Here is a 55065-nt window from a genome sequence, read left to right as displayed (position 1 = left end):
CGCATCGACGAGGTAGAGCGTCTGGGCACACCGAAAATCAGCGAAGCCCGTGGCGCGGTCGGCAATGTCATGCCGTTTCCGATGCCGATGCCTGAGAAGTAAGCTTCAAGACCGAGTTGCTCCAATCGCGAGCAGGCTCGCTCCCACAATTGATCTCCTGTGAACACAACATTTGTTAACACTGGAGTTTCATTGTGGGAGCGAGCCTGCTCGCGATGGGGCCAGTCAGATCAATACAGAAATCAGGGAAGCGGCGAGAAAGGCGTACGCCCATCCGCGCTCTGCAATTCCATCAGATATTTACGAAAGATTTGCCCCAGCACTTGGGTAGCCACTTCAAGTTCTTCGCGCGGCATTTTCTCGGTGACTTCGTCGGCGGTGTCCAGTGCATCTTCAGCGCCGTTGACCGCAGCCATTTTCAGCAGAATGTAAGCCTGAACGTTATTGGCCTGAACGCCTTCGCCTCGGAAAAACATGGTGCCCAGTTTGAATTGCGCCTGGGCGTGGCCTTGCAGTGAGGCCTTTTCGAAATAGCTGAGGGCTTTATTGAGGTCGCGCGGCGTGTTTTTGCCGTTGTAGTAGAACTCACCCAACTCGTATTGCGCTTGCGCATCCCCTTCATCCGACGCTTTCTGGCAGGCGGCGAGCGCTTGCGTCAGGTCTTGCGGCTGAGTATTGAGGGTGCAGCGACCCATCGCTGGGATTAACAACGAGTTGCCGCCTGCTTGTGCGAGCGCGAGCAGGGGCTGAAGGAGCAACAGGCAGCCCAATGAAAGGGCGCGGCCGGTGCGGTTCATGAGAATCGACTTACCTCTGAAGGGCGCGCGGACCCATCGAGGGATCCAATAAGCGCGCATTATGAAATAAGCAGGGCCAACCTTACAAAGTCTTTACTCGTTTTTCTGCTGCGCGGGGAATATATCGCCCAATTTGCGGGAGATTATTAGCAGTAGCGTAGGAAGAACGGTGCGGATGTAGGTAAAAGCTGACGCTGGCAGTCGCCAACGTCAGCGGTAAGGCGTTATTTCAATGCGGCGAATGCACGCTCAGCGGCATCCAGCGTCAGTTTCAACTCGACTTCGCCATGGGCGATCGAGGTGAAGCCGGCTTCGAAAGCGCTCGGCGCCAGGTACACCCCGCCATCGAGCATCAAGTGGAAGAAGCGACCGAACAGGGCCGCGTCGCTGGCCATCACGTCATCGAAGGTCACGATGTCGTCAGCGCCACTGAAGTACAGACCGAACATGCCGCCGGCCTGCGTGGTCACGAATGGAATACCCGCGGCGTCGGCGCGCTGTTGCAGGCCGTCGAGCAGGCGGCTGGTGTAGTCGCTCAGCTCGGCATGGAAACCCGGACGGCTGATCAGGCGCAGGGTGGTCAGGCCGGCGGCCATGGCCAGCGGGTTACCCGACAACGTGCCCGCCTGGTACACCGGGCCCAGTGGCGCGATGTGCGACATGATTTCGCGTTTGCCGCCGAAGCAGCCGACTGGCATGCCGCCGCCGATGATCTTGCCAAACGTGCTCAGGTCCGGCGTCACGCCGAAGTGTGCCTGGGCTCCGCCAAGGGCAACGCGGAAACCGGTCATCACTTCGTCGAAAATCAGTACCACGCCATGCTTGTCGCACAGGGTCCGCAGGCCTTCGAGGAAGCCCGGTGCCGGCGGTACGCAGTTCATGTTGCCGGCAACCGGCTCGACGATGATGCACGCCACGTCCTGGCCGACTTCGGCGAGCATGGCTTCTACCGCGTCAATGTCATTGAACGGCAGGGTCAGGGTGTGTTTGGCGAAGTCCGCCGGCACGCCGGCCGAGCTCGGTACGCCTTGGGTCAATGCGCCGGAACCGGCCTTGACCAGCAGGCTGTCGGAGTGACCGTGGTAGCAGCCTTCAAACTTGATGATGTTGTCGCGGCCAGTGAAACCACGGGCCAGGCGGATCGCGCTCATGGTCGCTTCAGTGCCGGAACTGACCATGCGCACCATTTCCATCGACGGCACGATCGAGCAGACCAGGTCGGCCATCTCGGTTTCCATCGCGGTCGGGGCGCCGTAGGACAACCCGTGTTCCAGCTGTTTACGCACCGCGTCCAGCACGTCCGGATGGCTGTGGCCGAGGATCATCGGGCCCCATGAACCCACGTAATCGACATAACGCTTGTCGTCTTCGTCGGTGACGTAGGCGCCTTCAGCGTGTTTGAAAAACAGCGGGGTGCCACCCACGCTTTTGAACGCGCGAACAGGCGAGTTCACGCCCCCGGGAATGTGTTTCTGGGCATTGGCAAACAGGGTTTCGGAACGAGACATGGTCGGGCTCTCAAATCAGATTTTAAGTAATTCATTAAAGGCGCGGGCGCGGCGTGTCACTTCAGCCGGGCTCTCGGCGCCAAACAGACCGTGGACGACCGCCAGCAGATCAACCCCATGGGCCACCAGTGGCGCGGCGTTTTCCAGGGTGATGCCACCAATCGCGCAAATCGGCAGGTGCAGTGTGCGGCGGGCCTGGTCGAGCAGTTCGAGGCTGCAAGTGGGGGCGCCGGGTTTGGTGTTGGAGTTGAAGAAACGACCGAAGGCGACATAACTGGCGCCTTCCTTCGCGGCTTGTTCGGCGAGTTCGAGTTGCGCGTGGCAGGTCGAACCGATGATGGCTTTGGAGCCGAGCAGAGCGCGGGTCGGCGACAACGGACCATCGGTCTGGCCCAGGTGCACGCCGACGTTCAGGCGTGCGGCCAGTTCGGCATCGTCATTGATGATCAGCTGGGTTTTATAGCGGTCGCACAGATCGCGCAAGGCTTCGGCCTCGCGCAGGCGTCGGGCCTCGTCGCTGCTCTTGTCGCGGTACTGCAGCAGGGTGACGCCGCCTTCCAGCGCCGCCTCCACGTACTCAAGCAGTTTACCGGCCAGCAACTGTCTGTCGGTAATAGCGTACAGGCCACGTAGTTTCATCGAACAAGCCTCACCGCATGACTAATAGAAAGTTACGAACAGAAATCCAGCGGCAGGCGGCGCGGCACGAACTGGCCTTTGCCCAATTGCTCCGCATCACGCAGGGTTCGCCATGTGTAGTTAAGCGCGGTCTGCACGGCGCTAACGAGGTTTTCACCTTGGGCCAGACGACCGGCCAGGGCGCTGGCCAATGTGCAACCGGAACCGTGATAACTGCCGGGCAAGCGCTGGCAGGTGAAGGTTTCGCGGTGGCCGTCGCGGCTGTACAGGCGATTGTGTATTTCGTGTTCGTCGCCATGGCCGCCGGTGATCAGCAGGTGTTTGACGAATGGCAGCAGTTTTTCGGCGCACTCGTCGGCGGTGCCTTCGGGCAGTTCGGCGAGGATGCGCGCTTCGGGAAGGTTAGGGGTGGCAATGATCGAAAGTGGCAGCAGGCGTTCGCGCATGGCATAGCCGACTTCGTCCTTGCCCAGTCGTCCGCCACCGCCGGCGCGCAGCACCGGGTCGCAGACCACTGGCAGGTGTGGGTGCGCCAAGAGCAGTTCGACTACCGTGTCGACCATCTCCAGGGAACCGAGCATGCCCAGTTTGACCGCGGCGACTTCGGAATCGTTGAGTACGGCATTGGCCTGGGCCAACACCCACTCACGGTCGAGGACGCGAAAGTCAGTGACGTTGACCGTGTCTTGCACGGTCAGGGCGGTGACGGCCGGGGCCGCATGACAACCCTGAGCGAGCAGGGCTTCGATATCTGCCTGCAAGCCGGCGCCACCACTTGGGTCGTGGCCGGAGAGACAGAGGACAACGGGGCGAGAGCTGTAGATATTCATGGTGCGCGAGCTTACCACCAGTCGACCAACGAGTCATGAGACGGACCGGCCGACGCAGGCTTCGCCAGTTGCTACAGGAATGCGGTAGGCAGCAGCGTCATTCTCTCACTCTGACCGGGCAAACAGCTCTATATCAATGGTTGTCGCTGGAACGCCCGTTCTAGAGCCTTGCTGTAAATATTTCAATGGTGTTCAAAGGCCATCAACGGCTATGCTAGAGTGGATCCAAACCAATAACAGGTAATGCCGGTTTTACGTCTACTCAAAAGGAATGAGGGGCTTCCTGAGATAACCGGACAGGCCACGCTGGGGCTTAAATGCGCTATTTGCTGATGTTGCTGCTTTGCTTGCCCCTCATGGCGAGCGCCGTCGAGTTCGACGAGTTCACTCAAAGCCTGCCCTTGGGCAAAAGCCTGCAAGTGTTCGAAGACGCGGGCGGTCAGGCGACCATCGCCGATGTCCGCGCGCAAGCTGCGGCTGGAAACTTCAAGACCCACGACAAAGCGACACTCAACGCCGGCTATTCGCGTTCGGCGTTCTGGCTGAAAATCGACCTGCACTATCGTCCGACCAACCCGGAGGCACAACGCACCTGGCTGCTCGAACTGGCCTATCCGCCCCTTGATCACCTCGATCTGTACTTGCCCGATGCTACCGGCAGCTATCAATTGGTGCGCCAGACCGGTGATGCCTTGCCGTTTGCCACGCGCGCGATCCGTCAGAACAACTACCTGTTCGATTTGAATTTCACGCCTGACCAGGCACAAACGGTGTACCTGCGCCTGCAAAGTGAAGGCTCGATCCAGGCGCCGGTCACCTTGTGGTCGAGCACCGCTTTCCTCGAAGAACAGCCGGTCCGGCTTTATGTGTTGGGGCTGATCTATGGCGTGTTGTTGGGGATGCTGGTTTACAACCTGTTCATCTACCTCAGCGTGCGCGACACCAGCTACCTCTATTACATCTTCTATATCGCCTCGTTCGGGTTGTATCAGCTGTCAGTCAACGGCGCGGCCGTGCAATATTTCTGGCCGAATAACCCGTGGTGGGCCAACGCAGCAACACCGTTCTTCATCGGTTGCGCCGGGCTGTTCGGCAGCCAGTTCGCCCGTAGCTTCCTGCAGACAGGGTCTTACGGGCGCTGGCTCGATCGCTTGCTGCTGGCATTGATTGCATTCGGCGCGGTGGTGATCGGGCTGTCATTGATGGCCAGTTACGCCCTGGCCTTGCGTCTGGCCACCGCATTGGCCTTGACCTTCACGGTGGTGATTTTCGCCGCCGGGTTGTTTGCCTGGTTGCGTGGCTTGCGTGTGGCGCGGTATTTCATCATTGCCTGGTCGGCGTTTTTGCTCGGCGGCATCGTCAACACGCTGATGGTGCTGGGTTACCTGCCCAACGTGTTCCTGACCATGTATTCGAGCCAGATAGGCTCAGCAATCGAAGTTGCCTTGCTGTCGCTGGCCCTGGCTGACCGAATCAACGCCATGCGCGAGCAACAAGCGCAAACGCTGTTTGATGCAGGTCAAAAACTCGAAATGCTGAACCAGCAACTGGCTCACAGTAACAAGCTCAAGGATGAATTCCTCGCCACCCTGACCCACGAATTGCGCACCCCCATGAACGGTGTGATCGGTTCGCTGGAGTTGATGCAGACCGTCGAGATGGACCCTGAACTGGAGCAATACCAGCAAACTGCCGCCGGTTCCGCGCGGGACATGATGCGCATGGTCAATGGCATCCTGACCCTGACCGAATTGCAGGCCGGCAAGCTCAAGGCCTCCCCTGCAGTGTTCAGCTTGCGGGGCGTGGTCGATGCCTTGCGCGCGCAATTCGAGGTCAACGCATCGAGCAAGTCGCTGGACTTCAAAGTCGACGTCACGGCGGGGCTGCCGGATCGCTTGCACGGTGACAGCGCCAAACTCACGCAATGCCTGGAATGCCTGTTGGACAACGCGATCAAGTTCACTCGGGTCGGTGGGCTGGCGTTGCGGGTGACGGGCAAGCCAGTGGAAAACGGTCGGCTGTCGTTGTCGTTTGCGGTAATCGACACGGGTATCGGCTTCACCGATCTGGGGGAGGCGACGATGTATCAGCGTTTCTTCCAGCTCGACGGTTCAATGACTCGCGAATACGGCGGTTTGGGCGTGGGGCTGGCGATTTGTCGGCAACTGGTCGAACTGCTCGGTGGGCGCCTGACGCACCGCTCCGAGCCGGGCAGTGGTAGCCGCTTCCAGCTTGATGTCGACTTTGAAGTGCCGGTGGTAGAGCGACCGCCCATACCGTTGATGAGCGGCGATCTTGCGCGTTTGCGCTTGCCTCAGGATTGCAGCGTATTGCTGGTGGATGACAACAGCGTCAATCAGTTAGTGATGCGCGGTATGTTGCTTAAACTCGGGTTCCGGGTGCGTTCCGCCGACAACGGTCTGAACGCGCTCGATCAATTGCAGCGTGAAACCTTTGATGCGGTGCTGGTCGATTGTCAGTTGCCGCCTCAAGACGGCATCTCCCTGTGCTGCCAGATCCGCGCCTTGCCGGGTTGCGCCGAATTGCCGGTGTTCGTGGTGGCTCTGAGTGTTGATCGTGAACGTTGCCCGACCGCAGACTCGATCGATTACTTGAACAAACCGGTAAAATTCGAAGATTTACAGGCCGCGCTCTATCGTCGTGTGTTGTGCCCAGGCTAGGGCGAAAGCGCCGACAGTTAGGCGGATATGCCACTTTGTTCAGTCTCTGGGCAGTGCTTAACTGACTCCCTTGGCTGACCCAAAGGAGCCCCCGTCATGAACCTGCATCAGTTTGCCGAAACCCACGAAGTCACCAACCAGCCTCCGTCGCTGGACGGCACCAACCTTTATCGCATCGACTTGCCGTTGCAAGAATGGTCGCGGCGGTTCGGGGCCAGTTGGGCCGAGTCGCGGATCGACGCGTATGGCGCACTGGCAGGCGGGCCGCTGATGGAGGCCGGATTTGCGGCCAACCAAAACAAACCGGTATTCGTCAGCCATGACCGTTATGGCCACCGTATCGATTTAGTGGAGTTCCACCCGGCCTATCACCAATTGATGCGCACCGCGGTCGAGCACGGGCTGACCTCGTTGCCTTGGGCACATCCGCAGTCCGGTGCGCATGTGGCCCGAGCGTCCATGAGTTATCTGCACAGCCAGGCCGAAGCCGGAAGCGGTTGCCCATTGACCATGACCTTCGCCAGCGTTCCGGCAATGCGCCTGCAACCGGACCTGGCTGAGCAGTGGCTGCCGAAAATCCTTTCTACCGAATACGACCCGCACAACGTCGGCATGGCGCACAAGGCCGGTGTGACCATCGGCATGGCCATGACCGAGAAGCAGGGCGGCACCGACGTGCGCGCCAACACCACCAAGGCGTATCCGATCGGCGCCAGCGGTCCGGGCCAGGCTTACGAACTGGTCGGTCACAAGTGGTTCTGCTCGGCACCGATGTGCGATGCCTTCCTGACCCTGGCGCAGACTGACAAGGGGTTGACCTGTTTCTTGCTGCCGCGCCATCGTCCCGACGACACGCGCAATCAGTTCTACATCCAGCGCCTGAAAAACAAACTCGGCAATTGCTCCAACGCCTCCAGCGAAGTGGAATTTCGTGGCGCGCTGGCGTGGATGGTCGGCGAAGAAGGGCGGGGCGTGCCAACCATCATCGAAATGGTCGCCATGACCCGCTTCGATTGTATGGTCGGTTCCAGCGCATTGATGCGCCAGGCCCTGACCCAGGCCAGCCATCACTGCGCTCACCGCTCGGTCGGCGGCAAGCTGCTCAGCGAACAGCCGTTGATGCAAAACGTGCTCGCCGATCTGGCGCTGGAAAGTGAGGCCGCCCTGGCCTTGAGCCTGCGCATGGGCAAGGCGCTGGATCATCTGGACGACAGCCATGAAGCGAAATTCGCCCGACTGGTGACGGCAGTGGGCAAATACTGGATCTGCAAACGCGCGCCCGCCATGATCAACGAAGCCGCTGAATGCATGGGCGGCGCCGGGTACGTCGAAGAAAGCATCCTGCCGCGCCTGTACCGTGAGGCACCGGTCAATTCGACATGGGAAGGTTCCGGCAACGTACAGTGCCTGGATGTGCTGCGGGCGCTGTCGAAAGAGCCAGGTGTGCTCGACGTGCTATTCAGCGAATTGGGCGATGGTCATGGTGACAAACGCCTGGCCGCGCACATCAATCAGTTGCAGGCGGCGTTCAAGGACACCAGCGACATTCAATACCGCGCGCGGCAACTCACCGAAGACATCGCCTTGGGGCTTCAGGCCAAGCTGTTGCTGGAGGCGGGGAACGCGGCGGTCAGCGATGCGTTTATCGCCAGCCGTCTTGGTTCCGCCGGTCGGGTGTATGGCGCGTTGCCGCGTGGGCTGGATGTAGAGGCGATTGTCGCCCGGTCGACTCCGCTTATGTGAACGACACAGAACCCCTGTGGGAGCGAGACCGGCTTGCCGGCGATAGCGGTTTAACATCCAGCATTGATGTTGTCTGACACCCCGCCATCGCGAGCAGGCTCACTCCCACATTGGTTCTCGGCTGGACTTGGCATTTGAGTAGCACCCACTGTTCCCGTGAAGCGACGATGCAGGCAAGATGAAGGTCTGCAAGTCAGAACACAGGATGCTGATCGTGACCGAAGCTTTTATTGTCGTTCAAACCGCCGAGCAAGCCGTGGACCGGCTTGCGCTCTTGCACAATCGTGCAACCACCGCGCTGAATCAGGCGCTCAAGCGTTACCTCAAGGATCGTGTCGAACCGGACGCCGAACAGCGTGCGATGTTTCGTTATCCCGAACTGCGGCTGACCTATCACTGCCAGGGCGAAGTCCCGCAGACCACGCGCGCCTATGCCAAGGTTCAACTGCCGGGGACCTACAGCGTCACCGTCACCCATCCGGCCGCTTTCCGTAAATACCTGCTGGAACAACTCGTGCCGTTGATGCACGACTTCACCGTGACCGTCGAAGTCGGCATCAGCCAGCAAAACATTCCTTATCCGTACGTGGTCGAACAGGGCGATGAACTGGCCGGCTCCGGCGTGACCGCTGCTGTGCTGGCGCGCGTGTTCCCGAGTACCGATTTGTCGGCCGCGACCGATGGCATTGCCGATGGTTTGTACGATTGGGAAAACACCGACCCGTTGCCACTGGCGCTGTTCGACGCCGCCCGGGTGGATTTCTCCCTGCGCCGACTGGTGCATTACACCGGCAGTGACTGGCGTCATGTGCAGCCATGGATTCTGCTGACCAACTACCACCGCTACGTTGACCAGTTCATCGTCCATGGCCTGGAGCAATTGCGCAGCGATCAGCGCTTCGTGCGCATGGTTCTGCCGGGCAACGTGATCATCGAAAAAAGCATGGACCACGGCGAAGCCTCGGCGATTGCCGCCGGTGTGGTCTGGCACCGCTATCAGATGCCGGCCTATCACCTGATCGCCAGCGACGGCCACGGCGTGACCCTGGTGAACATCGGCGTCGGCCCGTCCAACGCCAAAAACATCACCGACCACTTGGCCGTGCTGCGTCCGCATTGCTGGCTGATGATCGGACACTGCGGCGGCTTGCGTCAGTCGCAGACTATCGGCGACTACGTACTGGCGCACGCTTACATGCGCCGCGACGGGATTCTCGACCGGGTCGTACCGCCGAACATTCCGATTCCGGCCTTGGCTGAAGTGCAGATGGCGTTGCAGCAAGCGGCGGCCAATATCACCGGCGAAAAAGGCGATGAGCTGAAAAAACGCCTGCGCACCGGCACCGTACTGACTTACGACGACCGCAACTGGGAGCTGCGTTGGGCTCAGGAGCGTCCACTGATCAACCTGTCCCGCGCCGTGGCGGTGGACATGGAAAGCGGCACCATCGCCGCCCAAGGCTATCGTTTACGCGTTCCCTACGGCACGTTGCTGTGTGTCTCGGACAAACCGTTGCACAGTGAAATCAAGTTGCCGGGCTCGGCCAACGCTTTCTATGAGCGTGCGGTCAGCCAGCACTTGAAGATCGGCATCGAGGCAGTGGACCTGTTACGTACCGAACTCAACTCGCTGCACTCGCGCAAACTGCGCAGCTTCGACGAGCCACCGTTTCGCTAACGGTTGTCATGGTCATTTAGCGGTCAGGGCACTAGCATTAGCAGCCCTGACCGTTAGATGTTTCTTTCCCCATGTCTCGTCCCCAACGTCCCGTATCTAGTCGCCCTGGCGCAAAGCCTGCACCATCCTCCTCAGCCCCGCGCCGTGTCGCCAAAGTACCGCCGGCCGAGCCGAAGCTGATTCTGTTCAACAAACCTTTTGATGTGCTGACCCAATTCAGCGACGGCGAAGGGCGGGCGACGCTCAAGGATTACATCGACATCCCGGGGATTTACCCGGCAGGACGGCTGGACCGCGACAGTGAAGGTTTGCTTTTGCTGACCAACGACGGCCAGCTCCAGGCGCGGATTGCTGACCCGAAACACAAACTGGCCAAGACCTATTGGGTGCAGGTGGAAGGCGAGCCGAGTGCCGAGCAATTGCAGCGTTTGCGTGACGGTGTCGAACTGAACGACGGCATGACCTTGCCGGCCGAAGCGCGGCAGCTGGACGAGCCTGAACTGTGGCCACGCAACCCGCCCGTGCGCTTTCGCAAAAGCGTGCCGACGAGCTGGCTGGAGCTGGTGATTCGCGAGGGGCGTAACCGTCAGGTACGGCGCATGACGGCGGCGGTCGGCTTGCCGACATTGCGTCTGGTGCGGGTCAGAATCGGCGACTGGACGATCGAAGGGCTCGATCAGGGCCAGTGGAAGGAAGTACCGGCGCGTTTATAACGTGCCGGATTCGATCAGGCCGATCACCACGCTTTTGATCACGAACGCGGCCACGCCCAGACCCAGTACAAAGAACAATATGAGCGAGCCAAAGCGCCCGGCCTTGGACTTCTTCGCCAGATCCCAGACGATGAAACCCATGAAAATGATCAGGATGCTGACAAGGCCAGTCATCATCCATTCTTCAAATACTGCAGGATCCATCGAACATCTCCAGCGTGGGCGAGACTAAAAGGCGCTGGAGTATACGCCACGGGGAATTGGCGAAGTATTGACCTGCGTCGGTGTGTCGCAGGCATTCGTCGCCTGGGCCGGCCCCTTCGCTGCGATGCGGCGACCCGACAAGCCAGCTCCTACAGGATTTGTGTCGGCCGCGAAATTGCGGTCCACACCAATTCTGTAGGAGCTGGCTTGCCAGCAAAGGCTGTTTCAGCTGCGCAAATGAGTCAACGGCAGCTCGGTACTATTGAGCACCTGATTCAATACAAAACTCGACCGCACACTGGTCACCCCTTCAATCCGCGTCAAATGCCCCAGCAGCAGTTTCTGATAGTGATCCATATCCGGCACCACCACCTTCAGCTGATAGTCGGCATCCATCCCCGTCACCAGGCTGCACTCCAGCACCTGCGGCAACGTACGAATCGCTGCTTCGAAGTTCTCGAATCGTTCCGGTGTGTGCCGGTCCATACCGATCAGCACGTAAGCCGTCAGGCTCAAACCGAGCATCTTGCGGTCCAGCAGGGCGACCTGGCGGGAGATATAGCCGTCATCTTCCAGTTGCTTGACCCGGCGCGAGCATGGCGAGGGCGACAGGCCGATGCGTTCGGCCAATTCCTGGTTGGAGATGCGCGCGTCACGCTGCAATTCCGCCAAAATGCTCAAGTCGTATCGGTCGAGTTTGCTCATCAATCAGTCCTTTGTCTTAACTATTGCGGAAGATTATCTATCTAGGGTTAAAAATTGCGCAAGTGATGTTTAATTGAGCAATCTTCGCAATCCTCTGCCGGCGCCTCAGGCCTATTCTTATCACCAGAATCACTGCTCGGACAAACAGTCCACAGCGGCTCGCCCAACCAGGCCAGCCGCGGCCGCCACCCCCACCGGGGATGTGCCGGCCCCCGAGCTGCACACTGTCCAGAAGACGGCGTGAGGTGAGCCGACGTCATAAGCGTCGAGCACGGACGAAGTTCTCAAAGGGAGGCCGACGGGTCTCCCTTTTCTTTTGCGTGCTATTTCCGTTCTGCCCTCAATAAATAAGTTTCGCGACTGATAACCTGTTGCAGAACCGGCCTGTGCTTTTCCAGTCTTACGTACAGGCCCTAACCCGCAGTGAGGATAAGCATGAAGTCGCGCATCTGGCGTTTAGCCGGTGTTGGTTTATTGTGCGTCAGTGTCACTGCGCAATCGCTGGCCGATGATCAGCAAAACCGTGGGTCCGATGGCGGCCAGCATGGGTCGGACAGCCATCAGGGAAACGGTCAGGGCCATGGCGGTAATAATCAACCGCACCCGCAGAATAATGGTCAGCAGCAGAACCCGCAGCACCCGCAAAACAACGACGTCAATCGTGGCGACAACAACCGCCAGTTCGAGCACAACCGCCAGAATCAGAACAATGGCCAGTGGCAGAGCCGCCCGCAGCCTGACTTCAATAATCCGATCCGATCGCCTCCGCCCCCGCCGCAACTGCCGGCCAATGACCTGCCGATCCAGCCCCGGCCCGACACCGTGCACCAGACCCAGCCGCCGCAGCGTGGTTACTATCAGGACATGCCGCGACGCAACGACAACAACCAGCGCTGGAACGGCTATATCGGCGCTCCATCCTATGACAATCATTGGCAGGGTCGCCCGAGTAGCTACGGAAATGGCTGGGGCCCCGGCCCGCAGTATCGCCCGGGACACGTGATCGACCGCTTCCCGGACCGCGAGTACCGCGTGCCTTACCGTGGCATGGATTATTTCTACTCTGGCGGTTACTGGTATCGTCCGCTGGGCCCCCGCTATGTGGTGGTTGAACCACCGCGCGGGATTCGCGTCAGCTATTTGCCGGATTACGCGGAGCAGGTGTTGATCGGCGGGGCGGTGCTGTTCCTGGCGGCAGGCTCGTATTACGCCTATCAGGAGAGCACCCGGGATTACGTCGTGGTCGAGCCACCGGCTGGGACCTTGCAACCGCAACAGCAGCCGCAAGTCGCCAGCAACGGATATGACGTGGAGGCGTATCCAGCCAACGGGCAGTCGGCGGAGCAGGTCAATCAGGATGGTTACGAGTGCTATCAATACGCGGTGCAGCAGAGTGGGTTCGACCCGCGAACCGCGACCTATCAACCGGACCCATCGGTGGTTCAAAACTATCGCCAGGCCCAGGGCAACTGCCTGAGCAGCCGTGGTTATCAGGTGAGTTTCTGACCCCTGGCGGTCTGCACCACTTCCTGCGGGTCCGCGTGCACCAGCACTTCGGCTCGCGGGTAGGCGGCGTGAATCGCATCGGCGGCCTGATCGCTGATGCCATGGGCAACTGACAAGGTCAAATCCCCCGGCAGCTCCAGATGCAATTGCACAAACCACTGGCTGCCGGAAACCCGCGTGCGCAGATCATGCGCACCCAAAACCCCCGGCACGCTGCACGCCAGTTCAAGCATGTGCTGACTGACATCCGGCGGCAGCTCTTCATCCATCAACACCGTAAAACTTTCCCGGGCGATCTGAATCGCGCTCCAGAGAATGTACGCGGCAATCCCCAGGCCGAACCAAGGGTCGACCTGATGCCAGCCAAACCCGGCCAGCACCAGCGCCACCAGAATGCTGCCGTTGAGCAGCAGGTCCGAGCGGTAATGCAGCGAGTCCGCGCGCACTGCGTTGGAGCCGGTGGCCTTGACGACGCGATGTTGCAACATCAGCAACGCCAGCGTCAGCGCCAGGGACAGCACAATCACGCCGATGCTGATCCACGGCGCACCCACAGGCTCTGGATGTTGCAGTCGTTCAAACGCCTGCAAGGCAATCAACACCGCACTGCCACCAATGAACAACGCCTGGGCCATGCCCGCCAGCGACTCGGCCTTGCCATGCCCGTATCGGTGATCGTCATCGGCCGGGCGCAAGGCGTAATGCACCGCCAGCAGGTTTAGCAGAGACGTGACGCCGTCGAGCGCCGAGTCGGTCAACCCGGCGAGCATGCTCACCGAACCGCTCAACCACCAGGCGATGGCTTTGGCGACGATCAGCGTACACGCCACTGCCACCGAGGCGCGGGTGGCCAGCCGCAGCAGGCGGGCGTGTTCGGAGCTGGAAGTCATAAGTGCGGCTTTTCCTTATGGTTTACGCGGCGGGTTGCAGACCGAACATCGCCAGTTGCTGGGCGCTGCCCTTGTGTTGAATCAGGCGTGGGTCGTCCAGAGGGAAGCTACGGCCCAGTTCTGTTTCGAGAATAGTCTGCAACTTGTGGTTATCGACCTTGCCGTCGGCGCCGATCGCTTCCTTGAGTTTTTCCGGGGCTACATGAGCGGTCTTGCCCGGCTCCAGATAAATCGCGCCGGTGGCGAAGTCGACCGCAAAAGCGATCAGGCCGGGGAGGATGTAGAACAGTAGGCCAACGGCATCCAGCGCCGCTACGACCGGGTCAATCTTGCCGTCAATCTGCCCACGGCGGTCGGGGAAGAAAATCGACCCGCAAGCGGTAACCTGGGTCAGCAGAGTTGCGACCAATACACCGCCAATCAGGCGAAAGGGAACACGCATAGAAAATCTCCTGGGTAATTTCAAAACGAAAGAGCGTCGGTATGAATTAAGACCCTGACGAACGCCTGGCAGTTCGCCGTTATACCCGGCCCTCTGTTTGGGGGCTAGTAGATTTATGAGGATTTACCTGATCAGCGTGAAGCGTTGGCGACACGCTAGGGCGCGCTGTTAAAGCCATGCCGGAACTAAAGTCGTGTAACGTGATTGTTGCACGGTAACAGCGCGTCCGTTACTGTGCGTTAATCGTGTTATTGGACACCGAAGTGAACACCAGCAGACAAGACATTCAAGATTACTTCGAATTGGTTTTCGGGACTAAACCCGAGATCAGGCGCTGGGCGAAGTCCAAGGGTTTGCCCTTTTATCTCCTGGATGAATACGCCTTCGACACCGTGACGCTCTATGGCCGCCAATGCCTTTTACTGCTTGCTCACGAACCCTTTGAAAACGTCGCGAAGATTCGCAAGCACCTCGATGTTTTGAAAAAGATGGTGGATCACCCGATCCTCTATGCCACCGGCGCCCTCAAATCCTACGAGCGTAAACGCCTCATCGAGGCCGGGATTCAGTTTGTAGTGCCCGGCAATCAACTCTTCGCTCCACAGCTTGGAATGGATCTGCGCGAGTACTTTCGCAGCAGGCATGCCGAGAGAGAAGTCATGGGGCCGGCAAGCCAGGCATTGCTTATCGCCGCCATTGTTCGAGGATGGGACAAGGACTTTACTTTTCGAGGTGTGGACCTGGCGGATGGAGAGCCGTACTCCAAAATGACGATGTCCAGAGCGATGAAGGAATTTGAATCGTTCGGATTGATAGAGCCGGCCTCGAGTGAAAAATCACCTCGCTGGCGCTTTGTTGCGACGCCTGAAGTCACGTGGGAAAAAGCGTTACCAGCGTTGCAAAGCCCGGTCAAACGTGTGGTTTATTCTGACCGCCAACTCTTGTTACAGCGAGCTGCCGGACTGTCGGCACTCAGCAAAGCATCGATGCTCGCGGAACCCTTGATACCCGTAATCGCGTGCTCCAAAGACGAGTGGGACTTAGAGGTTCAGCGCTCGGGCTGTAAAGAGGTCGGCCAATTTGATGATCCGGCTTTTGAGGTCGAGATCTGGAGTTACTCCCCCCATCACATTGGCGGCAATACCTGTATTCCAGAGTCGAGTGAAAGCGTCGACCCCCTTTCTCTCTACCTCAGCTTGAAGGACGACGTTGATGACAGAGTCCAAATCAGCCTTGATGAAATGATGGAGAAAATTGAATGGTAAAAGGACTGGATACCTTTCGCGCAGCCTTCGCCGGCTATGCGGATCGATATGTGCTGATTGGCGGCGTTGCAGCGAGCCTGACGCTTGAAGAAGCAGGTATACCCTTCAGGGCTACCCGAGATTTGGACATTGTCCTGATCATAGAAGCGCTGGATGACGTGTTCGGTATTGAGTTCTGGGAGTTCGTAAAGCGCGGAGGCTACACCGAGCGTCACGAACTGGATGGGCCGACGAGGCGTTACAGGTTTGGCAATCCCACCGATGACAGTTACCCGGTACTGCTGGAGTTGTTCTCGCGGGCTCCTGAAGGCTTATCGCTGCCCGAAGGTGCACATCTGACCCCGATCCCAGTAGACGGAGAGGTTTCCGATTTGTCTGCCATTCTGCTCGACGAGGCTTATTACACTTTCATCGTAGAGGGTCGCAACGACACAGAGGACCTTTCCTACATCGGTGTCGACCGATTGATTCCGCTTAAAGCACAGGCATGGACCAATCTCACGCGTCGTGACTGCGAGGAGCCAAACGCTGGCCGCAAGAGCAATAAACATCTGAAGGATGTTGTTGTCTTGTCCCGTCTTCTTTCTGAAGAGCCAGCATTTGATCTGCCAAAAAGCATAGCAGTGGACCTACGACAATTTCTGGACGTCATGCTTTCGCTGGACGTAGACATGAAAGCCATCGGGTTGCGTGGAGTTACCATCGCTGAAGTAGCGGAGCGCATCCGGACAGCATTCAAAATCTAGATTCTGAACGCCCGGTTGCATTGAGCCGGGCGCTTCGCCGTTATACTTGCCGGCTTGTCTGGGAGCCAGCATGAATTCTTTGCCGATTGATGAAGTTTTACCCGCCCTGCGTGAAGCCTTGGCAACACGCCACGAAGCCGTGCTCGAAGCACCGCCCGGCGCCGGTAAGACCACCCGAGTGCCTTTGGCTTTGCTCAACGAGACCTGGCTGGCCGGGCAGACCATTTTGATGCTTGAACCGCGCCGTTTGGCTGCGCGGGCGGCGGCGGCACGGCTGGCCAGTGAATTGGGCGAGAAGGTCGGTGAAACCGTCGGCTATCGAATTCGGCTGGACAGCAAAGTGGGCCCCAACACCCGCATTGAAGTGGTCACCGAAGGCATCCTCACGCGCCGTTTGCAGGAAGACCCGGCGCTGGAAGGCGTTGGTCTGCTGATCTTCGATGAATTCCACGAACGCAGCCTCGACGCCGATCTGGCATTGGCCCTGAGCCTGAATGGCCGGGAACTGTTTCGCGATGATCAACCGCTGAAAATCCTGCTGATGTCCGCAACGCTGGAAGGTGAGCGCCTGGCCGGGTTGCTTGACGACGCGCCGATCCTGCGCAGCGAAGGCCGCATGTACCCGGTGGCGATGCGCTGGGGCCGGCCTTTCCAACCCGGTGAGTTCATCGAACCGCGTCTGGTGCAGACGATCCTTGAAGCCTTGAATGACGAAACCGGCAGTATTCTGGTGTTCTTGCCGGGGCAAGCGGAAATCCGTCGTGTGCATCAACAATTGGCCGATGCGTTAGGCGATAGCTCGCAGGTTCTGCTTTGCCCGCTGCACGGTGAACTGGACCTCAATGCCCAACGCGCGGCGATTGATCCAGCACCGGCCGGCAAGCGCAAAGTGGTGCTGGCGACCAACATCGCCGAGACCAGCCTGACCATCGACGGCGTGCGCGTGGTGATCGATGCCGGATTGGCGCGGGTACCGCGTTTCGACCCCGGCAGCGGCATGACCCGCCTCGACACCCAGCGCATCTCCAAGGCCAGCGCCACTCAGCGCGCGGGCCGGGCAGGGCGATTGGAGCCGGGCGTGTGCTATCGCTTGTGGTCGCAGGATCAGCACGAGCAACTGGCGGCGTATGCCAGTGCGGAAATTCTCTCGGCGGACCTCGCCGGCCTGGCGTTGCAACTCGGGCGTTGGGGCGTGACGCCAGGTCAGTTGGTTTGGTTGGATGTACCTCCGGCCGCTGCTTATGCACAGGCGCAGGATTTACTGGATCGACTGGGCGCATTGGACGGTGAAGCGCTGACTCGCCACGGTCAGGCCATGGCCGAACTGCCGGCGCATCCACGAATCGCCCATTTGTTGTTGCGTGGTCAGGCGCTCGGCTTGGCTGACATGGCCTGCGATGTCGCGGCATTGCTCGGCGAACGCGATATTTTGCGCGGTGCTGGCGCCGATTTGCACAGCCGCTTGGTACTTTTGTCCGGCGAAGAACGCGCCGCGCGAGGGGCACAGGGCGGTGTGCAACGGGCCCGGCAACTGGCGCGTCAATATCGCGGTTATTTGCGTGGCAAAGCGTCGGAGTCTGTTAGCGATCCCGATCATCCACGCTGGCTCGGCGCGCTGCTGGCGTTGGCCTATCCCGACCGCGTCGCCCAGCAACGGCGTGCCGGTGGTGCGGAATATCGCTTGGCCAACGGCCGCGCGGCGTTGTTCGCCGAGGCTGACAGCCTGATGAAACAGGCGTGGCTGGTGATTGCCGATCTCGGCAGTCGTCAGGGCCAGCGTGAGGAGCGGATTTATCTGGCAACAGATTTCGATCCGGCGCTGTTTGATTCGGTACTCGCCGAGCAAGTGCGCGTTGTCGATCAACTGGATTGGGACGAACGCGAAGGCGTGCTGCGCGCAGAGCGTCAGCGCAAGGTTGGCGAGTTGATACTCAGTCGCGAACCACTGACCGGCCTCGACGAAACCGCGCGCAGTCAGGCGCTGGTCAATCTGGTGCGGCGCAAAGGCCTGGAGTTGTTGCCGTGGACACCGGAGCTGCGTCAGTGGCAAGCGCGGGTGGCGTTGATGCGTCAGTTGGATCTTGCCGGCAAGGGCGACAGTGAATGGCCAGATGTCAGCGACGCCGCGCTGCTCAAAAGCCTCGAACATTGGCTTATGCCGTATCTGGGTAAAGTGTCGCGGCTCAGTCACTTCGCCAATCTCGACCTGTCGAGCATCGTCCACAACCTGCTGCCGTGGCCGCTGCCGCAACGGCTGGATGAGCAGGCGCCACATCATCTGAGCGTGCCGTCGGGCTCGTCGATTCGCCTGGATTACAGTGAGCAGCCGCCGATTCTGGCGGTGCGCTTGCAGGAGTTGTTTGGCCTGGCCGAGACCCCACGCATTGCGGGTGGCCGGCAAGTGGTGAAGCTGCACCTGCTGTCTCCGGCGCGCCGGCCGGTGCAGGTGACTCAGGATTTGGCGAACTTCTGGCGCAGCACCTATGCCGAGGTTAAGAAAGATTTGAAGGGGCGGTATCCGAAGCATTATTGGCCGGATGATCCGCTGGTGGCTGAAGCCACAGCACGGATCAAACCCCGCAAGTAAGGACGTATATACCCGGCCTCAGCCGGGCGATGGCTCGTCCGAGATTTGCAATCGTTCAGACCTCGCCGTAGAGGGCCTGCGAAACACTGCGTTTGTGCTTGATGCTATGGCTGTCAGTTCCGACATGCCAGCCAGGATGTACAAGATCCAGCAGTTCCATCCCAGACAGGAAACCGGCAAACCCGCCCCAGTAATTGTGGGCGAACTGGCTGAAAGAGCCGGCGACGGGTTCTTCAACAATCATTTCGAGCAGTTGTCGCATGATTATGAAGGCGATGAAACCACATATCGCGTAGCCGAGGATGATTGAGGGGTCGGCAGACTTGAGTGCTCCCACCGAGCCTAGGATCAGCTCGGTAACCACTGCCCCACCCAGGGCGATCTCAACAAGTTGGGTTGCTATTGCGGCGCGACCGGCGGCGGGGTCGCGCGCGAAGTCTGAAATAATCTGTAGGAAGAAACATATTTCTGTCTGTTGAATTTGTAATGGGGAGTGGTATTTAATGCATCGCAGACGGAGATGCCGACGATTCCAGGGAAGTGAGGAGTGATGAAAGTGAAGGGCAGTGATGCAGAAAGGACATTCGATTTCGTGGCCAGCGGATACGCTGATCCGCAACGTAATTTTTTAGACGCCGCGGACGACATCCATGCACGCCTGCTGAATGACGGGGCCCTTGTCATTCGCGGCGCCAGTCAGTGCCGGGCCCCTGGCGTGTTTGAAAAGGCCATTGGCGCATTGGGCTTACAGACCCGGGATTACGTCGGCGGGAACTCTCCACGCTCGACTATTCAGGGCAACGTCACGGAAGCGACCCGCACACCTTCCTCGTGGTCAGTCATCCTCCATCAGGAAATGGCCTCTGTGAAAAGTCCGCCCGAGATCATCGCTTTCGTATGCGTGGAGCCTGCCGGGAAGGGTGGCGAATCTGTCATCGGGGACATGCGCAAACTGGAGCATCTAGTTGATCAGGTGACATTGAAACAACTGACCGATCGCGGTCTTAAATTGCGCAGGACCTCACCCTGCGAGACGGGAGTGAGGATCAGATGACAAGACTGTGCAATGTCCTGAGGAAAAAACTGGAAACCCATGAGCGCCACTGAGGCCCGCAGGCCATGGAAGCACTCGATGATTCGCGAGGGCTTCCAGCGCAATCCGGTGAGACTTTACTCGAGGTAAAAATGAGCGAAACGCAGCCTTTATTTCACGAAAAACCGTATCTGAAGCAACTGGAATGTCGAGTCGACTTGCTTGAACGCGACGACGCGGGTCTTCCTTTTGCGCTCCTGGGCCAGACTGTTTTCTACCCGCAAGGAGGCGGACAGCTCGGAGATCGAGGCGTGTTGAATATCCCGGGCCCAGGGAAGAATGAGCCACCGCGAGCGTTGGAGATTGTGTCGACCAAGAAAAGGGATGATCAGATAAGGCATTACTTGAGCGTTGACGATGAGGCGTTCACGCTGCTGAGAGAGTGCGCGATTGGCCAGCAGGCTACGGCAACGCTTGATTGGCCATTGCGATATCATCAGATGCGTCTTCATTCAGCCATGCACTTGATGCACTGCATGCTAGAACAGACGCTTGGGCGGTCCATTCCACACCCGGTACGCTCTCCGTTGAGTGACGAGGGTGGGGAGAATCAATACGAGTTTATCGGAGAGTTCGACGAAGACAGTTTGAGGCGGGCGACGGATGCCTTGAACGAGTTTTGCTCTGCAAGTCATGAGATTCGTACGGAAGCGGATACGAGCAAAGGACATGGATTTCGTTGGTGGCAATGCGAAGACTGGTCAATTCCCTGTGGGGGAGTTCATGTGCGTAATACGCAGGAAATAGGCGTGGTAACTTCCAGTATGAAAATCAAGAAAAATACGACCAGAGTGGTTGTCACTCTGTCGGCAGAGGCTGAAGAGCTTGGAAAGTAAACGAGCGTTTGGTGCGTTTCTCATGCAGTTGCGGATCGAAACGGGGCATCTGAAGATTTCAACGTTTCTCGATGAGGTCAATATTCCATTTTCGGCTAATTACTATCGTGACGTTGAGGCCGGAAGGAAATACCTGAGTATTGATGCCGCAGTGGAGTTACATGACCATCTTGGTATCGACGCCTCAAGCAAAGTCAGTTTTGATTATTTTTGGCATTACTTCAGAGACTTGCTGCCCGCTAACGTCCACGAGATGCTGTTTGGCAAAGGTGTCGAAGTCACGGATCTTTCTTCCAGGCTTGAGCTGAGAGAGCATGATTCGAAAATTTTACGTCGGGCGTTGAGTTTAAGTCGGTATGAGCGTGAGTTCATCATCACCCAAGAGGTGATTGCAGCATTCGAAGAGAACTTTGAACTGCTGCCATTGATGACTTATCTCTATATGGTGGACAGTGCCTCCGTTGCTGAAATCCAGTTGGTGTGCCAGCAAATTGGCCTTGCCTACGATCAACATACAGAAGCTTTCTTGAGCCTTGTCTCAAAAGAACGAACAGCACCTGAAGATCCCTTTGTTCGTCATGCACCAACGCTGAGGATGCCCAGAACAGTTGATGCGTTGAGGTTAAAGGATCAGTTCCTGCGCTACGAAGTGGAACGGTCGCTGCTCAAGCCTGAAAAAAGTGAATACTTTGATGTTTCAGGTTCTTTCAAATACAGCTCGATGGTGACACTGAAAGACGCGGAAATAGAACAGATTCAGGACCGTCTTGTGGATCTTTTCTCTCTCATTGAAGTGCATAACAAGTCAGGGAGTCAGCTCGAGGACTCAGGCGCCCAACCTTATTTCTTCGGGTTAATTGTTTCTGGCCGTCCGGAGTACGACGGGCGTGCGGCCCGAAAGACCAAAAGTACCAAGGAATGAACATGCAGGAGGCGGGTGTCATCGCCTTCTTTGTTCGTTGATTCGCGACCGTCGACCGCTCACAGGAGTGCGCGGGATGGCGCGGTGATCTGGCAGAAAAACAGAAACCTGGCAGTGATCAGTCAAAACAGGGATGAGACTAATGAATACTCTGGTTTTTGAAAAGCTCCGTCAGCTGTCTGGCGAACGTTTAACACTGATCTGGATCTGGATCTGGATCTGGATCTCGACTTGATGGCTTGGTCCGCGATGACAAATCCTCGCCCACCGAAGAGTCCTGTATGTGTAAGCCAGGCTTCAGCTAACACTCAGGCCGCATAAATATCGAATGAACCTTTGGCCATTGCGCTTACGCGCTGGTTCAGCAGTCAAGCAAGACTAGCAACATCCCTTTCAATTAAAAGCAAGTGTCGCATCGTCATAACCTAAATGCTCTCAAGGAGTTCATCTGTGAATCGCTATCAGTCTCTTAAAGCCAACGCATCCAACACCCCGACTTTCTATATAGACTCGCATGCCGCACCAAATCTGCTGTTTGAAGATGCCTGTTTCAGAATACGCGCCGCTACCAGGCTTTTAGAGGCGCTGACATCCGTAACCGTCAAACATACGGTTGATGCAGACTTCTTTCGACTGATATTTCCAGCCTATTTATTGCTGCAGGATGGTGTCGACGCGCTGGATCAAATAACGTTTAAAGGGCAGTAAGTCATGTCTGAACTAGCAACCTTTGAAATGATCAAAGCAGCGATGATAAAAGCAATTGAAACGGGGCTTGTTCCTCGTCACCCTCGCCTTGATGGCTATATCAGAAGTTGGGAAAGCCTGGCGCTCGTCATCCAGGCTGCGCTTGAGGCAACCCCCGATAACTGATGAGTCTCGCGCGTTTTCTTTAGGGAAGGTCTGAAGTACCCACCGTTTTTTGATGTCCTCGCTACTTGAGGCTCAAAAAATCGCTACGATTTCCCAGATCTCCTATATCGTTCAGTACTTCGGTGAGGGCGAACACGAGCGCGTACTCTCCTACGAGAATGTTGCAGCGAACGCCGGCGCCGGTGTTGCCCCCTTCATCGCATCATTGATACTGGCCGGGGCGGGTTACTGGTTTGTTGCCTTGCCATTGCTTTTAGGTGTGCTTGCAACTGCTTCCACCACATTGATTCCTCACCTGGCACGCTCAGCAGGTCTGGAGGTTGGTGATCGTTCTTCCACGGTGGACGGATCCGAGGCTTCCCCTAAAGTTGTTGCATTTCTGGCAATCAATTTTCTGACCATGATTGGCTATGCGCAGTTTTATTACGTGTTTCCAACCTATGCGACCGAGCGCTTTTCCAGTGAGTTGGTGGGGGTACTATTCTTGGTGGCCAGCGGGATCATCATTTTCAGCCAGGTTTATATAACGTCGCTCTCGCAGCGAGTGTCTCGCTTGTGGCGCGTCATCGTTTCAAACCTGTTGATCGGGACGGGATGCCTGCTGTTGATCATTTCATCGCAAGCTCAGGCGATTCTGTTTGTCGTGGTGGTTTTTATCGTTATTGGCGAGATGATCTGTGGCCCGTTGTATCAAGCCCAGGCCGTCAAGATATGGAGAGGGCGCAGCTCTGTCGCGATGGCAGTCCAGACCTGTGTCTGGGGGGCGGCCGAGGCAACCGCAGCGGTGCTCGGACTGCTGGCTGTCGCGCAAGAGCTCAGCTTCATGTCCTTCCTGTTGGGATTTGCCGCATGCGTGATCGCAGCCGTGGGGGCATGGGTATCGATTGCCTTGAAGCGCCCACTCATTGGCATCGAGATCGAGCGCAGGTCACCTCAGGTTTCCTGAATGGGGCCGGGGCATTCAAGCACCTTTGGACCTTAATCGCGGACAAGCCCGTTCCCACAGATTTTGAATTTGTCATGAGTCCCGCGTTAGGGCGCAGCAGGCAACAGGAACCGTGCAATCACCGGCAAGTGATCGGAAATGCGCAACGTATCGTCCTGCCTCACCGTCGCCTCGACCCGTTTGATGCGTGGGCTGTAGAACAAATAGTCGACGGTCCGGTCCGGGCCGTTCAGGCCCGGATCATTCGGGTAATGCGTCAGCCAGCGCGCGCGATCGACGCCGCTGGCTTCGTTGTTGGTCGGGATCATCGGGTATTTGTCCCACAACACATGCAAGGCGCTGTCGGCGGAGTAGGGCGTGCGTTGATCGTCCGGCAGTCGGCGAAATTGCCCCAGTGGCAACAGATTGAAGTCGCCACCGATCAGCCACGGCGTGCCAAGGCTTTCGAACTTGTCGAGGACTTTGGCAATAGCCGTTACTTGGGCTTGCAACGTTTCGTCAGGCTGGAGGGCGCGGTCCAGATGGGTATTGAGAGCCGCCATCTGACCGCCGTCGTTCAGCGGCAGATAAGTCACCAGCAGGGCGTTTTTCGGTTTGAACTGGCGGCTGATCACGTTGGCTGGTTCGACCGGCAATTGCAGGCGTTCGGCGTGTTCGATCTGGTAGCGGCTGAGCGTTACCAGTTGCCGGCCAACGCTGCCGAAAATGTGCGGCTGCGGCACGAAATCGGCCTTCCAGTCGAAGGCGCGAGCGCTGCACGGATACAGGTCGGCGACCCGCTCTTGCAGCAGCTTGAACTGGTTCTGGTAATCGCTGGTCTTGGCATTGTCATCGAGCTCCTGCAACAACACGATGTCGGGGTTTTCGTCGCGAATCACCCGCGCCACTTCGTCGAGGCTGAAGGCCATGTCTTCCAGTGTCGGCTTCTCGTCGTCACCCTGTGCCAGATCGTTCCAGAACACGTAGCGTTTGCCCGCCAGGTACTGAACGTTCCAGGTCATCACCTTCAGCGCCTGGCCGGACACCAGGGTTGGCGCTTGAACCGTGCAGCTGGCCGGCACCACTTCCCTGGCGTCGGGGCGCCAGGTCAGGTTGTAGATCAGGGTCATCACGCCGATCACGATCAACAGGCTCGGCAGGGTGTAGCGCAGTAGACGGGTCATGGCTCGGCTTATAGCGTTACAAAAGATGGCCCTGAGCATAACCGAGCGCCGCGCCGAAGCCCACGGTCAGAGCGGCCCATCAATCTTTGCGGGTTCTTCGCTGATCAGCATGAACAAACGGAACAACACCACGCTGGTGAACAGTTGCAGGAAGCTGTGGGCGCTGTCGATCAGGAGTGAGATCACCGGATTCTGCGGCTCGGGGTATACCGCCAGCGTTGCGCCCTTGAGCAACCACAACGGGCCCATCACGCACAAAATGCACACCAGGATGCGCATGAAGTGTCCACGGGTCAGGCGCAGGCTTTCCTTCATCGCCGCCAGCGGAGCCAGGCCTCGCAGCACCAGCAGGTATTCGCCGAACGCCAGGGTCACCATCAGATAGATACCGGGAAGGAAGTACAGCGACAGGCCGAGCAGGATCAGCAGGGTATTGAGCGCCGTCAGCAAGGCGAAGCGTGGCCACAGGTAGGCCGACCTCGCCAGCAGATCGCGATTGCGTGGCGCCTCACCGCGGCTGCGGGCGTCGAGAAACAGGATCAGGGCGGCGGTGTACAGCGGATAAACCAGCAAGCCGACGATCACACTGACACCGGGAAAACTGTCCGGCTCGGTAGAGTGGTCGACCACTAGTTGCAGGAGCGACTCGAAGATCACCAGCGGCAGGCACAGCTGCACGATCTGGCCCAGATTGCGCTTGAAGAAATACAGGGAGTCACGCAGTACATCTAACGGATTCATCAGTCGGTATCGCTGGTTGGACGCGGTGGCCCACTTTAACCGATGAACCCCTTTGAGGCGCAAACGTAAACGTAAGGTAAAGGTCGTTGAAACAACTTCTTTCAGCCTCCATTAAGGTGGAGCACCTTATCCTCATCGGAAAAGGACAACGATTTTCCCGGCAATCTACGAGGTCGCCATGAACAGCGAAGAACAAACCCTGATCGATGGACTGTTTTCCCGGCTGCAACAGGCCGAAACGGATTCAGCCCCGCGCGACGCCCTGGCCGAGGTGCGGATCAAGGAACACCTGACTCGCCAGCCTGCGGCCGGCTATTTCATGACCCAGGCGATTCTGGTTCAAGAAGCCGCCATCAAGAGCCTCGACGAACAGAACAAACAATTGACCCGGCAAGTGCAGCAATTGCAGGCCGAACTGCAATCGGCCAAGGCTCAGACAGCGGCACCGGCACCGAGCGGTGGTGGCTTTTTGTCGAGCATCTTCGGTGGCAGTGCCCGCGATCCGCAGCCAGCACCGAGCCAGAGTGCAGCGCCGTCCACGGGCGGCTGGCGCGAACCGGCACGACCATCGTTCAATTCGCAATCGCCACAGCAAAACTTCGGCGCAGCACCGCCTCAACAAAATTACGCCCCGCAACAGCAAGCTCCGGCGGCTGGCAGCAGTTTTCTCGGTGGTGCGCTGAAGACCGCAGCCGGTGTGGCGGGTGGCGTGATGCTGGCACAAGGCATCAGCAGCCTGTTCCATCACAATCAGCAGCCGGAAGTGGTTGAAGTGATCAAGGAAGAGCCAGCTCAGGTCAGCGATCAGAACGATAGCGGCAATGGCTGGGGCGACGACCAGCGCATGGCTGACAACTCCAACAATCAGGGCGGTTTTGCCGACGCTGATTACAACGATGACAGCTCATCGTTCTTCGGTGGCGATGACGACGATTCCTTCGTCTGACACACCATTCGTCCGGGGCGCGACCGTGCCCCGGGCCGATTATTCGCGGAACAATCCTTCGGGCTGGCATACTGGGCAACTTTTCGGGCCTGGTGCCTGATCTCGCCTGCGCGCCTGTGCGCCAAGAGGAAGTCCGCGGTGAAAAAAATCGCAGTGTTCGCCGATGTTCAAAACCTCTATTACACCGTGCGTCAGGCCTATGGTTGCCACTTCAACTACGCCGCGTTATGGGCTGACATCAGCAAACAGGGCGAGATCGTCGAGGCTTATGCCTACGCGATCGATCGCGGTGACAGCAAACAGCAGCAGTTTCAGCAGATCCTGCGCAACCTCGGCTTCACTGTGAAGCTCAAACCCTACATCCAGCGCAGCGACGGGTCGGCCAAGGGTGACTGGGACGTGGGCATTACCCTGGACATCATGGACGCCGCCGATCATGTTGACGAAGTGGTGCTGGCCTCCGGCGACGGTGATTTCGACATGCTGCTGGAGCGCATCATCAGCAAACACGGAGTGCAAGCGGTGGCCTACGGCGTGCCGGGCCTGACCGCCAATTCGCTGATCCGCGCCGCCAGCCGTTACGTGCCCATTGAAGGCGCGTTGCTGCTCAAGAATTGATTTTTACGGAGTTGAAACAGGTTTGGAACGCATAGCAGTCATCGACTTTGAAACCACCGGAATCTCCCCGAGCAGCAGCTGCCGGGCCACGGAAATTGCCGTGGTGATTCTTGAACAGGGGCGCATCGTCGAGCGTTACCAAAGCCTGATGAATGCCGGCGTGCGCGTACCCGCCTTCATCGAGCAACTGACCGGTATCAGCAACGCCATGCTGCGCACCGCGCCGTCGGCGGAGCAGGTGATGAACGAAGTCAATGAGTTCGTCGGCATCACGCCGCTGCTGGCGCACAACGCCGCGTTCGACCAGAAGTTCTGGGACTTCGAACTGGGGCGGATCAAGCGCACGCGATTACAGAATTTTGCCTGCTCGCTGCTATTGGCCCGGCGGTTGATGCCAGCTGCGCCGAACCACAAGCTCGGCACCCTTACCACCTTCGCCAACCTGCCCGATACCGGCAAGGCGCACAGGGCCATGGCTGATGCCGAGATGGCTGCCAACCTGACGGCGCATCTGGCTGAAGAACTGCGGCGCAAGCATGGGTTGCGCGAGTTGTCGCATGATTTGCTGTGCAGCTTGCAGAAAGTGCCGGCGGCGAAGATCAATGAACATCTCAAGCGCCATCGCGGGTTCTAATCACACCGCAAATCCCCTGTAGGAGCTGAGCTTGCTCGCGATGACGGTTTAACAGTCAACATTTATGGTGACTGACATGCCGCCATCGCGAGCAAGCTCAGCTCCTACAGGAGAACTATTTGCCATTCCCTTCCAGTTGCCCCAACGGCACGCGCTTTTCTATCGCGCTCGAAAGCACAATCGACGTCTTGCTGAACCCGAACTTGGCAATCTTGTTGATCAACTCCTCCAGCTCCGGCATCGAACCCACCGCCGCCTGCATGATCACGCACGGATCGCCGGTGACCCGGTGGCACTCGGTCAATTGGGGGATTTTGATCAAGTCGTCGTAGGCCTTTTGATTGCCGTGCTGGTTCAGGCGCAGTTCGATCACGCACTGGATTGGCAAACCGAGCTTGGCCATGTCGACTTTCGCCTGGTAGCCGGTAATCACGCCACTGGCTTCCAGTTTGGCCACGCGCTCGGCCACGGCCGGGGCGGACAGGTTGACCTTGCGCGCGAGGTCGGCGTAAGACGCACGGCCGTTTTCCAGCAGGGCGCCGAGGAGCATGCGGTCGTATTTATCCATCGTCGTGCACCTGAAAAATGACTGACTTTCGAAAGCACGGTTTATAACGCCGATCTCCGTGTTTTGAAAAGTGTACTGGCGCTATAAACAGGTTTTGTAACTTATTTTTCGCCGTTGGCCTTTCTAGAATAGCTGTTCACATTGTCCTGTCATCGAGTTGCTCATGCCTGGCTTACGTCGTTTTCCCTTACCGTTGATCGCTGCTTTTTTCGCGTTGTACGTGATTTGGGGATCAACCTATCTGGCGATCCGCATCGGTGTGGAGTACTGGCCGCCGTTGTTGCTCGCCGGAATCCGTTTTGTGGTCGCCGGGACGCTGATGTATGCCTTCCTGCGCTGGCGCGGGGCGCCGACACCGACCTGGGCGCAGTGGAAAGCGGCCGGCATGATCGGGATCTTGCTGCTCGCTGGCGGTAACGGCGGAGTCACTGTGGCCGAACACATGGGGGTGGCCTCCGGTGTGGCAGCTTTGGCGATTGCAACGGTGCCGTTGTTTACCTTGTTGTGCGGATATTTTTGGGGCGCGCGTAATACCCGTCTCGAATGGGCCGGGATTGCGCTCGGTCTGATCGGCATTGCCATGTTGAATCTCGGTTCGAACCTGCAATCGAGCCCGCTGGGGGCGACGTTGCTGGTGCTGGCGGCGGCTTCCTGGGCGTTTGGTTCGGTTTGGAGCAAACACTTGCCGTTGCCCGAGGGGGCGATGGCCAGCGCTGTGGAAATGCTGGTCGGCGGCGTGGCGCTGCTGATCGGCAGTGCGCTGAGCGGCGAGCATTTGCAAGCCCTGCCACCGATCGAAGGTTGGGCAGCCCTGGCGTATCTGACGTTCTTCGGCTCGATTATCGCGTTCAACGCTTATATGTATCTGCTGAAAAACGTGCGTCCGGCGGCGGCGACCAGCTATGCCTACGTCAACCCGGCCGTGGCGGTGTTGTTGGGCATCGTGTTTGTCGGCGAGACCATCGGCATCGAAGAAGGGCTGGCCATGCTGGTGATCATCAGCGCCGTGGTGTTGATCGGTTTACCGCAGTGGCGCCGGGCGCCTGTGCAGCCGGCTGCAGTCGCGCCGACAGAATCCCGTGTGAATTAGGGTAAACTGCGCGCCATTGCATCTTGTTTTGCACACTTGTTTTGAAAAACCCGCGCTGAATTTTCCTACGGTAATCCCATGACTTTCGCCACCCTTGGCCTGATCGAACCCTTGCTGCGCTCTCTCGAGACGCTCGGCTACCAGACCCCGACGCCGGTTCAGGCGCAAGCCATTCCGGCGGTGCTGGCCGGTCGCGACCTGATGGCCGCCGCCCAGACCGGCACCGGCAAGACTGCCGGTTTCGCGTTGCCGTTGTTGCAATTGCTGGCCATGGAAGGGCCGAAAGTCACCGCTAACTCCGTACGCGCATTGATTTTGGTGCCGACCCGCGAGCTGGCGGAACAGGTTCACGAAGCCGTGCGTCAGTACGCCGAGAACCTGCCGTTGAGCACTTACGCGGTGTACGGCGGCGTCAGCATCAACCCGCAAATGATGAAACTGCGCAAAGGCGTCGACCTGCTGGTGGCCACGCCGGGCCGCTTGCTCGACCTGTTCCGTCAGAACGCGCTCAAGTTCAATCAGCTGCAAACCCTGGTGCTGGACGAAGCCGATCGCATGCTCGATCTGGGCTTCTCCGAAGAACTGGGCAACATTTACAAGGCGCTGCCGAAGAAACGTCAGACGCTGTTGTTCTCCGCAACGTTCTCCGATGCGATCCGCACCCTGGCCGGGCAGATGCTCAACGATCCGCTGAGCATCGAAGTCAGCCCGCGTAACGTAGCCGCCAACACGGTTAAACAGTGGGTTGTGACGGTCGACAAGAAGCGCAAGCCGGAGCTGTTCGTTCACTTGCTGCGCAAAGGCAAGTGGAAGCAAGTGCTGGTGTTCGCCAAGACCCGCAACGGTGTCGACGCTCTGGTGGAAAAACTCCAGGGCCTGGGCATCAATGCCGACGGCATCCACGGCGACAAACCGCAGGCTACGCGTCAGCGCGCGCTGGACCGTTTCAAGGCCAGTGAAGTGCAGATTCTGGTGGCTACTGACGTCGCAGCCCGTGGTTTGGACATCGAAGATTTGCCGTTGGTGGTCAACTTTGACCTGCCGATCGTGGCGGAGGATTACATCCACCGCATCGGGCGTACGGGCCGAGCGGGAAACACCGGACAGGCGATTTCGCTGGTGTGCGCCGATGAAGTGAATCTGCTGTCGGCCATCGAGACGTTGACCCGTCAGACGTTGCCTCGGCAGATGGAGCATGACTTCGAACCTGAGCACCGCGTACCGGGTACCGATGCCAGCGGTCAGGTGGTCAAGAAGCCGAAAAAGCCGAAGAAGCCAAAGACCTCCAGTGGTGGCAAGCGCAACCTGGGCAAGTGGGTTGAGAGCGGGGATGCATCGGCGCCGGAGCCTTCGATCAAGCCTGTGCGCAAAGTGCCGGTGTTTAATACCGGGCCGCGTAAGCGTAAGCCTTGATCTACAGCGGCGCGTCTTAGGCCGCCATCGCGAGCAAGCTTGCTCCTACAGGGGATCTGTGTCGTTCACAAATCCCCTGTAGGAGTGAGCCTGCTCGCGATGGGCGCACCTCGGTCTTCAAGCCTTGCGCTTCAACCACTCCACCATCCCCATCCCCGCCGCCCGACCGCTGGCGAAACACGCGGTCAGCAGATAGCCGCCCGTCGGTGCCTCCCAATCCAGCATCTCCCCCGCGCAGAACACGCCAGGCAGTTGCTTGAGCATCAAGCGTTCATCCATCGACTCAAACATCACGCCCCCGGCGCTGCTGATGGCTTCGTCCAGTGGGCGGGTTTTCACAAGCGTCAGCGGCAATGCCTTGATCGCTTTGGCCAACAGTGCCGGTTCGGCAAAGCAGTCGGCCGGCGTAAGTTCACGCAGCAATGCGGCTTTGACCCCATCAAGGCCCAGTTGACTGTGCAGGTGTTTGGACATCGAACGTGAACCGCGCGGCTTGCTCAGCGCTGCCTGCACTTTATCCACAGGCTTGCCCGGCAGCAGGTCCAGATGGATGGTCGCCGAACCGTTGAGGTTGATGGCTTCGCGGATCGGTGCCGACAAGGCGTAGATCAGACTGCCTTCAATCCCGGTCGCCGTGACCACACATTCCCCGAGCCGTGGCACGTCTTCATTGAGGCCGATGGCGATGTTTTTCAGCGGCGCGCCGGCGAATTTACTGACCATCAATTCGCTCCAGGCCTGCACCTCGAAGCCGCAATTGCTCGGTTGCAACGGGGCCAGTCCTACGCCGCGTTGTTCCAGTGGCAGCCTCCACGCGCCATCCGAACCCAGGCGCGACCAACTGCCGCCGCCGAGGGCCAGCAGGGTGGCGTCCGGTGAAAGGTTTTTTACACCGTCGGGGCTCGTCATGTTCAGGCTGCCGTCGGCATTCCAGCCGACCCAGCGGTGGCGGGTGTGGATAACTACGCCGGCGTCTCGCAGGCGTTTGAGCCAGGCGCGCAGCAGGGGCGCGGCTTTCATATCGGTTGGAAACACCCTGCCTGAGCTGCCGACAAAGGTTTCGATGCCCAGGTCATGAATCCATTGGCACAGCGCGTCGGCGCCAAAGGATCGCAGCAGCGGCGCAATCTGCGGGGCGCGCTCGGCATAGCGCGAGAGAAACGCCGGGTAGGCTTCGGAATGGGTGATGTTCATGCCGCCGACCCCGGCCAGCAGGAATTTGCGTCCCACCGAAGGCATGCCGTCGTAGAGGTCGACCTTGACCCCGGCCTGACTCAACACTTCAGCCGCCATCAGGCCGGCAGGGCCGCCGCCGATGATGGCGACTTGAGGGGGGAGGGCGGTGGAGGATTGGGTCATGGAATGCGCTGCGGTTTGGCGGATTGAAGCCGGGCATTCTACCAGCACGGATCCCTGTGGGAGTGAGCCGGTTCCGGGCGGCGTTCCGACGATAGCGGTGGGTCAGTCGGCATTGATGTTGAATGTGAGGGCCCTATCGCGAGCAGGCTCGCTCCCACAGGGGATTGATGATGGGTTCAAGATGTGGTTAAAAAACAACCACCGTTGTGTAGCCTATACACCGTATGGGCTGTAGACCCTTTCACTCAGGTTATCCACAGGCAGTTCCACAGGCATTGTGGGTAAAGGCCCATAGCTCAATGACAACCTGATGACTGCCAGACCTGTTGCGCGCTGTGATGCAGGATGCCATGTCGGCGCGCCAAGGCCTTGCGGTCCTTGCTGTAACCGCCACCAATCACCCCCACCACCGGAATATCCCGGCCCAGACAATGACGCATCACGCTTTCATCCCGCGCCGCCACGCCTTCGTCCGTCAGTTTCAAATAACCCAGGGCATCGTCCTTGTGCACATCGACCCCGGCGTCATACAGCACCAGATCCGGTTGATAGAGCGGCAGCAAATAGTTGAGCGCATCGTCGACTACTTTCAGGTAGTCGGCATCGCCCATGCCCTTGGGCAGCGGGATGTCCCAGTCACTTTCGGCTTTGCGTGCAGGAAAATTCTTTTCGCAGTGCAGGGAAACCGTTACCGCGTCCGGGGTGTTGTGCAGGATCCRTGCAGTCCCGTCGCCCTGATGCACGTCGCAATCGAAGATCAGCACCCGATTCACCCGGCCACTTTCCAGCAGGTAATGGCTGATCACCGCCAGGTCATTGAAGATGCAGAAGCCGGCCGGGTAGTCGTAATGCGCGTGATGCGTGCCGCCCGCCAAGTGACAGGCCAAACCGTGCTCCAGCGCCTGTTCCGCCGCCAGCAACGAACCGCCGACCGCGCGCACCGTGCGCTGGGCCAGGGCTTCGGTCCAGGGCAGTCCGAGGCGCCGTTGGTCTTCACGGGACAACTCGCCACTCATATAGCGTTCGATATAGGCAGCGTCATGGGCGAGGGCGAGAATCTCCGGAGGACAAAGCGCCGGACGCAGCAGGTCGGCGTCCCGGGTCAGGCCACTGTCCACCAAGTGATCGCGCAGGAGGCGAAACTTATCCATGGGGAAGCGGTGATCCGCCGGGAACTCGGGGCTGTAGTCTTCGTGATAAATCAGCGGCAGCGGCATGATGATTTCATGTAGGAATGAGAGAAGGATCCTACCAGCGTTGTAGACTTGCGGCATGGAAACGGGGGGGGGAACGCAATGGAGCCAATACTGGAACTCGAAAGCGCGCGACTGTTGTTACGGCAGTGGCGCGATGAGGATTTGCCGGAGTTTGCGGCGATGTGTGCCGATCCACAAGTGATGCGATATTTCCCGGCGCCGTTGAGTCGGTTGGAAAGTGCCTCGCTGATCGGACGAATACGCGGGCATTTTGCCGAGCATGGTTTTGGCCTCTGGGCACTGCAACGCAAGGACACCGGCCAGTTCATCGGGTTTACCGGCCTGGCTGTGGTGGGTTTCGACGCGCCATTCACCCCCGCGACCGAAATCGGCTGGCGCCTGGCCCGCGAACATTGGGGCCTGGGTTATGCCAGTGAAGCGGCGTGGACCGCGCTGCGTTGCGGGTTTGACCGGTTGGGGCTGACAGAAGTCGTGTCCTTCACCACCCAAAACAACACGCCTTCAGAGAAAGTCATGCAGGCGATCGGCATGCACCATGATTCAGCCGATGACTTCGAGCACCCAAAGCTCGCGGCCGACCATCCCCTGCGTCACCATGTGCTGTACCGCATCACCCGTGAACAATGGCTGCAAACCTTGCATGGATAAGCCGACGCGGACGTTTACAATGGCTCCCATATTGTTGGCCCGGGCCAGAAATTGAATCGACCGTCGCAGCCAAGACTGCGCGGCAATGTTTTGCGTGAGGAGAGTCTGAATGAGCCAAGTGTTGGATGATCTGGTCGATTTACTGACCCTGGAACCAATCGAAGAAAACCTGTTCCGTGGGCGCAGCCAGGACCTTGGTTTTCGCCAGTTGTTCGGCGGTCAGGTGCTCGGCCAGTCACTGTCGGCGGCCAGTCAGACGGTCGAAGAAGCGCGCCACGTGCATTCGATGCACGGTTATTTCCTGCGTCCGGGCGATGCCGGGTTGCCAGTGGTGTATCAGGTTGACCGAGTTCGCGACGGCGGCAGTTTCAGCACGCGCCGGGTCACGGCGATCCAGAAAGGTCATCCGATTTTTACCTGCAGCGCCTCGTTCCAGTACGACGAAGTAGGCTTCCAGCACCAAACCGAAATGCCGGTTGTGGTCGGCCCGGAAAACCTGCCGTCGGAGCTGGAGCTGACCCAGCAGCGTGCACACTTGATCCCTGAAAAAATGCGCGAAAAACTGCTGTGCCCGAAACCGATCGAATTCCGCCCGGTGACCGAAAAAGATCCCTACAACCCGCTGCCGTCCGACCCGATCAAGTACGTATGGTTTCGCGCCGACGGTGCCTTGGCCGACTCGCCGGCATTGCACAAATATCTGCTGGCCTATGCGTCGGACTTCGGTCTGTTGGTCACCTCGATGCAGCCCCATGGCAAATCGGTCTGGCACAAAGATATGCAGGTCGCCAGCCTCGATCACGCGCTATGGTTCCACCAGGATCTGCGCGCCGATGACTGGTTGCTCTACGCGATGGACAGCCCGTGGGCCGGAAATTCCCGTGGCTTTAGCCGTGGCAGCGTGTTCAACCGCGCCGGGCAACTGGTGGCCTCGGTCACGCAGGAAGGCCTGATTCGTCATCGCAAGGATTGGGCATGAGCCTGGCCGAGGTGCGTCACTGGGTGTTCGACATGGACGGCACCCTGACAGTGGCCGTGCATGACTTCGCGGCGATTCGCGTGGCATTGGCGATCCCGGCCGAAGACGACATCCTGACGCACCTCGCGGCATTGCCGGCCGATGAAGCGGCGGCTAAACATGCGTGGCTGCTGGAGCACGAACGTGATCTGGCGCTGGGTTCGAAACCGGCCCCAGGTGCAGTGGAGCTGGTGCGTGAGTTGGCCGGGCGTGGCTATCGCTTGGGCATTCTGACGCGCAATGCCCGGGAGCTGGCGCACGTCACGCTGGAGGCCATCGGCCTGGCGGACTGCTTCGCGGTGGAAGACGTGCTGGGGCGTGATGAAGCGCCGCCTAAACCGCATCCCGGTGGTTTGCTGAAACTGGCCGAGGCCTGGAAGGTGCCGGCGAGCGAAATGGTAATGGTCGGTGATTACCGGTTTGATCTGGATTGCGGGCGGGCGGCGGGGGCGCGGACGGTGTTGGTGAATTTGCCGGATAACCCGTGGCCTGAGCTGACGGATTGGCATGCGGCGGATTGTGTGGCGTTGCGGGAAATGCTGTTGGCTTGAGGGCCCCATCGCAAGCAGGCTCGCTCCTACAGGGGATCTCTATGGAATACAAAAACTGTGTCCGCTAGAGATCTACTGTAGGAGTGAGCCTGCTCGCGATAGCGCCAGATCAGGCACCACCCAACTCACTGCCCAAACAACGCCTTCTGCCCCTCGGGCGACGTAAACATCCCATCCCCGTTATGCCCAACCCCCGGCACGTCGACCAGTTGCTGGTTCACCCCGCGAGGGTTGCGACGCAGCAAGTAGTCGAAATAATAGTGCCCGCGAGTCAGGCGATTAGCGCCCTGGGCTTGCGCTTCGCAACCTTTATCCAGCGCCGGATGCTGCGGGTCGATGTCTTGCTGTCCGAGCAGATAAGTCACGTCACGCTTGACGTAATTGCCTTCAATCTGCGGCGCCGTTTGCCCACTGGCATAGAGGGGTAAATCCGTCAGGCCATACTTCCAGCGGTTAAAACCGGGGCATTTCGCGTGATCGAACGCCACGGGTCGCCGCTCATCGAAATACGCATACGAGGAAGGGTTGGCGACCACATAACGGACTTTCACACCGGACGCAGTGAGCGTCGGTTGGTCGTGAGCCAGCAATGCATAACGCTGAACCACTTGCGCGCCACCGGAATGACCGGTAATGACGATTTGTTTCACGTCCGGAAACTGTTGACGGTCGCTGACTCTCGCGATGATCTGATCCAGTGCCCCATAGGAGCTCAACGCAAACGGGGCGGTGGATAAACCGCCCTCCATCCAGTCATTGCCCTGCCAGCGCAGGACGGTGTCCGCCACTGGATGCAGGGCTACATCGGTTTCGTTGAGAAATTGTGGGGCGATCACCAGCGTGGTTGCGCTTTGTCCTGCCAGTTCAGCCGCCTGCTCGGCGCTCTGGCGGTAGGTTTCAGAATTGCGCAGTCGGCCATGAATGATGATCAGCACACGTTCGATTTTCGCAGGCGCCGGGCCGATGCCTACCGCCATCTCGCCTTCTTTGAGTAACAGCCGGCCGGGGCTGAGTTCTTTGACCCCATGCTCGGCGGCTTGGGTACTTGCGCAGGTAAACAGTACAGCTAACAGCCACTTATTCATTTACAGGTTTTTCGCCGCAAAGGTATCGCACTGGCCCACCTGGCCTTGTGCAAATCCGGTTTTAAACCAGCGCACTCTTTGCGCTGACGTGCCATGGGTAAACGAGTCCGGTACCACGCGGCCCTGACCTTGCTGCTGCAAGCGGTCGTCGCCGATGGCGTTGGCTGCGTTCAAGGCTTCTTCGATATCGCCGGGTTCCAGCCAGTTCAGACGCTTTTGCGCATTGTTGGCCCAGACCCCGGCCAGGCAATCGGCCTGCAATTCCTGGCGCACGAGTAAACCGCCATCGCCTTCCATCTGCCGGCCTTGCTGGCGGGCGGTCTGAATTTTCGCTGAAACGCCGAGCAAGGTCTGAACGTGATGTCCGACTTCGTGAGCGATCACGTAAGCCTGAGCGAAGTCGCCGGCGGCCGCAAAGCGTTGTGACATTTCCTGGAAGAACGCCATGTCCAGGTAGACCTTCTGGTCGGCCGGGCAATAGAACGGACCGGTCGCTGATGTCGCCAGACCACAGGCGGAATTGACGCGATTGCTGAACAGCACGAGGGTCGGGTCTTTATATTGCCGGCCTGCCTGCTGGAAAATCTGACCCCAGGTGTCTTCGGTATCACCGAGGATCGAACGCACGAATTCGGCGCCTTCGTCGTTTGCGGGTGGCGCCTTGCGAGTTTGGTTGGTGGCCGGCGCCGATTGCTCGCTCATTTGCCCGGTGAGCTGTCCGAGGATCTGCAGCGGGTCCTGGCCGGTGATCCAGCCGATGCCGACAATCAGAATGATCGCGGTCAGGCTCAAGCCCTTGCCGCCACCGAAACGCATCCCGCCACCGCCGACATCATCACCACGGGCATCGACCACGTTGTCGCTGCGTCGGCCTTTTTTCCATAGCATGTGGGAATCCTCTGATTGTCCGTGGGGATGAGTGTTGCTGGTGTGCGGGAGCGACGCCAGTCCGGTCGTCCGGGTTTTTGCGTGTGCCAGCATGCACTGTAGCTTTGCGGCAGGGGGAACCTTGCAGACTGTAGGAACATGGATAGCCCATCGAATTCCGTCAGACGATGGGTTTTTCTCAAATGAGTGATGCCTGTGCTTGTCGACTGTTCAGTTCCAGATTTCGCGTTATACGGTTCATCTTCTAGAATCAGGCAAATTGAGTTTGGAATCTCCCATGGCCGGCAGTCAGATCGAACGTGTTTTCAGCGTGCTGGAAAGTCTTACCAGTGACCCTCGCGGCCTGCAGATGCAGACGCTGGCGGAACAGCTGGATATCCCTAAAAGCGCGACCCATCGCTTGCTCGCCGAGCTGATCCGCTTGGGTTATGTGCGGCAGAATCCGGAGAACCTGCGCTATCACCTGTCGACCAAACTGGTGGCGATGGGGTTTCGTTATCTGGCGGGCAGCGGCGCCGATATCGTGCAGCCGGTGCTGGATCGCCTGGCTCAGGAGACCGGTGAACTGGTGCGCCTGGGCGTCATTGAGGGCGAGCGGCAGATCTGGATCGCCAAGTCTCAAGGTGCCCGGTCCGGCCTGCGATACGACCCGGACATGGGCCGCGATGCGCCGTTGTTCTATACCGCCTCGGGCCACGCGTGGCTGGCGTGCATGAGCGATGCCGAGGCGTTGTCGCTGGTAGAACGTCAGGGCGGTGAGCGGCCGAAGGACCTGGGGCCGAATGCGCCGCGTTCCAACATTGAATTGCTGGAACGTCTACGTCTGGCGCGCGATCAGGGCTATGCCTGGGTTGAAGAGAGCTCGGCGGTGGGCACCTCGGCGATTGCTGCCGTGGTGAGGCACCCGAGCGAGGGGCGGGTGATCGGGGTGTTGAGCATCGCCGGGCCCAGTGCGCGTATGCCGGGCGCTCGATTGCATGAGTTGGCACCGCTGTTGTTGACGTTTGCCGAAGAGTTGTCGGCGGCGAGCCTTGCTTCAGAGTTATTCAGTTAACTCGGGCACACCACCACTCCATTGTGGGAGCGAGCCTGCTCGCGATAGCGGACTTTCAAATAGCTGAAATGTTGAATGTGAATCCGTCATCGCGAGCAGGCTCGCTCCCACAGTTTGATCTCTGTTCATCTGAAAACTGTGCGTTGTTCGAACACTTTCGGCCTATGCTTGTATAGGAATCTGGAACCAGGTTCTAAATTATTGGAATTCGCCAGGCGCAAGGGAACCCATATGACCGTCAGCACCCCGCTCTCCGGCGTAAACCGCCCCTTCAAAGGGATTTTGCTGATCGTTCTTGCCACCTTCCTCTTTTCCAGCCATGACGCCTTGTCGAAATACCTCTTGGGCTTTTACCCGATGGTCATGGTCGTTTGGGCGCGTTATGTGGTTCACACCTTATTGATGGCCGGGATTTTTCTGCCGCAATCAGGGCTGGGCGTGCTGCGTACCAAGCGGCCTTTGCTGCAGACAATGAGAGCGTTGTGCCTGTTGGGCACCAGTCTGTTTTTCACCACTGGTTTGCAATACATCCCGTTGGCCGAAGCCACGGCGGTCAACTTTCTTGCGCCGGTGCTGGTCACCGCGTTATCGGTGCCGTTGCTGGGTGAGCACGTCACCCGTGGCCAATGGATCGCGGTGATTTGTGGATTTATCGGCGTATTGATCATCGTCCACCCAGGCGGTGATCTGTTCACGCCTGCGGTGCTGTTGCCGTTCTGCTCGGCGCTGTTTTTCTGCTTCTATCAATTGCTCACCCGCAAGCTCAGCAACATCGACAGCCCGACCACCAGTAACTTCTTCGCCGGCCTGTGCAACACCTTGGTGATGTGTGTGCTGGTGCCGTTCTTCTGGAAAATGCCAACCCTTGGGCATGGCTTGATGATGGTGGCGTTGGGTGCTTGCGGGATGACGGCTCACTTGTTTCTGACTCAGGCGTTCCGCTATGCCGCGCCCGCGCTGCTGGCGCCGTTCGGTTATTGCCAGATTGTGTTTGCCGGGTTGCTGGGCTGGCTGCTGTTTTCCCACACACCAACCCTGACCACCGTGGTCGGGATCGCGGTGATTTGCTGCAGCGGGTTGGCGGCAGCGTGGCAACAGAGTCGTCGGTAGGAGAAACAACAAGGCAGGCCTGGAATCAGGCCTGCCTGGGGAAGGGCAATTACTCGGTAACGGTAGGAATCTTGCGCGGTGCCATGAAGTACATCCAGGTCAGGGCGATGAAGTACATCGCCGGGATCAGGGTGAAGAGCACGGTGTAGTTGTTGTTGGTGACGGTCAGAATGTGGCCGACCAACTGCGTCATGAACATCCCGCCGATGGCTGCGCACATGCCGCCAAAACCAAATACCGTACTCATCATGTGTTTAGGCGTGTAGTCCATCACCAGGCTCCAGATGTTCGCGGTCCAGGCCTGGTGCGCGCCGATGGCCAGGGAAATGGCGGCCACCGCGACCCACAGACTGCTCGAACCGGCCGCCATGATCACGCCGATGATGCAGCAGGCGAACAGGAACATGGACATCAGCCGCGCCTTGATCGGGTTGACTCCGCGACCGATCAGGAACGAGGAGAGGATCCCGCCACCGACACTGCCGAAGTCTGCCGTCAGGTAGATGATGATCAGCGGAATACCCATCTGGGTCACGTTGATCCCCAAGTTGTATTGTTGATTGAGGAACGGCGGCAGCCAATACAGGTAGAACCAGAACACCGGCGCGGTCATCGCGTAAGCCAAGGCAAAGGCCCAGGTGCCACGCATGCGCAGGATTGTCGAAAACGATACGCGGGATTGTTCCGGTTCGACTTCGTTCTGGATGTAGTCCAGCTCTGATTGTTTAACGCTTGGATGATCTTCCGGGTTGAAGTACTTCAAGCCCCAGAACAGCAACCAGATACCGCCCAGCGCCGACATGCACAGGAACGCAGCCTGCCAGCCCCACACGTGGAGGATCAGCGGCAACAGCATCGGGGTGAACATCGCGCCGACGTTGGTCCCGGCGTTGAAGATGCCGGTGGCCACGGCGCGCTCGCCGGCAGGGAACCACAGCCGCGTGGTTTTCACGCAGGCCGGGTAGTTGGCGGCTTCAGTCAGGCCGAGGATAAATCGGCAAACCATAAAGCCGACTGCCGAGGTGGCCAGGCCGTGAGCACCGGTGGCGATGCTCCAGAGCAGTACCGCGCAGAAGAACACGCGCTTGACGCCGACCCGGTCGATCAATCGGCCTTGCAGCACGAAACCGATGGCGTAGCCGACCTGGAACCAGAAGTTGATGTTGGCGTAGTCCATCGCCGTCCAGCTCATTTCCTTGGCGAGAATGGGCTGCATGACGCCGAGGGCGGCACGGTCGATGTAGTTCAGGGTCGTCGCAAAAAACACCAGCGCCAGCATGCCCCAACGGGTTTTGCCGACCGCCATGGCGCCACGGATCTTGTCGCCGATGCCGCCGATGGCAGGAGTCATGGAGGAGCGCTCCACGGGAGAACTTTGAGAAGGAGTCATGTAGTCCACCGATTGTTTTTATGTGGTGTTCTGGGGCTTTGGTAACCGAATCCGATGGTTTATGACCGGGCTCAATGTGGAGTTGATGTTGCGCAGTGGATAAAAAATCGTCAATTCGCCAACCGTCATTTTGTTCGATAATCGAACACAAAACTAACCGGATAGTACACTTTGAATTGCTGTGTGAGTTTACGCAGCCAATAATTCACTTCAAGAAAAACACAGTCCTGTAGGAGCACGGCTTGCCGGCGATGGCAGCCGCGAGATCGCCATCGCCGGCAAGCCGTACTCCTACATAAAGCAAGCGTGCAGCACCCTGACAAGACTGTCTCCACCACCGGGAGTCGAAATATGCAGCGTTCCATTGCCACCGTGTCCTTGAGCGGTACCCTGCCGGAAAAACTCGAAGCCATTGCCGCCGCCGGTTTTGACGGGGTGGAGATTTTCGAGAACGACCTTCTCTACTACGACGGTAGCCCACGGGAAATTAAACAGATGTGCGCCGATCTGGGGATCGCGATCACGCTGTTTCAACCGTTCCGGGATTTCGAAGGGTGCCGCCGTGACCGACTGCCGCGCAATCTGGAACGGGCCGAGCGCAAGTTCGACTTGATGCAGGAACTGGGCACAGACTTGGTGTTGGTGTGCAGCAACGCGTCCGCCGATTCCGTCGGGGATGAGCAAATCCTCGTCGACGACTTGCGCCTGCTGGCGGAGCACGCCGGCGCGCGCGGCCTGCGGATCGGTTACGAAGCACTGGCCTGGGGCCGGCATGTGAACACCTATCAACAGGTGTGGAACATCGTCCGTCAGGCCGATCACCCGAACCTCGGCGTGTTGCTGGACAGCTTTCACACGCTGTCGCTCAAGGGCGATCCGAGCGCTATCGCCGAGATCCCCGGCGACAAGATTTTCTTCGTGCAAATGGCCGACGCGCCGATCCTGGCCATGGACGTGCTGGAGTGGAGCCGACATTTTCGCTGCTTCCCGGGCCAGGGCGAATTCGATTTGCCGGGCTTCCTCGCACCGATCATCAAGAGCGGCTACACCGGGCCGCTGTCGCTGGAAATCTTCAACGACGGTTTCCGCGCCGCCCCCCCTCGGGCCAATGCCGCCGACGGTTTGCGTTCGTTGCTGTACCTCGAAGAGAAAACCCGCCAGCGCCTGGCGCAGGACGCTCAACCGGCGACCAACCTCGACATCCTGTTCGAGACCCCGACGGCCAGCGAGTACAACGGCATCGAGTTTCTCGAATTTGCGGTGGATGAAAGCCTCGGCGCCAAGCTTTCCCATTGGCTGGAGCGGCTGGGTTTCGTCAAGGCCGGGCAGCATCGCTCCAAGAGCGTGAGCCTGCTGCGTCAGGGCGATATCAACCTCATCCTCAACTCTGAGCCTTACTCGTTCGCCCACAGTTTTTTCGAAGCGCACGGCCCATCGCTGTGCGCCACCGCTGTGCGGGTTAAAGACAGTGCGAGCGCGCTGGCCCGGGCCGTGGCTTACAACGGTCAGCCATATCGCGGACTGGTCGGGCCCAATGAATTGGAGCTGGCCGCGGTGCGCGCACCGGATGGCAGCCTGATTTATCTGGTGGACCAGGAAGCCGACGTCTATGGCACCGACTTCAATCTATATCCTGCCGCCGTGGCCAATGGCGGCCTCAAGCGTATCGACCACATGGCCATGGCGTTGCCAGCCGACAGCCTCGACAGTTGGGTGCTGTTCTACAAGAGCCTACTGGATTTCGAAGCCGACGACGAAGTGGTGCTGCCCGACCCGTATGGCCTGGTAAAAAGCCGTGCGCTGCGCAGCCGCGACAGTTCGATCCGCTTGCCGTTGAACATTTCCGAGAACCGCAACACCGCCATCTCACACGCGCTGTCGAGTTATCGCGGCTCCGGTGTGCATCACATCGCGTTTGATTGCGATGACATCTTTGCGCAAGTCAGCCGCGCGAAAGAGGCGGGCGTGCCGTTGCTGGACATCCCGCTCAATTACTACGATGACCTCGCCGCGCGGTTCGACTTCGATGACGAGTTCCTCAGCGAGCTGGCCTATTTCAACGTGCTGTACGACCGCGATGCGCAGGGCGGTGAACTGTTTCATGTGTACACCGAGCCATTCGAAGGGCGGTTCTTCTTTGAAATCATTCAACGCAAGAACGGCTATGCCGGCTATGGCGCAGCCAACGTCGCGGTTCGACTGGCGGCGATGGCCAAATCCCGCAGCGGTGCCCTCCGTCAGGCCAAGTTGTAGGAAAATCGTAAACACGGGTACAAACCGCTGCCGCACGACTTCCTTCACTGTGCGGCGCGGCCCATAATCGCCAGCCTGTGCAGTGATGGCCGTGAGCCCGCAATGACAATGACTTCAGAACGCTCCGCAGTGCCCGTCGAACCCATCGCCGAGCCTCGCAAAAGCCGCAAAAACAACCCGGAAAAGACCCGCGAGAACATCCTTCAAGAGGCGATTGTCGAGTTCGTCCAACAGGGGCTTTCCGGTGCTCGCGTCGATGCAATCGCCGAGCGCATCCACACCTCCAAACGCATGATCTATTACTACTTCGGCAGTAAAGAGCAGCTCTACGTTGAAGTGCTGGAAAAGCTCTACGGGGACATTCGCAGCACCGAAAACCGTTTGCTCCTGACCGAGCTGGAACCGGTCGAGGCGATTCGGCGCCTGGTGGAATTTACCTTCGATCACCATGATCGCAATGTCGATTTCGTGCGCATCGTCAGCATCGAAAACATTCACAACGCTGAATACGTGAAACGCTCCGATGCGATCAAGGCGATGAACAATACGATCCTCGATTCACTGGGCGAGATTTTGCGTCGTGGTGCCGAGGAGGGGCTGTTCCGCGCAGGGCTTGTGCCGCTGGATGTGCATCTGTTGATCAGTTCGTTCTGCTTCTATCGCGTATCGAACCGTCATACCTTCGGTGAGATTTTTCAGATCGACCTGCCGGACGAAACTATCAAGCAGCGTCATCGGGAGATGATTTGCGAGTCGGTGTTGCGCTACTTGCAGGCTTGAAATGAAGTGAGGGGATTGTCCCCTCACTGCATCCACTCAGCCATTCATGCTCTGAAAATGCGCCAGCATTCGCTGCGCATCCGGCACTACGCCGCTGAACAATTCAAATGCCTTCACCGCCTGAAACACTGCCATGTTGCCGCCATCCAGGGTCCGGCAACCGAGCGCGCGGGCATTGCTCAGCAGTTCGGTTTCCAGCGGGAAGTAAACAATCTCCGCCACCCACAACTCAGTGCGAAGCAGCTCCATCGGCACCGGCATGCCCGGCAGTTTTTTCATGCCCATGGGCGTGGTGTTCACCAGCCCGTCCGCTTGGGCCATTGTGCTTGGCAGATCATGCCCGGCCACCGCCCGGCCAGCGCCAAAATGCTGATTGAGGTTGTCCGCCAGCGCCTGCGCGCGGTTGATCTCCACGTCGAAAATACTCAGCAGTTGTACGCCTTCGCTTAATAGCGCGTGGGCCACTGCCGCGCCTGCGCCTCCGGCACCCATTTGTACGACATGTTCACGGGCAGCGTCCTTCAAGCCACGGCGAAAACCTTCGGCAAAACCCAGGCAATCGGTGTTGTGACCGATGCGTTTGCCGTCTTTCAACACCACGGTGTTCACCGCGCCGATGCCGCGCGCTTCCGGCGACAGTTCGTCGAGCAACGGGATGATCGCTTGCTTGCACGGGAAGGTGATGTTCAGGCCGGTGAAGTTCATCCGCTCGGCTGCCATCAGCAGGTCGGGCAAGGCACTGCTGTCGAGCTGCAACTGATCGAGGTCGATCAAGCGATAGAGGTAACGCATGCCCTGCGCTTCGCCTTCATGCTCGTGCAGCGCGGGTGTGCGGGAGGCTTGAATCCCGGCGCCGATCAGCCCGGCCAATACGGTGTTGTGCTGAGTCATTGCGTTCACCCTTTCAATTGCAGACTGAAATGTTCCAGTGCCAGGCGATAGCCGTGGCTGCCGAAACCGGCCAGCACGGCGGTGGCGATGGCCGAGACGAACGAGTGATGCCGGAAAGGCTCACGAGCGTGGACGTTCGACAGGTGGACTTCGATCACGGGCAGTTCGCTGGCGACGAGGGCATCGCGGATCGCAACCGAGGTGTGGGTCCACGCGGCCGGGTTGATCACAATCCCGGCGCAACGACCGCGAGCGGCGTGAATCCAGTCGAGCAACTCACCTTCGTGGTTGGTCTGGCGAAACTCCACGACCAGGCCGAATTCTTCAGCGGCACGTCCGCACAGCGCAGAGATGTCTGCCAGGGTTTCGTGGCCATAAGTCGCCGGTTCACGGGTGCCAAGCAGGTTCAGGTTCGGGCCGTTGAGCACCAGAACGATAGGGGGCATCGAGGGTCTCTCCACTTATTGTTTTTGGAAGCGGCTGTTGGTTCAACCTGTGGAGATAAATTGTACTAGCTAGTTAGTTTGGTCAATTAAAGAGACGTTTCAGCCGGGATTTGTGGGCGGTGATCGGACAGTTTCGAGGTTTATCGGGGCAGATGCTCAACCAGGAAGTCGATAAAGGCGCGCAACTTCAGGGGCACATGGCGGCTTTGCGGATACAGCAACGTGAACGGTCGCGAGCGTCCGCTGTAAGGCTTCAACACTTCCACCAGTGAGCCATCGACCAGTTCGCTTTCGACGATAAACCGGTACGTCTGAAACAGTCCCGCCCCGTGTTTGGCCAGGGTTACGCCGCCGAGCACATCGTCAGAGCAACTGAGACTGCCCTCGGCGAGAATCTCCCGTGGTGCGCCGTTGTCATTGAACAACCAGGCAATCCGCCGACCGCTGCTGGGCAGTTCGTACTGAATGCATTCATGCTGCGCAAGGTCGTCCAGGGTTTGTGGGACGCCGGCACGTTTGAGGTATTCGGGGCTGGCAATCATCACCAGCGCGGCGTCCTCCAGATGTCGGGCAATCAGCCCGGAATCCGGAATCGCCCGAACGCGAATGGCCATGTCATAGCCTTCGCCAACGAAATCGATGTTGCGATTGCTGATGTGCGACTCGACCTTTACGTCGGGAAAGCGCGCCCGAAACGCCGGCAGCAACGGCAGAATCCGGTGGTGTGCATAAGTCGTGGGAATGCTGATCCGCAACGTGCCGGACGGTTGCTGCTGCTGGCCCATGACCTCGCGTTGGGCTTCGATCAGTTGCGCCAGCGCCTGGCGACATTCCTCGTAATACCGGCGACCACTGTCGGTCAACTTCACGCTACGGGTCGTGCGCGCGAACAGCCGCACGCCCAGGCGTTCTTCCATGCGCGATACCGAACGGCTGACGGCGGCCGGCGTCACGCCCGCCACCAGCGCGGCGGCAGTAAAGCTCCCGGCCTCGGCCGCCAGACAAAACAGTTCGATGCTGCCCAACTGAAGATCATCGAAGACTCGCTGCATGATTGATTACACCGGGGATCAAATGAGGGGCTGAATGGCGTCACTGTAGATGAAATTGCCGTGGCAGTGATTATCTGGAGCGGCGGCTTTTTTTGCGGGCATGGAGAAAGGATTGCTTACTATTTTGACGCAGTAGACGGCGAGTCAAAAAACGCTCAAGCGCTAGTCTGAAAATCAGATCGCACCAATTATCGGGTTCTTCAAGGAATGGAGAATCTTTGCACTCTATAACCTAACGGATGGGTTAGCATGAACGTATGTCGCTATAAGGGCTTTTCATTGGTCGTCATGCTGCGCGATGAACATTGTCCGCCTCATGTCCACGTCGATGCCCGAACGTGGAGTGCACGCTTCAAATTCAGTTTCTGGCACAACGGCGTGGAGCTCTGGGATGTCGTACCTCATTCGCAGCGACCCCCTTCAGCAGTGCTGGAGGGATTGCGTCAGGCGCTGCGGCAACCGGCGCATTTACGGCGAGCACGCGGCATCTGGTGGAGCAAATTGCGCACGGCCTGCCTCGACAATCAGTTGTGGGATTGGGAGGGCAATGAAGTGGTCGTGATGAAACGAATCGCCTGCACGAGCTACCTGATTGGCTCGGCCTGTTACGAGCCCGAAACGAACAAGACGTTGTTGTCCCTGATGGGGGCTGCCGAGGGAGTGGAAATCGAATTATGAAAACGATACAGGCGAACATTCAGGCGGATCGCCCCGTCACCGAAGAAACACTGGATCAGGCCATTCAGCGAGGCGAGTTGAGCCGTCGTAGCGGTTTGAATGCGACAGCAGTGACCTGGACAGGACATTGCCTGGTCGTCGGCTTTGAAGACGGTAGTGGCGTGCTGCTACCGGCGAAGAATTACCCGGAGTTTGATGGCTTTGACGATGGGGACTTCGCCCACTTGAAGGTTGGCTTTTCGGGAACCGCGCTCTGTCATGAAGGCAGGGATTTACAGGTGTCCATCTCAGGATTGATTTCAGCGAGCAAGCCACTGATGGACATGGCGTCTTCAGTCATCGCCGCGCGCAATGGTCGCCAGAGTAGTGTTGCCAAGGCCGAGGCTGCGCGGGCCAATGGCAAAAAGGGCGGGCGCCCGCGTAAGGTGGATTCGGCTCTTTGACTTGCCCACAAAAAAGCCGTCGTGATGACGGCTGATTTGTACCGGCAACTGCAATCAACGACGGGTCAACAACACCCCGGATTCCATGTGATGCGTCCACGGGAACTGGTCAAACATCGCGCACTGAGTGATGCGATGCGTGTCGTGCAACTGGGCGATGTTCGCCGCCAGCGTTTCCGGGTTGCAGGAGATATAGAGGATGTTGTCGAAGCGTCGGGTCAACTCGCAGGTGTCCGGGTCCATGCCGGCACGGGGCGGGTCGACGAACACGCTACCGAACTCGTAGCTCTTGAGGTCAATGCCGTGCAGGCGACGGAATGGGCGGACTTCGTTCAGCGCTTCGGTCAGCTCTTCAGCGGACAGGCGCACCAGCGTAACGTTATCCACCGCGTTTTCGCTGAGATTGCTCAGGGCTGCGTTGACTGAGGTCTTGCTGATTTCCGTGGCCAGCACTTTGCGTACACGGGTGGCGAGCGGAAGGGTGAAGTTGCCGTTGCCGCAGTACAACTCCAGCAAATCGTCGGTGCGATCACCGAGGGCGTCGTAAGCCCAGTTGAGCATCTTCTGGTTGACGGTGCCGTTGGGCTGGGTGAACGCGCCTTCCGGCTGGCGATAGCTGAAGGTGCGGCCGCCGACGTCGAGCTTCTCCACCACATAATCGTGGCCGATCACTTCGCGTTTGCCCTTGGAGCGACCGATGATGCTGACGTTCAGGTCGGCGGCCAGTTTCGTGGCAGCTGCATGCCAGTGCTCGTCCAGCGGGCGGTGATAGCACAGGGTGATCATCGCATCGCCGGCCAGGGTGGTCAGGAACTCCACCTGAAACAGCTTGTGGCTCAGGGCCGCGCTGGCTTTCCATGCCGCTTTGAGCTGCGGCATCAACTGATTGATGCGCACGCTGGCGATTGGAAACTCTTCGATCAAGATCGGCGTACGTTTGTCTTCCTGGGAAAACATTGCGTAGTGCCGCTCGCTGGCTTCACGCCACAGGCGGAACTCGGCGCGCAGGCGGAAGTTTTGCAGCGGTGAGTCGAAGACGGCCGGTTCAGGTGCATCGAACGGGGCCAGCAGGTCACGCAGGCGTGTGACCTTTTCTTCGAGCTGAACGGCGTAGGCCTGGGAATCAAAAGTCATGCGTTGAACCAACCCAACTTGATCACGAACAGAATCGACAGAATCACCAGCGCCGGGTTCAGCTCACGTCCGCGACCGGACATCAGCTTGATTGCGGTCCAGGAAATGAAACCGAAGGCGATGCCATTGGCGATGGAATAAGTGAACGGCATGGCCAGCGCGGTGATCACGACCGGTGCGGCGACGGTGATGTCGTCCCAGTCTATTTCGGCCAGGCCGGAGGTCATCAGTACGGCGACGAACAGCAGTGCCGGTGCCGTGGCGAACGCCGGAACGCTGGCGGCCAGTGGCGAGAAGAACAATGCCAGCAGGAACAGAATCGCAACCACAACGGCGGTCAGACCGGTGCGGCCACCGGCACTCACGCCGGCTGCGGATTCGATGTAGCTGGTGGTGGTCGAGGTGCCCAACAGCGAGCCGGCCATGGCCGCGGTACTGTCGGCGATCAGCGCGCGACCCATTTTCGGCATGTGGCCGTCCTTGCCCATCAGGCCGGCGCGCTTGGCGACGCCGATCAGGGTGCCGGAGTTGTCGAACAGATCGACAAACAGGAAGGCGAAAATCACGCTGACCAGACCGATGTCCAGTGCGCCTTTGATGTCCAGTTGCAGGAAGGTCGGGGCCAGGGAGGGCGGCATCGACATCACGCCGCCGAACGGGGTGAAGCCCATCGCAATCGAAACGATGGTCACCACCAGAATGCCGATCAGCACTGCGCCGCGTACGGCCAGGGCTTCGAGAGCAACGATCAGGGCAAAACCCAAGGTCGCGAGAATCGGGGCCGGTTGTTTCAGGTCACCGAGGCCGACCATGGTCGCCGGGTTGCTGACCACGATACCTGCGTTATGCAGGGCGATCAGCGCCAGGAACAGACCGATACCAGCGGCAATCGCCGAGCGCAGCGGCAGCGGGATGCTGTTGATGATCCATTCACGGATGCGGAAGATCGACAGCAGGAAGAAGCACACCGCCGAGATGAACACCGCCCCCAGCGCCACTTGCCAGGTGTGGCCCATGTGCAGAACCACGGTGTAGGTGAAGAAGGCGTTCAGACCCATGCCCGGTGCGAGTGCGATCGGGTAGTTGGCGATCAGGCCCATGGTTGTGGAGCCGATGGCCGCAGCCAGACAGGTGGCGACGAACACCGCGCCCTTGTCCATGCCGGTCTCGCCGAGGATGCTCGGGTTGACGAACAGAATGTAGGCCATGGCCAAGAAAGTCGTGACGCCCGCCAGAATCTCGGTCCGCACGTTGGTGTTGTGTGCCTTGAGTTGAAACAGCCTTTCCAGCATGTCTGCTCCCCGTGGCGCGCCCGGCGCCGTGAATGTATCGACCTCAACAGCAAAGCACAGACCGCTGAACGCGCCTGGGAAATTACTGTGGGCCGGAAAAAGCCGCGCATCATACCAGTCGCGTAGGGTTATGGCTGCTTATGGCTGCGATCGTCGTCGATGTTTTGCCGTCAAGTGAAGTGAGCCATACTGCGCGCTGGTTTTGGGGGTAGTTATGTATTGCATGAAAAAGCCTGTGATCGCCGTGATTGGCGTCGTGTTTGCCTTGTTGCTGGGGGCGCAAAACGCCTCGGCCGCGATGGCGCCACCCTTGAGCCAGTTGAAAGTGCTCAAGGTCGAATCGCCAGGTTGTGGCTTTGAAGACATCGCCGAGGGGCAGGAACAGACGCGCTGCGACCACAGCGGCCCGAGTATCAAGGTCTATGTGTTGGAAGTCGGCTACGGACGTGAGGCGTTTGTCGCGCTGGACGGGTTTGAACTGAACGGCACCCGCACGCCGGTCTGTGCTTTTGATACCGGTAATCTGACCGAGTGCACCGTCGGGAGAAAAACCGTCGGCTATCTGTATGTCCTGGACCTGGCCGGCAAGCAGAACGGCGTCTTCACCTTCAGCAATACCTCGATCAACGCGCCGGGCAACACGATGTCGACGCAGCTTTACATCAAGTAACGGCTGCGCTCGAACAAGCGTCAGGAAAGCTGACTACGCTTTAAAGATCACCCTGTGGACTGCCCCCATGACCTTTAGAGCTTTGATTACCCTCGCCGAGGGCATTGATGACCTGCAAACAGTGACCCTGGTCGATGTACTGCGCCGCGCCAACGTTGAAGTGGTGGTGGCCAGCATCGAGGGTCGGCGCATGCTCACCTGCGCTCGTGGCACCCGACTGACGGCCGATGCCATGCTGGTGGATTTGCTGGCCCAGCCGTTCGACCTTATTGCCTTGCCCGGCGGTGCCGTTGGCGCGCAACACCTGGCGGCCCATCAACCCCTGCAACAACTTATGAAGGATCAAGCCGCCGCCGGACGCTTGTTCGCGGGCATCGCCGAAGCCCCGGCGGTCGCGCTGCAACAGTTCGGTGTGTTGCGTCAGCGGCGCATGACGTGCCTGCCCTCGGCCAGTCATCAGCTGTTGGGCTGCAACTTTGTCGACCAACCGGTGGTGGTTGACGGCAATTGCGTGACCGCCCAGGGCTCTGGGGCCGCCTTGGCATTTGCCCTGACGCTGGTGGAACAACTCTGCGGCAAAGCCACACGCGCGGCGGTGGCGGGGGAGTTGTTGGTTTAAGGGATGTCAGGCGTGGATGGCAATGGGCTTGATCGCCGGTTGCTCACGCTGTTCCGCTTGCCAGAGATCATAATCGGTCTGAACCCCTAGCCACATGCGGGCCTTGCCAATCCCTGCCCGCTCCAGGCGCACAGCCAGATCGGGGCTGATCGGCGCATGTCCATGCAATACCCGAGAAAGATGTGGTCGCGCAAAACCCAGATGGCGGGCCAGTTCAGTGACGCTGATGCCGAGTTCGGGCAAGACATCCATCAATAGTGTTTCGCCAGGGTGTGGCGGGTTGTGCATGGGCATTGCCTGCCTCCTGTCAGTGGTAGTCCAGATAGTCGACCAGTTCGATGTCTGAACCGATAAACCGAAAAACCGAAAAACAACTCGCCAGTTCCCTGAATCACTCAGTGACCAGAATTCGGCCAACTCCCCCCTGAGTGGATGCAGTCGCCATCCCGGAATATCGAGGTCGCCGGGTAGCGCTGCACGGTCCATGAACTGAAGCATCCGAGACAGACGCTTTGCATGGTCTGCGCGAATCCCGCGAGTCGAACCTGTTGCATAGAAGCCACGAAGGCCCTTGTGCTGAAAGGATTTGATCATGGGAGAAGTGTAAGGCGATACATTACACTGGAAGCGGTATCTATGTATTGCACCTTGTCGGCAAATTTATGCCAGCAACCTGCTTCAGACCTTCACTTCTTCCACCGGCACATGCATGCGGTCACGGTTGGCCAGGCTCGGGAACAGTTTCACCCAGACCCCGGTCACCACCAGGGTGCCGATCCCGCCCATGACCACCGCCGGTACGGTGCCGAACCAGTGGGCGGTCAGCCCGGATTCGAACTCGCCCAACTGGTTCGAAGCGCCGATGAACAGGCCGTTCACGGCGCTGACCCGGCCACGCATTTCGTCCGGGGTTTCCAGTTGCACGAACGAGGCGCGGATCACCATGCTGATCATGTCTGCCGCACCCAGCACTACCAGCACGGCAAGAGAGAACCAGAACGAGGTCGAGAGGCCGAAGGCAATGGTGGCCACGCCGAACACACCGACTGCCGTGAACATCACCCGTCCGACATTGCGCTCAACCGCAAATCGCGCCAGGAACAACGACATCAGTAACGCTCCGACTGCCGGCGCTGAACGCAGCAGGCCCAGACCCCACGGGCCGGTGAGCAGGATGTCCTTGGCAAACACCGGCAGCAGCGCCGTCGCGCCACCGAGCAAAACCGCAAACAGGTCCAGAGAGATCGCCCCGAGAATGTCCGGGCGACTGCGAATGAAGCGGATGCCCGCCAGCAGCGAATCCAGCGTCGCCTTGCCCTTGTTCAGCGGCGTTTGCCGGGCCGGCAAGTTAAGCATCAGCACGCAGGCAATGATGTAGAGGATTACGGTCGGGCCATACACCCAGACGCTGCCGAAGGCATAGAGCAAACCACCGAGCGCCGGAGCGACGATGGTGGCTGATTGCTGCGCAGATTGTGCGGCGGCCACCGCGCGGGGAAACAGCGCACTGGGCACGATGCTCGGCAACAGGGCTTGAGTGGTGGGCATTTCGAAGGAGCGCGCGGCACCGAGCAGGAACGCGAGGATGAAGATCATTTCCCGGGTGACCTGATCGGTTGCACTGCCGATGGCCAGCGACAGGGCAATCAGCGCTTGCAGGGACTGGCAGATCGCCGCGACTTTGCGCCGGTCATAGCGGTCCGCGACGTGCCCGGTGTGGAGCATGAACAGCACGCGAGGCGCAAATTCCACCAATCCGACCAGACCCAAATCGAGCACGTTGCCGGTCAGCTGATACAGGTTCCAGCCAATGGCCACCGTGAGCATCTGGAAACCACTGGCGGTAAACACCCGGGCCAGCCAGAACGCGAGAAACGGACGGTGGTGACGTAACAGCAAGGGCTCTTGGCTGGGCATCTGCGGGAAAATCTGGGAGAGGGGAAGGGCGAGGTTATCACCAACCTGTAACCAGAAGTTGCAGCCACCGCAAATTTAGTTAGCTAGACACCGATCTCGAAATCGCCCAAATCCCCCTGTGGGAGCGAGCCTGCTCGCGAAGCGGTGTTTCAGGCAGCATGAGTATTGATTGATACGCCGCCATCGCGAGCAGGCTCGCTCCCACAGGGAAAGTATCGCGGCGCATGTCTGCGGCCATGAGGCAACTTGTCACGCGGCAAAAGACCACGCGGTTCATGGCCAGAAATGGGACTACTCTTTCAACGTTGATTGATCCAGATCAAAACCCCAAAAGGAATTGATCCGACGGCCATTTGGCCAGACTCCCTGCGTTGTGATGCTAATAAAAACAGAACGAATTTGAATTCACCTCACTCCATACCCGTGGGGGCCGATGGGTGCAGGTTTCCAGCCAGCAGCCGTATTACCTGACAGAGGAAGACTTATGTTCGGTTTAGAGGCACTTGATCTCGCCCGAATTCAGTTCGCGTTTACCATCTCGTTTCACATCCTGTTCCCTGCCATCACCATTGGCCTGGCGAGTTACCTGGCGGTGCTCGAAGGTTTGTGGCTGAAAACCCATAACGACACTTACCGCGACCTGTATCACTTTTGGTCGAAGATCTTTGCCGTCAACTTCGGCATGGGCGTGGTCTCCGGGCTGGTGATGGCTTATCAGTTCGGCACCAACTGGAGCCGCTTTTCGGACTTCGCCGGTTCGGTGACCGGGCCATTGCTGACGTACGAGGTGCTGACAGCCTTCTTCCTCGAAGCCGGTTTCCTTGGCGTCATGCTGTTTGGCTGGAACAAGGTCGGGCGCAATTTGCACTTCTTCGCCACGGTCATGGTGGCCATCGGTACACTGATCTCGACCTTCTGGATTCTGGCCTCCAACAGCTGGATGCAAACGCCGCAGGGTTTTGAAATCGTTAATGGTCAGGTGATTCCCACCGACTGGCTGGCGGTGATCTTCAACCCTTCGTTTCCCTACCGCCTGATGCACATGGCGACGGCGGCGTTCGTGGCCACGGCGTTTTTCGTCGGCTCTTCGGCGGCCTGGCACTTGCTGCGCGGCAAGGACAACCCGGCCATCCGCACGATGCTGTCGATGGCCATGTGGATGGCCTTGATCGTGGCGCCGATTCAAGCGGTCATCGGTGACTTCCACGGGCTCAATACCCTCAAGCATCAGCCGGCGAAGATTGCGGCGATTGAAGGGCATTGGGAAAATCATGGCGATGAACCGACCCCGCTGATCCTGTTCGGCTGGCCGGACATGAAAGAAGAGAGAACCAAATTTGCCGTCGAGATTCCGTACCTGGGCAGCTTGATTCTCACTCACTCGCTGGACAAACAGGTGCCAGCGCTCAAGGAGTTCCCGCCTGAAGACCGGCCAAATTCGACCATTGTGTTCTGGTCGTTCCGGATCATGGTCGGCCTGGGCATGCTGATGATCTTCACCGGTTTGTGGAGCCTGTGGCTGCGCAAACGCGACAAGCTCTACACGTCGCGGCCGTTCCTTTACCTGGCGTTGTGGATGGGGCCGTCTGGCCTGATCGCGATCCTCGCGGGTTGGTTTACCACCGAAATCGGCCGTCAGCCGTGGGTAGTCTACGGTCTGATGCGTACGGCGGACGCGTCCTCCAACCATAGTTTCGTACAGATGAGCATCACGCTGATTTTGTTCGTTGTGGTGTATTTCGCGCTGTTCGGTGCCGGTCTGGGCTACATGATGCGCCTGGTGCGCAAAGGGC

At 58.9% G+C, this 55065-nt stretch carries 55 protein-coding genes and 2 pseudogenes (2 of these 57 cut by a window edge); 32 read left to right on the top strand and 25 right to left on the bottom strand.

Translation table 11 applies throughout. The annotated features are described in order from the left end of the window. A protein-coding gene (locus tag AC1DWM_RS02005) for a DUF1820 family protein (protein ID WP_007894425.1) crosses the window boundary here: on the top strand, nucleotides 1-102 show its 3' portion. 228 nt of this gene lie to the left of the window's left edge; 102 of the gene's 330 nt are visible here — the last part of the coding sequence; its start codon lies off the left edge, out of view; the stop codon is at nucleotides 100-102. A 140-nt stretch (nucleotides 103-242) separates the two neighbouring features. Here AC1DWM_RS02005 and AC1DWM_RS02000 read toward each other — a convergent pair whose 3' ends face one another. The 4 genes from AC1DWM_RS02000 to AC1DWM_RS01985 all read right to left on the bottom strand — a co-directional run bounded on the left by AC1DWM_RS02000 (nucleotide 243) and on the right by AC1DWM_RS01985 (nucleotide 3774). After that, nucleotides 243-797, bottom strand: coding sequence for a tetratricopeptide repeat protein (locus AC1DWM_RS02000; RefSeq protein ID WP_223521990.1), 555 nt, complete (start codon nucleotides 795-797; stop codon nucleotides 243-245). Between the two features lie 224 nt (nucleotides 798-1021). Next, nucleotides 1022-2305 carry a glutamate-1-semialdehyde 2,1-aminomutase gene (gene hemL / locus AC1DWM_RS01995; protein ID WP_223521991.1) on the bottom strand — a complete coding sequence of 428 codons (1284 nt, stop codon included), beginning with the start codon at nucleotides 2303-2305 and terminating at the stop codon, nucleotides 1022-1024. A 15-nt stretch (nucleotides 2306-2320) separates the two neighbouring features. Beyond that, nucleotides 2321-2944, bottom strand: a complete 624-nt coding sequence (thiE, locus tag AC1DWM_RS01990) for a thiamine phosphate synthase (RefSeq protein WP_223521992.1) — start codon at nucleotides 2942-2944, stop codon at nucleotides 2321-2323. Between the two features lie 32 nt (nucleotides 2945-2976). Then, nucleotides 2977-3774 carry a hydroxymethylpyrimidine/phosphomethylpyrimidine kinase gene (locus AC1DWM_RS01985; RefSeq protein WP_223521993.1) on the bottom strand — a complete coding sequence of 266 codons (798 nt, stop codon included), beginning with the start codon at nucleotides 3772-3774 and terminating at the stop codon, nucleotides 2977-2979. A 317-nt stretch (nucleotides 3775-4091) separates the two neighbouring features. Here AC1DWM_RS01985 and AC1DWM_RS01980 point away from each other — a divergent pair, with 317 nt between their 5' ends. The 4 genes from AC1DWM_RS01980 to AC1DWM_RS01965 all read left to right on the top strand — a co-directional run bounded on the left by AC1DWM_RS01980 (nucleotide 4092) and on the right by AC1DWM_RS01965 (nucleotide 10589). Further along, a complete protein-coding gene (locus tag AC1DWM_RS01980) occupies nucleotides 4092-6455 on the top strand; it encodes a hybrid sensor histidine kinase/response regulator (RefSeq protein ID WP_477794528.1) in 2364 nt (787 codons plus the stop codon). Between the two features lie 96 nt (nucleotides 6456-6551). Next, on the top strand, nucleotides 6552-8198 hold the full coding sequence (locus tag AC1DWM_RS01975; RefSeq protein WP_477794527.1) for an acyl-CoA dehydrogenase family protein: 1647 nt from the start codon (nucleotides 6552-6554) through the stop codon (nucleotides 8196-8198). 178 nt (nucleotides 8199-8376) lie between these two features. Next, nucleotides 8377-9876: an AMP nucleosidase gene (amn, locus tag AC1DWM_RS01970; protein ID WP_223521998.1), complete on the top strand. Its 1500-nt coding sequence runs from the start codon at nucleotides 8377-8379 to the stop codon at nucleotides 9874-9876. 71 nt (nucleotides 9877-9947) lie between these two features. Continuing rightward, nucleotides 9948-10589, top strand: coding sequence for a pseudouridine synthase (locus AC1DWM_RS01965; protein ID WP_452628255.1), 642 nt, complete (start codon nucleotides 9948-9950; stop codon nucleotides 10587-10589). Here AC1DWM_RS01965 and AC1DWM_RS01960 read toward each other — a convergent pair. Together AC1DWM_RS01960 and AC1DWM_RS01955 are read right to left on the bottom strand one after the other, a co-directional pair. After that, on the bottom strand, nucleotides 10584-10793 hold the full coding sequence (locus AC1DWM_RS01960) for a DUF2788 domain-containing protein (protein WP_223522002.1): 210 nt from the start codon (nucleotides 10791-10793) through the stop codon (nucleotides 10584-10586). The genes AC1DWM_RS01965 and AC1DWM_RS01960 overlap by 6 nt on opposite strands. Nucleotides 10794-11018: 225 nt before the next feature. Beyond that, the gene (locus tag AC1DWM_RS01955) at nucleotides 11019-11498 is read right to left on the bottom strand and encodes an Lrp/AsnC family transcriptional regulator (protein WP_007937367.1); all 480 of its coding nucleotides are present in this window, start codon (nucleotides 11496-11498) and stop codon (nucleotides 11019-11021) included. A gap of 435 nt (nucleotides 11499-11933) precedes the next feature. On the opposite strand from AC1DWM_RS01955, the gene AC1DWM_RS01950 reads away from it, so the two are divergent. Then, complete coding sequence (locus AC1DWM_RS01950) at nucleotides 11934-13004, top strand: DUF6515 family protein (protein ID WP_477794526.1); 1071 nt, start codon at nucleotides 11934-11936, stop codon at nucleotides 13002-13004. Here the strand turns inward: AC1DWM_RS01950 and AC1DWM_RS01945 are convergent. Beyond that, the gene (locus tag AC1DWM_RS01945) at nucleotides 12989-13894 is read right to left on the bottom strand and encodes a cation diffusion facilitator family transporter (RefSeq protein ID WP_477794525.1); all 906 of its coding nucleotides are present in this window, start codon (nucleotides 13892-13894) and stop codon (nucleotides 12989-12991) included. The genes AC1DWM_RS01950 and AC1DWM_RS01945 overlap by 16 nt on opposite strands. 22 nt (nucleotides 13895-13916) lie before the next feature. Then, nucleotides 13917-14336, bottom strand: a complete 420-nt coding sequence (locus tag AC1DWM_RS01940; protein ID WP_223522008.1) for a polyribonucleotide nucleotidyltransferase — start codon at nucleotides 14334-14336, stop codon at nucleotides 13917-13919. 263 nt (nucleotides 14337-14599) lie between these two features. On the opposite strand from AC1DWM_RS01940, the gene AC1DWM_RS01935 reads away from it, so the two are divergent. The 3 genes from AC1DWM_RS01935 (at nucleotide 14600) to hrpB (ending at nucleotide 18934) form a co-directional block, all read left to right on the top strand. Continuing rightward, complete coding sequence (locus tag AC1DWM_RS01935; protein WP_477794524.1) at nucleotides 14600-15601, top strand: hypothetical protein; 1002 nt, start codon at nucleotides 14600-14602, stop codon at nucleotides 15599-15601. Further along, on the top strand, nucleotides 15595-16347 hold the full coding sequence (locus AC1DWM_RS01930; RefSeq protein ID WP_477794523.1) for a hypothetical protein: 753 nt from the start codon (nucleotides 15595-15597) through the stop codon (nucleotides 16345-16347). The genes AC1DWM_RS01935 and AC1DWM_RS01930 overlap by 7 nt, the downstream gene beginning before the upstream one ends. Before the next feature lie 70 nt (nucleotides 16348-16417). After that, entirely contained in the window at nucleotides 16418-18934 is a 2517-nt protein-coding gene (hrpB, locus tag AC1DWM_RS01925; protein ID WP_477794522.1) for an ATP-dependent helicase HrpB, read from the top strand. Between the two features lie 105 nt (nucleotides 18935-19039). On the opposite strand, the pseudogene AC1DWM_RS01920 reads toward hrpB, so the two are convergent. After that, nucleotides 19040-19337, bottom strand: a pseudogene (locus tag AC1DWM_RS01920) (aromatic amino acid transporter AroP); the annotation flags it as partial. Between the two features lie 147 nt (nucleotides 19338-19484). On the opposite strand from AC1DWM_RS01920, the gene AC1DWM_RS01915 reads away from it, so the two are divergent. From AC1DWM_RS01915 to AC1DWM_RS01890, 6 genes are all read left to right on the top strand, one after another. Further along, complete coding sequence (locus tag AC1DWM_RS01915) at nucleotides 19485-19988, top strand: TauD/TfdA family dioxygenase (RefSeq protein WP_477794521.1); 504 nt, start codon at nucleotides 19485-19487, stop codon at nucleotides 19986-19988. Nucleotides 19989-20053: 65 nt separating this feature from the next. After that, nucleotides 20054-20863, top strand: a complete 810-nt coding sequence (locus AC1DWM_RS01910; protein WP_477794520.1) for an alanyl-tRNA editing protein — start codon at nucleotides 20054-20056, stop codon at nucleotides 20861-20863. Between the two features lie 22 nt (nucleotides 20864-20885). Beyond that, nucleotides 20886-21785, top strand: a complete 900-nt coding sequence (locus AC1DWM_RS01905; RefSeq protein ID WP_477794519.1) for a hypothetical protein — start codon at nucleotides 20886-20888, stop codon at nucleotides 21783-21785. 450 nt (nucleotides 21786-22235) lie between these two features. Continuing rightward, a complete protein-coding gene (locus AC1DWM_RS01900; protein ID WP_477794518.1) occupies nucleotides 22236-22493 on the top strand; it encodes a hypothetical protein in 258 nt (85 codons plus the stop codon). A gap of 3 nt (nucleotides 22494-22496) precedes the next feature. After that, a complete protein-coding gene (locus AC1DWM_RS01895; protein WP_223522024.1) occupies nucleotides 22497-22658 on the top strand; it encodes a hypothetical protein in 162 nt (53 codons plus the stop codon). Between the two features lie 52 nt (nucleotides 22659-22710). Next, entirely contained in the window at nucleotides 22711-23604 is an 894-nt protein-coding gene (locus AC1DWM_RS01890; protein WP_477794517.1) for an MFS transporter, read from the top strand. An 86-nt stretch (nucleotides 23605-23690) separates the two neighbouring features. On the opposite strand, the gene AC1DWM_RS01885 is transcribed toward AC1DWM_RS01890, so the two are convergent. Both AC1DWM_RS01885 and AC1DWM_RS01880 read right to left on the bottom strand, forming a co-directional pair. Then, nucleotides 23691-24767, bottom strand: a complete 1077-nt coding sequence (locus AC1DWM_RS01885) for an endonuclease/exonuclease/phosphatase family protein (RefSeq protein WP_477794516.1) — start codon at nucleotides 24765-24767, stop codon at nucleotides 23691-23693. A 66-nt stretch (nucleotides 24768-24833) separates the two neighbouring features. Continuing rightward, the gene (locus tag AC1DWM_RS01880; protein ID WP_223522027.1) at nucleotides 24834-25508 is read right to left on the bottom strand and encodes a YciC family protein; all 675 of its coding nucleotides are present in this window, start codon (nucleotides 25506-25508) and stop codon (nucleotides 24834-24836) included. A gap of 178 nt (nucleotides 25509-25686) precedes the next feature. On the opposite strand from AC1DWM_RS01880, the gene AC1DWM_RS01875 reads away from it, so the two are divergent. From AC1DWM_RS01875 to AC1DWM_RS01865, 3 genes are all read left to right on the top strand, one after another. Beyond that, nucleotides 25687-26454 carry a DUF2076 domain-containing protein gene (locus AC1DWM_RS01875; RefSeq protein ID WP_223522028.1) on the top strand — a complete coding sequence of 256 codons (768 nt, stop codon included), beginning with the start codon at nucleotides 25687-25689 and terminating at the stop codon, nucleotides 26452-26454. 138 nt (nucleotides 26455-26592) lie between these two features. Continuing rightward, on the top strand, nucleotides 26593-27072 hold the full coding sequence (locus AC1DWM_RS01870; RefSeq protein ID WP_007946629.1) for a LabA-like NYN domain-containing protein: 480 nt from the start codon (nucleotides 26593-26595) through the stop codon (nucleotides 27070-27072). 22 nt (nucleotides 27073-27094) lie between these two features. After that, nucleotides 27095-27706 (top strand): 3'-5' exonuclease, encoded by a 612-nt coding sequence (locus AC1DWM_RS01865; protein ID WP_452628247.1) that lies wholly within the window; start codon nucleotides 27095-27097, stop codon nucleotides 27704-27706. Between the two features lie 115 nt (nucleotides 27707-27821). On the opposite strand, the gene AC1DWM_RS01860 is transcribed toward AC1DWM_RS01865, so the two are convergent. Continuing rightward, on the bottom strand, nucleotides 27822-28274 hold the full coding sequence (locus AC1DWM_RS01860) for an Lrp/AsnC family transcriptional regulator (RefSeq protein WP_477794515.1): 453 nt from the start codon (nucleotides 28272-28274) through the stop codon (nucleotides 27822-27824). Nucleotides 28275-28437: 163 nt separating this feature from the next. On the opposite strand from AC1DWM_RS01860, the gene yedA reads away from it, so the two are divergent. Then, nucleotides 28438-29364, top strand: coding sequence for a drug/metabolite exporter YedA (gene yedA / locus AC1DWM_RS01855; RefSeq protein ID WP_452628245.1), 927 nt, complete (start codon nucleotides 28438-28440; stop codon nucleotides 29362-29364). Between the two features lie 78 nt (nucleotides 29365-29442). Beyond that, nucleotides 29443-30777, top strand: coding sequence for a DEAD/DEAH box helicase (locus AC1DWM_RS01850; protein ID WP_477794514.1), 1335 nt, complete (start codon nucleotides 29443-29445; stop codon nucleotides 30775-30777). 117 nt (nucleotides 30778-30894) lie between these two features. Here the strand turns inward: AC1DWM_RS01850 and AC1DWM_RS01845 are convergent, their stop codons facing one another. After that, complete coding sequence (locus AC1DWM_RS01845; RefSeq protein WP_477794513.1) at nucleotides 30895-32136, bottom strand: TIGR03862 family flavoprotein; 1242 nt, start codon at nucleotides 32134-32136, stop codon at nucleotides 30895-30897. A gap of 296 nt (nucleotides 32137-32432) precedes the next feature. Then, nucleotides 32433-33353, bottom strand: coding sequence for a histone deacetylase family protein (locus AC1DWM_RS01840; RefSeq protein WP_477794512.1), 921 nt, complete (start codon nucleotides 33351-33353; stop codon nucleotides 32433-32435). 78 nt (nucleotides 33354-33431) lie between these two features. Between AC1DWM_RS01840 and AC1DWM_RS01835 the strand changes: the two genes are divergently transcribed. The 3 genes from AC1DWM_RS01835 (at nucleotide 33432) to AC1DWM_RS01825 (ending at nucleotide 35570) form a co-directional block, all read left to right on the top strand. After that, the gene (locus AC1DWM_RS01835) at nucleotides 33432-34001 is read left to right on the top strand and encodes a GNAT family N-acetyltransferase (RefSeq protein WP_223519374.1); all 570 of its coding nucleotides are present in this window, start codon (nucleotides 33432-33434) and stop codon (nucleotides 33999-34001) included. A 109-nt stretch (nucleotides 34002-34110) separates the two neighbouring features. Next, nucleotides 34111-34980 (top strand): acyl-CoA thioesterase II, encoded by an 870-nt coding sequence (gene tesB / locus AC1DWM_RS01830; RefSeq protein WP_477794511.1) that lies wholly within the window; start codon nucleotides 34111-34113, stop codon nucleotides 34978-34980. Further along, on the top strand, nucleotides 34977-35570 hold the full coding sequence (locus AC1DWM_RS01825; protein ID WP_477794510.1) for an HAD family hydrolase: 594 nt from the start codon (nucleotides 34977-34979) through the stop codon (nucleotides 35568-35570). The genes tesB and AC1DWM_RS01825 overlap by 4 nt, the downstream gene beginning before the upstream one ends. 125 nt (nucleotides 35571-35695) lie before the next feature. On the opposite strand, the gene AC1DWM_RS01820 is transcribed toward AC1DWM_RS01825, so the two are convergent. Together AC1DWM_RS01820 and ypfJ are read right to left on the bottom strand one after the other, a co-directional pair. Further along, entirely contained in the window at nucleotides 35696-36655 is a 960-nt protein-coding gene (locus tag AC1DWM_RS01820) for an alpha/beta hydrolase (RefSeq protein WP_223519379.1), read from the bottom strand. Further along, nucleotides 36656-37543: a KPN_02809 family neutral zinc metallopeptidase gene (gene ypfJ / locus AC1DWM_RS01815; protein ID WP_477794509.1), complete on the bottom strand. Its 888-nt coding sequence runs from the start codon at nucleotides 37541-37543 to the stop codon at nucleotides 36656-36658. It lies immediately after the preceding gene. 277 nt (nucleotides 37544-37820) lie between these two features. Here ypfJ and AC1DWM_RS01810 point away from each other — a divergent pair, with 277 nt between their 5' ends. Together AC1DWM_RS01810 and AC1DWM_RS01805 are read left to right on the top strand one after the other, a co-directional pair. After that, complete coding sequence (locus AC1DWM_RS01810) at nucleotides 37821-38597, top strand: IclR family transcriptional regulator (protein ID WP_477794508.1); 777 nt, start codon at nucleotides 37821-37823, stop codon at nucleotides 38595-38597. 231 nt (nucleotides 38598-38828) lie between these two features. Next, a complete protein-coding gene (locus AC1DWM_RS01805) occupies nucleotides 38829-39707 on the top strand; it encodes a DMT family transporter (RefSeq protein ID WP_452628237.1) in 879 nt (292 codons plus the stop codon). Between the two features lie 49 nt (nucleotides 39708-39756). Here the strand turns inward: AC1DWM_RS01805 and AC1DWM_RS01800 are convergent, their stop codons facing one another. After that, on the bottom strand, nucleotides 39757-41058 hold the full coding sequence (locus AC1DWM_RS01800; RefSeq protein ID WP_477794507.1) for an MFS transporter: 1302 nt from the start codon (nucleotides 41056-41058) through the stop codon (nucleotides 39757-39759). A gap of 390 nt (nucleotides 41059-41448) precedes the next feature. On the opposite strand from AC1DWM_RS01800, the gene quiC reads away from it, so the two are divergent. Further along, nucleotides 41449-43350 (top strand): 3-dehydroshikimate dehydratase QuiC, encoded by a 1902-nt coding sequence (gene quiC, locus AC1DWM_RS01795; protein WP_477794506.1) that lies wholly within the window; start codon nucleotides 41449-41451, stop codon nucleotides 43348-43350. Nucleotides 43351-43452: 102 nt separating this feature from the next. Beyond that, on the top strand, nucleotides 43453-44130 hold the full coding sequence (locus tag AC1DWM_RS01790) for a TetR/AcrR family transcriptional regulator (RefSeq protein WP_223519390.1): 678 nt from the start codon (nucleotides 43453-43455) through the stop codon (nucleotides 44128-44130). 36 nt (nucleotides 44131-44166) lie between these two features. On the opposite strand, the gene AC1DWM_RS01785 is transcribed toward AC1DWM_RS01790, so the two are convergent. From AC1DWM_RS01785 to AC1DWM_RS01775, 3 genes are all read right to left on the bottom strand, one after another. Further along, on the bottom strand, nucleotides 44167-45021 hold the full coding sequence (locus tag AC1DWM_RS01785) for a shikimate dehydrogenase (RefSeq protein ID WP_477794505.1): 855 nt from the start codon (nucleotides 45019-45021) through the stop codon (nucleotides 44167-44169). A 5-nt stretch (nucleotides 45022-45026) separates the two neighbouring features. Beyond that, the gene (gene aroQ, locus AC1DWM_RS01780) at nucleotides 45027-45467 is read right to left on the bottom strand and encodes a type II 3-dehydroquinate dehydratase (RefSeq protein WP_477794504.1); all 441 of its coding nucleotides are present in this window, start codon (nucleotides 45465-45467) and stop codon (nucleotides 45027-45029) included. 140 nt (nucleotides 45468-45607) lie between these two features. Next, on the bottom strand, nucleotides 45608-46519 hold the full coding sequence (locus AC1DWM_RS01775) for a LysR family transcriptional regulator (protein WP_477794503.1): 912 nt from the start codon (nucleotides 46517-46519) through the stop codon (nucleotides 45608-45610). A 249-nt stretch (nucleotides 46520-46768) separates the two neighbouring features. Here AC1DWM_RS01775 and AC1DWM_RS01770 point away from each other — a divergent pair, with 249 nt between their 5' ends. Further along, nucleotides 46769-47197, top strand: a complete 429-nt coding sequence (locus tag AC1DWM_RS01770; RefSeq protein ID WP_477794502.1) for a DUF4160 domain-containing protein — start codon at nucleotides 46769-46771, stop codon at nucleotides 47195-47197. Then, nucleotides 47194-47640, top strand: coding sequence for a DUF2442 domain-containing protein (locus AC1DWM_RS01765; RefSeq protein ID WP_477794501.1), 447 nt, complete (start codon nucleotides 47194-47196; stop codon nucleotides 47638-47640). Before AC1DWM_RS01770 ends, AC1DWM_RS01765 begins: the two co-directional genes overlap by 4 nt. Nucleotides 47641-47694: 54 nt before the next feature. Here AC1DWM_RS01765 and trmA read toward each other — a convergent pair whose 3' ends face one another. Then, nucleotides 47695-48774, bottom strand: coding sequence for a tRNA (uridine(54)-C5)-methyltransferase TrmA (gene trmA, locus AC1DWM_RS01760; protein ID WP_477794500.1), 1080 nt, complete (start codon nucleotides 48772-48774; stop codon nucleotides 47695-47697). Continuing rightward, nucleotides 48771-50066: an NCS2 family permease gene (locus AC1DWM_RS01755; RefSeq protein WP_223519403.1), complete on the bottom strand. Its 1296-nt coding sequence runs from the start codon at nucleotides 50064-50066 to the stop codon at nucleotides 48771-48773. The genes trmA and AC1DWM_RS01755 overlap by 4 nt, the downstream gene beginning before the upstream one ends. A gap of 223 nt (nucleotides 50067-50289) precedes the next feature. On the opposite strand from AC1DWM_RS01755, the gene AC1DWM_RS01750 reads away from it, so the two are divergent. Then, nucleotides 50290-50736, top strand: coding sequence for a DUF4879 domain-containing protein (locus AC1DWM_RS01750; protein WP_477794499.1), 447 nt, complete (start codon nucleotides 50290-50292; stop codon nucleotides 50734-50736). A gap of 67 nt (nucleotides 50737-50803) precedes the next feature. Beyond that, nucleotides 50804-51355 (top strand): DJ-1 family glyoxalase III, encoded by a 552-nt coding sequence (locus AC1DWM_RS01745; protein WP_223519406.1) that lies wholly within the window; start codon nucleotides 50804-50806, stop codon nucleotides 51353-51355. Between the two features lie 6 nt (nucleotides 51356-51361). Here the strand turns inward: AC1DWM_RS01745 and AC1DWM_RS01740 are convergent, their stop codons facing one another. The 3 genes and pseudogenes from AC1DWM_RS01740 to AC1DWM_RS01730 all read right to left on the bottom strand — a co-directional run bounded on the left by AC1DWM_RS01740 (nucleotide 51362) and on the right by AC1DWM_RS01730 (nucleotide 53272). Continuing rightward, complete coding sequence (locus AC1DWM_RS01740; RefSeq protein ID WP_059182122.1) at nucleotides 51362-51649, bottom strand: HigA family addiction module antitoxin; 288 nt, start codon at nucleotides 51647-51649, stop codon at nucleotides 51362-51364. A gap of 13 nt (nucleotides 51650-51662) precedes the next feature. Next, a pseudogene (locus AC1DWM_RS01735) lies at nucleotides 51663-51949 on the bottom strand (type II toxin-antitoxin system RelE/ParE family toxin). Between the two features lie 84 nt (nucleotides 51950-52033). After that, the gene (locus tag AC1DWM_RS01730; protein WP_477794498.1) at nucleotides 52034-53272 is read right to left on the bottom strand and encodes an MFS transporter; all 1239 of its coding nucleotides are present in this window, start codon (nucleotides 53270-53272) and stop codon (nucleotides 52034-52036) included. Between the two features lie 484 nt (nucleotides 53273-53756). Here AC1DWM_RS01730 and AC1DWM_RS01725 point away from each other — a divergent pair, with 484 nt between their 5' ends. Then, nucleotides 53757-55065 carry the 5' portion of a cytochrome ubiquinol oxidase subunit I gene (locus tag AC1DWM_RS01725; protein ID WP_223519412.1) on the top strand. 131 nt of this gene lie beyond the right edge of the window, so the window shows 1309 of its 1440 coding nt (coding positions 1-1309); the start codon lies at nucleotides 53757-53759; its stop codon lies off the right edge, out of view.

It is taken from the genome of Pseudomonas sp. P4_C8 (assembly GCF_056401975.1).
The sequence above is the reverse complement of the archived record's forward strand: the minus strand, read 5'-3'. Positions and strand labels throughout refer to the sequence as shown.

Coding starts and splice junctions, on each gene's coding strand:
- AC1DWM_RS02000 (WP_223521990.1), bottom strand. CDS start 797: ATGAACCGCACCGGCCGCGCCCTTTCATTGGGCTGCCTGTTGCTCCTT.
- hemL (WP_223521991.1), bottom strand. CDS start 2,305: ATGTCTCGTTCCGAAACCCTGTTTGCCAATGCCCAGAAACACATTCCC.
- thiE (WP_223521992.1), bottom strand. CDS start 2,944: ATGAAACTACGTGGCCTGTACGCTATTACCGACAGACAGTTGCTGGCC.
- AC1DWM_RS01985 (WP_223521993.1), bottom strand. CDS start 3,774: ATGAATATCTACAGCTCTCGCCCCGTTGTCCTCTGTCTCTCCGGCCAC.
- AC1DWM_RS01980 (WP_477794528.1), top strand. CDS start 4,092: ATGCGCTATTTGCTGATGTTGCTGCTTTGCTTGCCCCTCATGGCGAGC.
- AC1DWM_RS01975 (WP_477794527.1), top strand. CDS start 6,552: ATGAACCTGCATCAGTTTGCCGAAACCCACGAAGTCACCAACCAGCCT.
- amn (WP_223521998.1), top strand. CDS start 8,377: ATGAAGGTCTGCAAGTCAGAACACAGGATGCTGATCGTGACCGAAGCT.
- AC1DWM_RS01965 (WP_452628255.1), top strand. CDS start 9,948: ATGTCTCGTCCCCAACGTCCCGTATCTAGTCGCCCTGGCGCAAAGCCT.
- AC1DWM_RS01960 (WP_223522002.1), bottom strand. CDS start 10,793: ATGGATCCTGCAGTATTTGAAGAATGGATGATGACTGGCCTTGTCAGC.
- AC1DWM_RS01955 (WP_007937367.1), bottom strand. CDS start 11,498: ATGAGCAAACTCGACCGATACGACTTGAGCATTTTGGCGGAATTGCAG.
- AC1DWM_RS01950 (WP_477794526.1), top strand. CDS start 11,934: ATGAAGTCGCGCATCTGGCGTTTAGCCGGTGTTGGTTTATTGTGCGTC.
- AC1DWM_RS01945 (WP_477794525.1), bottom strand. CDS start 13,894: ATGACTTCCAGCTCCGAACACGCCCGCCTGCTGCGGCTGGCCACCCGC.
- AC1DWM_RS01940 (WP_223522008.1), bottom strand. CDS start 14,336: ATGCGTGTTCCCTTTCGCCTGATTGGCGGTGTATTGGTCGCAACTCTG.
- AC1DWM_RS01930 (WP_477794523.1), top strand. CDS start 15,595: ATGGTAAAAGGACTGGATACCTTTCGCGCAGCCTTCGCCGGCTATGCG.
- hrpB (WP_477794522.1), top strand. CDS start 16,418: ATGAATTCTTTGCCGATTGATGAAGTTTTACCCGCCCTGCGTGAAGCC.
- AC1DWM_RS01915 (WP_477794521.1), top strand. CDS start 19,485: ATGAAAGTGAAGGGCAGTGATGCAGAAAGGACATTCGATTTCGTGGCC.
- AC1DWM_RS01910 (WP_477794520.1), top strand. CDS start 20,054: ATGGAAGCACTCGATGATTCGCGAGGGCTTCCAGCGCAATCCGGTGAG.
- AC1DWM_RS01905 (WP_477794519.1), top strand. CDS start 20,886: ATGCAGTTGCGGATCGAAACGGGGCATCTGAAGATTTCAACGTTTCTC.
- AC1DWM_RS01895 (WP_223522024.1), top strand. CDS start 22,497: ATGTCTGAACTAGCAACCTTTGAAATGATCAAAGCAGCGATGATAAAA.
- AC1DWM_RS01890 (WP_477794517.1), top strand. CDS start 22,711: ATGTCCTCGCTACTTGAGGCTCAAAAAATCGCTACGATTTCCCAGATC.
- AC1DWM_RS01885 (WP_477794516.1), bottom strand. CDS start 24,767: ATGACCCGTCTACTGCGCTACACCCTGCCGAGCCTGTTGATCGTGATC.
- AC1DWM_RS01880 (WP_223522027.1), bottom strand. CDS start 25,508: ATGAATCCGTTAGATGTACTGCGTGACTCCCTGTATTTCTTCAAGCGC.
- AC1DWM_RS01875 (WP_223522028.1), top strand. CDS start 25,687: ATGAACAGCGAAGAACAAACCCTGATCGATGGACTGTTTTCCCGGCTG.
- AC1DWM_RS01860 (WP_477794515.1), bottom strand. CDS start 28,274: ATGGATAAATACGACCGCATGCTCCTCGGCGCCCTGCTGGAAAACGGC.
- yedA (WP_452628245.1), top strand. CDS start 28,438: ATGCCTGGCTTACGTCGTTTTCCCTTACCGTTGATCGCTGCTTTTTTC.
- AC1DWM_RS01850 (WP_477794514.1), top strand. CDS start 29,443: ATGACTTTCGCCACCCTTGGCCTGATCGAACCCTTGCTGCGCTCTCTC.
- AC1DWM_RS01845 (WP_477794513.1), bottom strand. CDS start 32,136: ATGACCCAATCCTCCACCGCCCTCCCCCCTCAAGTCGCCATCATCGGC.
- AC1DWM_RS01835 (WP_223519374.1), top strand. CDS start 33,432: ATGGAGCCAATACTGGAACTCGAAAGCGCGCGACTGTTGTTACGGCAG.
- tesB (WP_477794511.1), top strand. CDS start 34,111: ATGAGCCAAGTGTTGGATGATCTGGTCGATTTACTGACCCTGGAACCA.
- AC1DWM_RS01825 (WP_477794510.1), top strand. CDS start 34,977: ATGAGCCTGGCCGAGGTGCGTCACTGGGTGTTCGACATGGACGGCACC.
- AC1DWM_RS01820 (WP_223519379.1), bottom strand. CDS start 36,655: ATGAATAAGTGGCTGTTAGCTGTACTGTTTACCTGCGCAAGTACCCAA.
- ypfJ (WP_477794509.1), bottom strand. CDS start 37,543: ATGCTATGGAAAAAAGGCCGACGCAGCGACAACGTGGTCGATGCCCGT.
- AC1DWM_RS01810 (WP_477794508.1), top strand. CDS start 37,821: ATGGCCGGCAGTCAGATCGAACGTGTTTTCAGCGTGCTGGAAAGTCTT.
- AC1DWM_RS01805 (WP_452628237.1), top strand. CDS start 38,829: ATGACCGTCAGCACCCCGCTCTCCGGCGTAAACCGCCCCTTCAAAGGG.
- AC1DWM_RS01800 (WP_477794507.1), bottom strand. CDS start 41,058: ATGACTCCTGCCATCGGCGGCATCGGCGACAAGATCCGTGGCGCCATG.
- quiC (WP_477794506.1), top strand. CDS start 41,449: ATGCAGCGTTCCATTGCCACCGTGTCCTTGAGCGGTACCCTGCCGGAA.
- AC1DWM_RS01790 (WP_223519390.1), top strand. CDS start 43,453: ATGACAATGACTTCAGAACGCTCCGCAGTGCCCGTCGAACCCATCGCC.
- AC1DWM_RS01785 (WP_477794505.1), bottom strand. CDS start 45,021: ATGACTCAGCACAACACCGTATTGGCCGGGCTGATCGGCGCCGGGATT.
- aroQ (WP_477794504.1), bottom strand. CDS start 45,467: ATGCCCCCTATCGTTCTGGTGCTCAACGGCCCGAACCTGAACCTGCTT.
- AC1DWM_RS01775 (WP_477794503.1), bottom strand. CDS start 46,519: ATGCAGCGAGTCTTCGATGATCTTCAGTTGGGCAGCATCGAACTGTTT.
- AC1DWM_RS01770 (WP_477794502.1), top strand. CDS start 46,769: ATGAACGTATGTCGCTATAAGGGCTTTTCATTGGTCGTCATGCTGCGC.
- AC1DWM_RS01765 (WP_477794501.1), top strand. CDS start 47,194: ATGAAAACGATACAGGCGAACATTCAGGCGGATCGCCCCGTCACCGAA.
- trmA (WP_477794500.1), bottom strand. CDS start 48,774: ATGACTTTTGATTCCCAGGCCTACGCCGTTCAGCTCGAAGAAAAGGTC.
- AC1DWM_RS01755 (WP_223519403.1), bottom strand. CDS start 50,066: ATGCTGGAAAGGCTGTTTCAACTCAAGGCACACAACACCAACGTGCGG.
- AC1DWM_RS01750 (WP_477794499.1), top strand. CDS start 50,290: ATGAAAAAGCCTGTGATCGCCGTGATTGGCGTCGTGTTTGCCTTGTTG.
- AC1DWM_RS01745 (WP_223519406.1), top strand. CDS start 50,804: ATGACCTTTAGAGCTTTGATTACCCTCGCCGAGGGCATTGATGACCTG.
- AC1DWM_RS01740 (WP_059182122.1), bottom strand. CDS start 51,649: ATGCCCATGCACAACCCGCCACACCCTGGCGAAACACTATTGATGGAT.
- AC1DWM_RS01730 (WP_477794498.1), bottom strand. CDS start 53,272: ATGCCCAGCCAAGAGCCCTTGCTGTTACGTCACCACCGTCCGTTTCTC.